Source organism: Psychrobacillus lasiicapitis (assembly GCF_006861795.1).
Taxonomy (GTDB): domain Bacteria; phylum Bacillota; class Bacilli; order Bacillales_A; family Planococcaceae; genus Psychrobacillus; species Psychrobacillus lasiicapitis.
In genome coordinates this window covers 1-56,820 of sequence record NZ_VDGH01000014.1, presented here as the reverse complement: position 1 = coordinate 56,820, position 56,820 = coordinate 1, and the positions used below count along the sequence as shown (strand labels likewise).

At 36.8% G+C, this 56,820-nt stretch carries 59 protein-coding genes, 25 tRNA genes, 2 rRNA genes and 2 other annotated features (1 of these 88 only partly in view); of the genes, 34 read left to right on the top strand and 52 right to left on the bottom strand.

The window, feature by feature from the left end:
* Together FG382_RS20275 and FG382_RS20270 are read right to left on the bottom strand one after the other, a co-directional pair.
* Positions 1-551: the 5' end (the start) of an ABC transporter permease gene (locus FG382_RS20275; RefSeq protein WP_142540670.1), read on the bottom strand. Its footprint begins 646 nt before the window's first position; the window shows 551 of its 1,197 coding nt (coding positions 1-551); its start codon is at positions 549-551; its stop codon lies off the left edge, out of view.
* The gene (locus FG382_RS20270; RefSeq protein WP_142540669.1) at positions 535-1,284 is read right to left on the bottom strand and encodes an ABC transporter ATP-binding protein; all 750 of its coding nucleotides are present in this window, start codon (positions 1,282-1,284) and stop codon (positions 535-537) included. The genes FG382_RS20275 and FG382_RS20270 overlap by 17 nt, the downstream gene beginning before the upstream one ends.
* A gap of 112 nt (positions 1,285-1,396) precedes the next feature.
* Between FG382_RS20270 and FG382_RS20265 the strand changes: the two genes are divergently transcribed.
* From FG382_RS20265 to FG382_RS20235, 6 genes are all read left to right on the top strand, one after another.
* On the top strand, positions 1,397-1,822 hold the full coding sequence (locus FG382_RS20265) for an HIT family protein (protein ID WP_142540668.1): 426 nt from the start codon (positions 1,397-1,399) through the stop codon (positions 1,820-1,822).
* Between the two features lie 120 nt (positions 1,823-1,942).
* Complete coding sequence (locus tag FG382_RS20260) at positions 1,943-2,467, top strand: tryptophan transporter (RefSeq protein WP_142540667.1); 525 nt, start codon at positions 1,943-1,945, stop codon at positions 2,465-2,467.
* Between the two features lie 105 nt (positions 2,468-2,572).
* A complete protein-coding gene (locus tag FG382_RS20255) occupies positions 2,573-2,947 on the top strand; it encodes a YtxH domain-containing protein (protein WP_142540666.1) in 375 nt (124 codons plus the stop codon).
* Between the two features lie 557 nt (positions 2,948-3,504).
* Positions 3,505-4,044, top strand: a complete 540-nt coding sequence (locus FG382_RS20245; RefSeq protein WP_142540664.1) for an HTH-type transcriptional regulator Hpr — start codon at positions 3,505-3,507, stop codon at positions 4,042-4,044.
* Positions 4,045-4,159: 115 nt separating this feature from the next.
* Positions 4,160-4,705, top strand: a complete 546-nt coding sequence (locus FG382_RS20240) for a DUF3267 domain-containing protein (RefSeq protein ID WP_142540663.1) — start codon at positions 4,160-4,162, stop codon at positions 4,703-4,705.
* A 69-nt stretch (positions 4,706-4,774) separates the two neighbouring features.
* Positions 4,775-4,960: a hypothetical protein gene (locus FG382_RS20235; RefSeq protein ID WP_093270511.1), complete on the top strand. Its 186-nt coding sequence runs from the start codon at positions 4,775-4,777 to the stop codon at positions 4,958-4,960.
* A 123-nt stretch (positions 4,961-5,083) separates the two neighbouring features.
* Here FG382_RS20235 and FG382_RS20230 read toward each other — a convergent pair whose 3' ends face one another.
* Positions 5,084-5,182, bottom strand: a complete 99-nt coding sequence (locus tag FG382_RS20230; RefSeq protein WP_142540662.1) for a YjcZ family sporulation protein — start codon at positions 5,180-5,182, stop codon at positions 5,084-5,086.
* 137 nt (positions 5,183-5,319) lie between these two features.
* Here FG382_RS20230 and FG382_RS20225 point away from each other — a divergent pair, with 137 nt between their 5' ends.
* A complete protein-coding gene (locus FG382_RS20225; protein ID WP_142540661.1) occupies positions 5,320-6,267 on the top strand; it encodes a peptidylprolyl isomerase in 948 nt (315 codons plus the stop codon).
* 48 nt (positions 6,268-6,315) lie between these two features.
* On the opposite strand, the gene yhaM is transcribed toward FG382_RS20225, so the two are convergent.
* From yhaM to FG382_RS20195, 6 genes are all read right to left on the bottom strand, one after another.
* Positions 6,316-7,254: a 3'-5' exoribonuclease YhaM gene (gene yhaM / locus FG382_RS20220; RefSeq protein ID WP_142540660.1), complete on the bottom strand. Its 939-nt coding sequence runs from the start codon at positions 7,252-7,254 to the stop codon at positions 6,316-6,318.
* Positions 7,251-9,965: an ATP-binding protein gene (locus tag FG382_RS20215; RefSeq protein WP_142540659.1), complete on the bottom strand. Its 2,715-nt coding sequence runs from the start codon at positions 9,963-9,965 to the stop codon at positions 7,251-7,253. The genes yhaM and FG382_RS20215 overlap by 4 nt, the downstream gene beginning before the upstream one ends.
* A complete protein-coding gene (locus FG382_RS20210; RefSeq protein WP_142540658.1) occupies positions 9,962-11,173 on the bottom strand; it encodes a metallophosphoesterase family protein in 1,212 nt (403 codons plus the stop codon). The genes FG382_RS20215 and FG382_RS20210 overlap by 4 nt, the downstream gene beginning before the upstream one ends.
* A gap of 97 nt (positions 11,174-11,270) precedes the next feature.
* Positions 11,271-11,468, bottom strand: a complete 198-nt coding sequence (locus FG382_RS20205) for a hypothetical protein (protein WP_142540657.1) — start codon at positions 11,466-11,468, stop codon at positions 11,271-11,273.
* A 21-nt stretch (positions 11,469-11,489) separates the two neighbouring features.
* Positions 11,490-11,801, bottom strand: coding sequence for a DUF2178 domain-containing protein (locus tag FG382_RS20200; RefSeq protein ID WP_142540656.1), 312 nt, complete (start codon positions 11,799-11,801; stop codon positions 11,490-11,492).
* A 2-nt stretch (positions 11,802-11,803) separates the two neighbouring features.
* Positions 11,804-12,001 (bottom strand): helix-turn-helix transcriptional regulator, encoded by a 198-nt coding sequence (locus FG382_RS20195; protein WP_142540655.1) that lies wholly within the window; start codon positions 11,999-12,001, stop codon positions 11,804-11,806.
* A gap of 124 nt (positions 12,002-12,125) precedes the next feature.
* Between FG382_RS20195 and FG382_RS20190 the strand changes: the two genes are divergently transcribed.
* Together FG382_RS20190 and FG382_RS20185 are read left to right on the top strand one after the other, a co-directional pair.
* Positions 12,126-12,311: a YhzD family protein gene (locus FG382_RS20190; protein ID WP_142540654.1), complete on the top strand. Its 186-nt coding sequence runs from the start codon at positions 12,126-12,128 to the stop codon at positions 12,309-12,311.
* A 109-nt stretch (positions 12,312-12,420) separates the two neighbouring features.
* Positions 12,421-12,762, top strand: a complete 342-nt coding sequence (locus tag FG382_RS20185; protein WP_142540653.1) for a hypothetical protein — start codon at positions 12,421-12,423, stop codon at positions 12,760-12,762.
* 31 nt (positions 12,763-12,793) lie between these two features.
* Here FG382_RS20185 and FG382_RS20180 read toward each other — a convergent pair whose 3' ends face one another.
* From FG382_RS20180 to FG382_RS20165, 4 genes are all read right to left on the bottom strand, one after another.
* On the bottom strand, positions 12,794-13,573 hold the full coding sequence (locus tag FG382_RS20180; protein WP_142540652.1) for an enoyl-CoA hydratase: 780 nt from the start codon (positions 13,571-13,573) through the stop codon (positions 12,794-12,796).
* 119 nt (positions 13,574-13,692) lie between these two features.
* Positions 13,693-14,037, bottom strand: a complete 345-nt coding sequence (locus tag FG382_RS20175) for a YlbF/YmcA family competence regulator (protein ID WP_142540651.1) — start codon at positions 14,035-14,037, stop codon at positions 13,693-13,695.
* Between the two features lie 14 nt (positions 14,038-14,051).
* Positions 14,052-15,194 carry a DUF445 domain-containing protein gene (locus FG382_RS20170; protein WP_142540732.1) on the bottom strand — a complete coding sequence of 381 codons (1,143 nt, stop codon included), beginning with the start codon at positions 15,192-15,194 and terminating at the stop codon, positions 14,052-14,054.
* Positions 15,195-15,261: 67 nt separating this feature from the next.
* A complete protein-coding gene (locus FG382_RS20165) occupies positions 15,262-15,651 on the bottom strand; it encodes a ferritin-like domain-containing protein (protein ID WP_142540650.1) in 390 nt (129 codons plus the stop codon).
* 72 nt (positions 15,652-15,723) lie between these two features.
* On the opposite strand from FG382_RS20165, the gene FG382_RS20160 reads away from it, so the two are divergent.
* Positions 15,724-15,927, top strand: coding sequence for a YheE family protein (locus tag FG382_RS20160; RefSeq protein ID WP_142540731.1), 204 nt, complete (start codon positions 15,724-15,726; stop codon positions 15,925-15,927).
* Between the two features lie 32 nt (positions 15,928-15,959).
* On the opposite strand, the gene FG382_RS20155 is transcribed toward FG382_RS20160, so the two are convergent.
* From FG382_RS20155 to chrA, 4 genes are all read right to left on the bottom strand, one after another.
* Entirely contained in the window at positions 15,960-17,216 is a 1,257-nt protein-coding gene (locus tag FG382_RS20155; RefSeq protein ID WP_142540649.1) for an MFS transporter, read from the bottom strand.
* A gap of 460 nt (positions 17,217-17,676) precedes the next feature.
* Positions 17,677-19,416, bottom strand: coding sequence for an ABC transporter ATP-binding protein (locus FG382_RS20150; RefSeq protein ID WP_142540648.1), 1,740 nt, complete (start codon positions 19,414-19,416; stop codon positions 17,677-17,679).
* Positions 19,413-21,155, bottom strand: coding sequence for an ABC transporter ATP-binding protein (locus FG382_RS20145; protein WP_142540647.1), 1,743 nt, complete (start codon positions 21,153-21,155; stop codon positions 19,413-19,415). Before FG382_RS20145 ends, FG382_RS20150 begins: the two co-directional genes overlap by 4 nt.
* Before the next feature lie 391 nt (positions 21,156-21,546).
* On the bottom strand, positions 21,547-22,704 hold the full coding sequence (chrA, locus tag FG382_RS20140; RefSeq protein ID WP_229677459.1) for a chromate efflux transporter: 1,158 nt from the start codon (positions 22,702-22,704) through the stop codon (positions 21,547-21,549).
* A gap of 240 nt (positions 22,705-22,944) precedes the next feature.
* Here chrA and FG382_RS20135 point away from each other — a divergent pair, with 240 nt between their 5' ends.
* Both FG382_RS20135 and FG382_RS20130 read left to right on the top strand, forming a co-directional pair.
* On the top strand, positions 22,945-24,264 hold the full coding sequence (locus FG382_RS20135; RefSeq protein WP_142540645.1) for a hemolysin family protein: 1,320 nt from the start codon (positions 22,945-22,947) through the stop codon (positions 24,262-24,264).
* Between the two features lie 82 nt (positions 24,265-24,346).
* On the top strand, positions 24,347-25,228 hold the full coding sequence (locus FG382_RS20130; protein WP_142540644.1) for a cation diffusion facilitator family transporter: 882 nt from the start codon (positions 24,347-24,349) through the stop codon (positions 25,226-25,228).
* An 82-nt stretch (positions 25,229-25,310) separates the two neighbouring features.
* Here FG382_RS20130 and FG382_RS20125 read toward each other — a convergent pair whose 3' ends face one another.
* The 4 genes from FG382_RS20125 to FG382_RS20110 form a co-directional block, all read right to left on the bottom strand.
* Entirely contained in the window at positions 25,311-25,958 is a 648-nt protein-coding gene (locus tag FG382_RS20125) for a response regulator transcription factor (RefSeq protein ID WP_142540643.1), read from the bottom strand.
* Between the two features lie 11 nt (positions 25,959-25,969).
* Positions 25,970-27,085, bottom strand: a complete 1,116-nt coding sequence (locus tag FG382_RS20120) for a GAF domain-containing sensor histidine kinase (RefSeq protein WP_142540642.1) — start codon at positions 27,083-27,085, stop codon at positions 25,970-25,972.
* 214 nt (positions 27,086-27,299) lie between these two features.
* Positions 27,300-29,021, bottom strand: coding sequence for a phospho-sugar mutase (locus FG382_RS20115; protein ID WP_142540641.1), 1,722 nt, complete (start codon positions 29,019-29,021; stop codon positions 27,300-27,302).
* An 18-nt stretch (positions 29,022-29,039) separates the two neighbouring features.
* Positions 29,040-30,581 carry a carbon-nitrogen hydrolase family protein gene (locus tag FG382_RS20110; RefSeq protein ID WP_142540640.1) on the bottom strand — a complete coding sequence of 514 codons (1,542 nt, stop codon included), beginning with the start codon at positions 30,579-30,581 and terminating at the stop codon, positions 29,040-29,042.
* Positions 30,582-30,711: 130 nt separating this feature from the next.
* Between FG382_RS20110 and FG382_RS20105 the strand changes: the two genes are divergently transcribed.
* The 3 genes from FG382_RS20105 to FG382_RS20095 are packed head-to-tail and all read left to right on the top strand — an operon-like array spanning position 30,712 to position 32,510.
* Positions 30,712-31,143, top strand: coding sequence for a disulfide formation protein C (locus FG382_RS20105; protein WP_142540639.1), 432 nt, complete (start codon positions 30,712-30,714; stop codon positions 31,141-31,143).
* Positions 31,140-31,610: a thioredoxin family protein gene (locus FG382_RS20100; protein WP_142540638.1), complete on the top strand. Its 471-nt coding sequence runs from the start codon at positions 31,140-31,142 to the stop codon at positions 31,608-31,610. Before FG382_RS20105 ends, FG382_RS20100 begins: the two co-directional genes overlap by 4 nt.
* A 51-nt stretch (positions 31,611-31,661) precedes the next feature.
* Complete coding sequence (locus tag FG382_RS20095) at positions 31,662-32,510, top strand: RluA family pseudouridine synthase (protein WP_142540637.1); 849 nt, start codon at positions 31,662-31,664, stop codon at positions 32,508-32,510.
* A 68-nt stretch (positions 32,511-32,578) separates the two neighbouring features.
* Here the strand turns inward: FG382_RS20095 and FG382_RS20090 are convergent, their stop codons facing one another.
* On the bottom strand, positions 32,579-33,286 hold the full coding sequence (locus FG382_RS20090) for a hypothetical protein (protein ID WP_142540636.1): 708 nt from the start codon (positions 33,284-33,286) through the stop codon (positions 32,579-32,581).
* A 226-nt stretch (positions 33,287-33,512) separates the two neighbouring features.
* Here FG382_RS20090 and FG382_RS20085 point away from each other — a divergent pair, with 226 nt between their 5' ends.
* Entirely contained in the window at positions 33,513-34,094 is a 582-nt protein-coding gene (locus FG382_RS20085) for a hypothetical protein (RefSeq protein ID WP_142540635.1), read from the top strand.
* A gap of 32 nt (positions 34,095-34,126) precedes the next feature.
* On the opposite strand, the gene FG382_RS20080 is transcribed toward FG382_RS20085, so the two are convergent.
* The 4 genes from FG382_RS20080 to queG all read right to left on the bottom strand — a co-directional run bounded on the left by FG382_RS20080 (position 34,127) and on the right by queG (position 37,101).
* On the bottom strand, positions 34,127-34,951 hold the full coding sequence (locus FG382_RS20080) for an aldo/keto reductase (protein WP_142540634.1): 825 nt from the start codon (positions 34,949-34,951) through the stop codon (positions 34,127-34,129).
* Between the two features lie 39 nt (positions 34,952-34,990).
* A complete protein-coding gene (locus FG382_RS20075; protein ID WP_142540633.1) occupies positions 34,991-35,173 on the bottom strand; it encodes a hypothetical protein in 183 nt (60 codons plus the stop codon).
* A 302-nt stretch (positions 35,174-35,475) separates the two neighbouring features.
* Positions 35,476-35,949 carry a tRNA (uridine(34)/cytosine(34)/5-carboxymethylaminomethyluridine(34)-2'-O)-methyltransferase TrmL gene (trmL, locus tag FG382_RS20070; RefSeq protein ID WP_142540632.1) on the bottom strand — a complete coding sequence of 158 codons (474 nt, stop codon included), beginning with the start codon at positions 35,947-35,949 and terminating at the stop codon, positions 35,476-35,478.
* A gap of 12 nt (positions 35,950-35,961) precedes the next feature.
* Positions 35,962-37,101: a tRNA epoxyqueuosine(34) reductase QueG gene (queG, locus tag FG382_RS20065; protein ID WP_142540631.1), complete on the bottom strand. Its 1,140-nt coding sequence runs from the start codon at positions 37,099-37,101 to the stop codon at positions 35,962-35,964.
* Positions 37,102-37,156: 55 nt separating this feature from the next.
* Between queG and FG382_RS20060 the strand changes: the two genes are divergently transcribed.
* From FG382_RS20060 to FG382_RS20050, 3 genes are all read left to right on the top strand, one after another.
* Entirely contained in the window at positions 37,157-37,846 is a 690-nt protein-coding gene (locus FG382_RS20060) for a B3/B4 domain-containing protein (protein ID WP_142540630.1), read from the top strand.
* A gap of 3 nt (positions 37,847-37,849) precedes the next feature.
* Entirely contained in the window at positions 37,850-38,365 is a 516-nt protein-coding gene (locus tag FG382_RS20055; RefSeq protein WP_142540629.1) for a hypothetical protein, read from the top strand.
* Positions 38,366-38,628: 263 nt separating this feature from the next.
* A complete protein-coding gene (locus FG382_RS20050; RefSeq protein ID WP_142540628.1) occupies positions 38,629-39,690 on the top strand; it encodes an ATP-grasp domain-containing protein in 1,062 nt (353 codons plus the stop codon).
* A gap of 114 nt (positions 39,691-39,804) precedes the next feature.
* Here FG382_RS20050 and FG382_RS20045 read toward each other — a convergent pair whose 3' ends face one another.
* From FG382_RS20045 to proS, 3 genes are all read right to left on the bottom strand, one after another.
* A complete protein-coding gene (locus FG382_RS20045; protein WP_142540627.1) occupies positions 39,805-40,680 on the bottom strand; it encodes a hypothetical protein in 876 nt (291 codons plus the stop codon).
* The gene (locus tag FG382_RS20040; RefSeq protein ID WP_244950551.1) at positions 40,667-41,221 is read right to left on the bottom strand and encodes an RNA polymerase sigma factor; all 555 of its coding nucleotides are present in this window, start codon (positions 41,219-41,221) and stop codon (positions 40,667-40,669) included. The genes FG382_RS20045 and FG382_RS20040 overlap by 14 nt, the downstream gene beginning before the upstream one ends.
* Positions 41,222-41,306: 85 nt before the next feature.
* A complete protein-coding gene (gene proS / locus FG382_RS20035) occupies positions 41,307-42,746 on the bottom strand; it encodes a proline--tRNA ligase (RefSeq protein ID WP_142540625.1) in 1,440 nt (479 codons plus the stop codon).
* 41 nt (positions 42,747-42,787) lie between these two features.
* Positions 42,788-43,005, bottom strand: a binding site (T-box leader).
* Positions 43,006-43,184: 179 nt separating this feature from the next.
* On the opposite strand from proS, the gene FG382_RS20030 reads away from it, so the two are divergent.
* Positions 43,185-43,556 (top strand): VOC family protein, encoded by a 372-nt coding sequence (locus FG382_RS20030; RefSeq protein WP_142540624.1) that lies wholly within the window; start codon positions 43,185-43,187, stop codon positions 43,554-43,556.
* A gap of 292 nt (positions 43,557-43,848) precedes the next feature.
* On the opposite strand, the gene FG382_RS22820 is transcribed toward FG382_RS20030, so the two are convergent.
* The 6 genes from FG382_RS22820 to FG382_RS20010 all read right to left on the bottom strand — a co-directional run bounded on the left by FG382_RS22820 (position 43,849) and on the right by FG382_RS20010 (position 49,096).
* Positions 43,849-43,998 carry a hypothetical protein gene (locus FG382_RS22820; RefSeq protein ID WP_170206592.1) on the bottom strand — a complete coding sequence of 50 codons (150 nt, stop codon included), beginning with the start codon at positions 43,996-43,998 and terminating at the stop codon, positions 43,849-43,851.
* A gap of 177 nt (positions 43,999-44,175) precedes the next feature.
* Entirely contained in the window at positions 44,176-44,367 is a 192-nt protein-coding gene (locus tag FG382_RS23075) for a hypothetical protein (protein ID WP_211356433.1), read from the bottom strand.
* 174 nt (positions 44,368-44,541) lie between these two features.
* Positions 44,542-45,849, bottom strand: a complete 1,308-nt coding sequence (locus FG382_RS20025; protein WP_142540623.1) for an aminotransferase family protein — start codon at positions 45,847-45,849, stop codon at positions 44,542-44,544.
* Between the two features lie 24 nt (positions 45,850-45,873).
* On the bottom strand, positions 45,874-47,295 hold the full coding sequence (locus FG382_RS20020) for an NAD-dependent succinate-semialdehyde dehydrogenase (protein ID WP_142540622.1): 1,422 nt from the start codon (positions 47,293-47,295) through the stop codon (positions 45,874-45,876).
* A 24-nt stretch (positions 47,296-47,319) separates the two neighbouring features.
* A complete protein-coding gene (locus FG382_RS20015; RefSeq protein ID WP_142540621.1) occupies positions 47,320-47,985 on the bottom strand; it encodes a GntR family transcriptional regulator in 666 nt (221 codons plus the stop codon).
* 94 nt (positions 47,986-48,079) lie between these two features.
* Entirely contained in the window at positions 48,080-49,096 is a 1,017-nt protein-coding gene (locus FG382_RS20010; RefSeq protein ID WP_142540620.1) for a 2-hydroxyacid dehydrogenase, read from the bottom strand.
* A 214-nt stretch (positions 49,097-49,310) separates the two neighbouring features.
* Here FG382_RS20010 and FG382_RS20005 point away from each other — a divergent pair, with 214 nt between their 5' ends.
* From FG382_RS20005 to FG382_RS19990, 4 genes are all read left to right on the top strand, one after another.
* Positions 49,311-50,078 carry a fumarylacetoacetate hydrolase family protein gene (locus tag FG382_RS20005; RefSeq protein WP_142540619.1) on the top strand — a complete coding sequence of 256 codons (768 nt, stop codon included), beginning with the start codon at positions 49,311-49,313 and terminating at the stop codon, positions 50,076-50,078.
* 103 nt (positions 50,079-50,181) lie between these two features.
* Positions 50,182-51,246 carry a TRAP transporter substrate-binding protein gene (locus FG382_RS20000; RefSeq protein WP_142540618.1) on the top strand — a complete coding sequence of 355 codons (1,065 nt, stop codon included), beginning with the start codon at positions 50,182-50,184 and terminating at the stop codon, positions 51,244-51,246.
* Between the two features lie 102 nt (positions 51,247-51,348).
* Complete coding sequence (locus tag FG382_RS19995; RefSeq protein WP_142540617.1) at positions 51,349-51,849, top strand: TRAP transporter small permease; 501 nt, start codon at positions 51,349-51,351, stop codon at positions 51,847-51,849.
* 19 nt (positions 51,850-51,868) lie between these two features.
* Positions 51,869-53,161, top strand: a complete 1,293-nt coding sequence (locus FG382_RS19990) for a TRAP transporter large permease (protein WP_142540616.1) — start codon at positions 51,869-51,871, stop codon at positions 53,159-53,161.
* A 368-nt stretch (positions 53,162-53,529) separates the two neighbouring features.
* On the opposite strand, the gene FG382_RS19985 is transcribed toward FG382_RS19990, so the two are convergent.
* From FG382_RS19985 to rrf (FG382_RS19905), 17 genes are all read right to left on the bottom strand, one after another.
* Positions 53,530-53,612: transfer RNA gene (locus FG382_RS19985), tRNA-Leu, on the bottom strand.
* A gap of 33 nt (positions 53,613-53,645) precedes the next feature.
* A tRNA-Cys gene (locus FG382_RS19980) sits at positions 53,646-53,719 on the bottom strand.
* 11 nt (positions 53,720-53,730) lie between these two features.
* A tRNA-Gly gene (locus FG382_RS19975) sits at positions 53,731-53,805 on the bottom strand.
* 7 nt (positions 53,806-53,812) lie between these two features.
* Positions 53,813-53,884 (bottom strand) — tRNA-Gln (locus FG382_RS19970).
* A gap of 1 nt (position 53,885) precedes the next feature.
* Positions 53,886-53,961: transfer RNA gene (locus FG382_RS19965), tRNA-His, on the bottom strand.
* A 38-nt stretch (positions 53,962-53,999) separates the two neighbouring features.
* Positions 54,000-54,075: transfer RNA gene (locus FG382_RS19960), tRNA-His, on the bottom strand.
* Between the two features lie 24 nt (positions 54,076-54,099).
* Positions 54,100-54,173: transfer RNA gene (locus FG382_RS19955), tRNA-Trp, on the bottom strand.
* 6 nt (positions 54,174-54,179) lie between these two features.
* Positions 54,180-54,263, bottom strand: a tRNA-Tyr gene (locus FG382_RS19950).
* A gap of 5 nt (positions 54,264-54,268) precedes the next feature.
* Positions 54,269-54,344, bottom strand: a tRNA-Thr gene (locus FG382_RS19945).
* A 7-nt stretch (positions 54,345-54,351) separates the two neighbouring features.
* Positions 54,352-54,427: transfer RNA gene (locus tag FG382_RS19940), tRNA-Phe, on the bottom strand.
* 140 nt (positions 54,428-54,567) lie between these two features.
* Positions 54,568-54,643, bottom strand: a tRNA-Asp gene (locus FG382_RS19935).
* Between the two features lie 3 nt (positions 54,644-54,646).
* Positions 54,647-54,723, bottom strand: a tRNA-Met gene (locus tag FG382_RS19930).
* 29 nt (positions 54,724-54,752) lie between these two features.
* Positions 54,753-54,828 (bottom strand) — tRNA-Val (locus FG382_RS19925).
* Between the two features lie 29 nt (positions 54,829-54,857).
* A tRNA-Glu gene (locus FG382_RS19920) sits at positions 54,858-54,932 on the bottom strand.
* A gap of 22 nt (positions 54,933-54,954) precedes the next feature.
* A tRNA-Ser gene (locus FG382_RS19915) sits at positions 54,955-55,046 on the bottom strand.
* A gap of 5 nt (positions 55,047-55,051) precedes the next feature.
* Positions 55,052-55,126, bottom strand: a tRNA-Asn gene (locus tag FG382_RS19910).
* Positions 55,127-55,136: 10 nt separating this feature from the next.
* Positions 55,137-55,252, bottom strand: a 5S ribosomal RNA gene (gene rrf / locus FG382_RS19905).
* Between the two features lie 238 nt (positions 55,253-55,490).
* Positions 55,491-55,560: a sequence feature (23S ribosomal RNA rRNA prediction is too short), on the top strand.
* A gap of 138 nt (positions 55,561-55,698) precedes the next feature.
* Between rrf (FG382_RS19905) and rrf (FG382_RS19900) the strand changes: the two genes are divergently transcribed.
* From rrf (FG382_RS19900) to FG382_RS19855, 10 genes are all read left to right on the top strand, one after another.
* Positions 55,699-55,814: ribosomal RNA gene (gene rrf / locus FG382_RS19900) — 5S ribosomal RNA — on the top strand.
* Between the two features lie 28 nt (positions 55,815-55,842).
* Positions 55,843-55,918, top strand: a tRNA-Val gene (locus tag FG382_RS19895).
* A 14-nt stretch (positions 55,919-55,932) separates the two neighbouring features.
* Positions 55,933-56,008 (top strand) — tRNA-Thr (locus FG382_RS19890).
* Between the two features lie 6 nt (positions 56,009-56,014).
* A tRNA-Lys gene (locus tag FG382_RS19885) sits at positions 56,015-56,087 on the top strand.
* 23 nt (positions 56,088-56,110) lie between these two features.
* Positions 56,111-56,195: transfer RNA gene (locus FG382_RS19880), tRNA-Leu, on the top strand.
* A gap of 17 nt (positions 56,196-56,212) precedes the next feature.
* A tRNA-Gly gene (locus FG382_RS19875) sits at positions 56,213-56,287 on the top strand.
* Between the two features lie 15 nt (positions 56,288-56,302).
* Positions 56,303-56,391 (top strand) — tRNA-Leu (locus FG382_RS19870).
* 18 nt (positions 56,392-56,409) lie between these two features.
* Positions 56,410-56,486, top strand: a tRNA-Arg gene (locus FG382_RS19865).
* A 7-nt stretch (positions 56,487-56,493) separates the two neighbouring features.
* Positions 56,494-56,570: transfer RNA gene (locus tag FG382_RS19860), tRNA-Pro, on the top strand.
* Between the two features lie 12 nt (positions 56,571-56,582).
* A tRNA-Ala gene (locus FG382_RS19855) sits at positions 56,583-56,658 on the top strand.
* Positions 56,659-56,820: the final 162 nt, after the last annotated feature.

The following is a 56,820-nucleotide window of genomic DNA, read 5'->3' as shown; positions in this document are numbered from 1 at the left end:
AAGAAATAGAGAGCTGCAAATAACAAAAGAAAACGTATAAAACGGTCCATCCACACCGATTTCCCATTCGAAGCAAAACGATAATTAAATTCCGTGTGAATACTCCAATACTTCATCACAAGGATAAAAACGAAAAAAGATAAAATCTCTTCTTTTGTAGCACCGGCAACTTTCGTCAGTAAGGGTATAGTAACAACAAAAATTGCAAGCGATAGAAAAATAGATGAAAAGTAAGTCCATCTCAGTGCAAGCTTTAAATATTCCTTCAGTTTTGTTTCTAAAGGTAAAAAATATACACTATCTGCGTGCTTCATGAGCGTAGCCGGTGTGCTCATCGCCAACAAAATACTTAAAATGAAAGCTACAACTAAAAAAGCAGGAAAATCTTTCGGAGCTGTATTAAGCCACTCACTGTATGTATATCCCCCTGCACCTAGGACGAAAACAATTACAATCGCTATATGGCCAGTGAAAATATACTTTAAGTATTTTTGTAATTCATTTATATAATAGACAAAACGTTTACCCCATATTTCACGCAAATTGTTCATCTTGTTGTTCCTTCGTCATTTCGATATATAAATCGTCTAATGTTGCATATGGCTTGTTAAAAGCAACTCGTAAATCATCCATTGTTCCTTGTGCACGTATTTTCCCATTATGCAAAAGTAGAATGCGATCGCAATATTTCTCTGCTGTCGATAAAATATGTGTCGACATAAGAATGGAGGCACCTTCGTCTTTTCGTGCCTTCATTTGATCAAGTAGCGATTGAATACCTAACGGATCTAGACCTACAAAAGGTTCATCAATAATATATAAATCGGGATTCACTAAAAAAGCACACATGATCATTACTTTTTGACGCATTCCCTTTGAAAAGTGTGCTGGAAACCAATTCAACCGTTTTTCCATTCGAAACTCTTTTAATAGAGATTCTTTTCTTGCTTCGAACACAGTTTGTTCTAGGTTATAAGCCATCGCAGTTAGCTCTAAATGTTCTTTTAACGTTAACTCATCGTACAATACTGGCGTTTCCGGTATATACGAAAAAGAAGTACGATACGTTGCGGGATCCTCTTTTAACGATTTTCCATTTAGCAGAATTTCTCCCTTTGCAGCGTTCATTGTTCCTATAATGTGTTTAATCGTAGTACTCTTCCCTGCCCCATTTAATCCTATTAACCCAACTAGCTCTCCTTTTCCAATAGAAAAAGTTAGATCATGTAGCACCGGCTTCCTTGTATAGCCACCTGTTACGTTAGTTAGTTCTAATACTGTCATTTCTTGCACCTCATCTCTTCTAAATAGTTTATCAAAACCTGTACGAAAAATCTTCTTTAAGTTGTCCTATTATATGCTAAACTATTGGTAACAATGAATAGGAGGTTTTTCCATGAGTGAATGTATTTTTTGCAAAATAATCGACGGTTCTATTCCAAGTGCGAAAATTTATGAGGATGAGCATGTATATGCCTTTATGGATATTCAGCCACTAACAAAAGGACATACGCTCGTTATTCCAAAAAGTCATAAAGAATTTGTTTATGATTTATCTGAAGACGAAGCAAGTAATCTATTTAAAGTAGTTCCAAAGATTGCTTCTGTTTTAAAAGAAACATTCGGACCTGTCGGCATGAACTTGCTCAATAATAATGGGGCACCTGCTGGACAAAGTGTTTTCCATTTTCACTTACACTTTATTCCACGTTATGACCAGACGGATGGTTTCCGAGCTACATGGCATACAAAAGAAAAAACCTTCACATCAGAAGTAATTCAAGATTTAGCAAAAGAACTAGCAGAAAAACTAGCAAACTAATTATTGCAATTACAGGAAAAAAGACTTACAATCAGGAGTAAGATTCTTGCTAACGATCACGAGGATACGTTAGAGGAATTTTAACAATATGAGCTTAGAAAAGCTGAGGAGAGATGAGAATTGAATACGAAAAATTTAGTATTAATGTCCCTATTAATAGGGGTCGGTGCAGTGCTTTATATTATTATCCCTGGATTTAATGGTGGGATGAAACCAGACTTCATGTTAACGATGATGTTTATAGGCATCCTATTATTCCCTGAAGTAAAAAGTGTATTTCTACTTGGTGTTTCAACAGGAGTGATTTCTGGATTATTTTCTACATTCCCAGGTGGATTTGTTCCGAATATTATTGATAAATCGGTAACAGCATTTGTCTTCTTTGGATTAGTACTATTACTTACTAATTTTGCTAACAAATTACCTGTAGCTGTTGTGCTTACATGTGTAGGAACACTTGTATCAGGTACGGTATTTTTATCATCTGCGATTTTCGTTTTTGGAGCAGGTGCAGCATTTGGAGAATTATTTGTTTTAGTTGTTCTTCCAGCAATTGCGATTAATGCAATAGCATTTTTTATCATCTATCCAATTATCGGCAAGCTGGTTAAACGATCTAAGTTTGAAACAGCACTTACAGCTTAAAATTACTCGCTTTCCTTTTATGAAGGAAAGCTTTTTTTGTTTTGATTAATATGTTTTAATTAGGTTATGAAAAGGAATAATACAATACATAAGGGGTGAATATAAATGAAAATAGTGCCGTTATTTTTAGGGATTGCAACAGGTGTATTAGCTGGGGCTACTACTGTATTGTTATCCACTCCAAAGTCGGGTAGTGAAGTACGTGTTTCCTTAAAATCGACTTCAACTGATTTTCGGGATAAATTATCTGATATAAAACTTCAATTGCAAGATGTAAAAAATTCTATTCGTACTCTAACAAAAGAATCGAAAGAAGTTATCCCAGAGGCAATCGAAGAAATTAAGGCAGATGTGGAGCAATGGAAAAGTGAAACTGCCCCACTCCAAACAAAACTTCAAGATGAAATTTCCGCTATTCAATCAGCGATCGAAGAAATGGAAAAAGCATTACCAAAGAAAAAAGAGGCTGCTGTAAACTAAGCTTATTTTCCAATAAAAATAGAACCCTTCTAACAAGAAGGGTTCTATTTTTTATGGCCAAGAAAGTTGAAGAATGGAACAGTTAGATGACCCATTATTCCTATATTGTATGTGTCTTTCTTTATCCCGCATTAACGGGCAGTAAGACTCCCACTTCAAGATTGAAGAAAATCGAAAAGATAAGTGGAAGATCAACTGCTGGCATGCGCCCGATGAAATGATCCCAGACTAGTACGCAACATCATGTTGCTCCTGCGCAAAGCTCGTCGCAAAATAAAAGAGCGTTTGCAACGTCTGTGTGACCCACATCGTGTGGGCCTCAACTAACAATCAGTGGGGGATGACGGGGACTATAAGCGCGACGTCCATGTCGCAGCGTCCCCACTAGCACGTCCTGTGCTTCGAAAAACCCCCACTGATTGAAGTTTCACTTATATAAGTGGCTTAATACTTTTCCCTGCTTTATATTACGAACTATCATTTTTTTTCGATAATATGTATTCAGTTACATACTTTCTTGCTATAATGTTTGAAAGATTATAATAGAGAAGGAAGGTATACATATGAATGAACAGTTTTATACGATGAAAGAAGCCATGATCTATAGTCAGCGTATTGCACAACTTTCTAAAGCATTATGGAAAGCTGTAGAAAAAGATTGGCAAGCATGGATAAAACCTTATGACTTGAATATTAATGAACACCATATTTTATGGATTTCTTATCATTTAGAGGGCGCTACCGTATCGGAAGTAGCAAAATTTGGTGTGATGCATGTTTCCACTGCTTTTAATTTTTCTAAAAAGTTAGAAGAGCGCGACTTACTGGCTTTTTCCAAAAGAGACTCCGACAAAAGAAATACATACGTAGAGATTACACCAAAAGGAAAAGCATTACTCGACGAAATGTATGAAAATTATCATGAGACACCACATTCTGTCATAGAAGGATCCCGCTCCATGAAACAATTGTATGGAAAGTTTCCAGAATTTTTAGATGTAATGACGGTGATTCGCAATATTTATGGGGAGGACTTCATGGAAATATTTGAACGTTCTATAAAAAATATCGACGAATCCTTCACCCAAAAGGAATAGTTTTTGCTAGTGTAAGCGCTCTATAATTTTTAATAATTTATGTATTGCATTTTAAAAGTAAAAGTCGTATTGTATGTATCTGAAGTTATTCTCTTCTTTAGGAGTTGCATACAATTTGCACTGTTGGAAAACTATTAATGTAAAAAAGCAATATGGCTTAGAAAGGTTATTTCTATTATCTTCTCTATTAGTTATAATCGTTTTTTCTTTCGCATACGTTTTGTTAGGAATTATTAATGATACACATAAATCAGATGATTATTTTCTATTATTTATGCTAGGATTTTTAAGCATTTACCCGCTTCATAAGTTATTACACTTCATCCCACTTTATAAGTTCCGTAATAACTTGAAGATCGTAAACAAGAAACAATTTGGATTTTTACCTACTGTTTCAATTAGAGTAGTAGAACCAATTAATAAAAAAAGATTTATCTATTCTTTATTAGCGCCTTTTATCTTTATCAATCTTGTCTTAATAATAGGAGCTTTACTTATACCTGTTTTTTCTCATTACTTTACTATGCTATTAGCGTACCATTGTGGTATTTGTTTAATCGATTTAATATATGTAAAGCATTTAAGCAAATCTCCAAAGAGTGCATATATTGAAGAAACGGAAGCAGGATTTGAAATTTTGATCGCTCCGACACATACTTAGCAAAATGTAACACTTGTAAAATTCGTTCCTTCTTTGATATGCTTACTAGTATATGAAGGGAGTCTAGACATGATCATATTTACGTTAGTTCTATTCTCAGCATTTTATTTGCTACAAATAAACCGAATGACATACGCTTTAGTTATGTCAAAAGAAATTCCAGAAGAAAAACACCCGAAGATTTTTCGTACCATTAATATACTTATCACGATTCTTCTTGTTTCCTTCTATGTAGAACTATTTTACACAGTTTAAGAGAAAAAAATGGACCCAAATCATCTAAATGATTTAGGGTCATTTCTTTTTTCTGCTTTGCATAGTACTAAAAATGAATAAGGAACTAAGACCGATTTTTCACGATCTTAGTTCACGTCTTCATTAGTAAAGAAACGCTGCCCCTACAATGATCAATAGAATAAATAGAACAACTATCAAAGCAAAGCCAGAACCATAACCACCGTTATATTGTCCGCCCATTTAAAACACCTCCTTTTCCATGTATCCTATGCGATATTTTGAAGAATCGGTAGGCAAATGAACGGGAACCATTTTTGTTTTTATTTCGTTTATGTTATAGTTACATCTGCAGCAACAAGAAGTTAGGAGAGAATTTTATGAAAAAAACAGTATTAACATTCACACTTGCAGCATCCGTTTTAGCATTAGGTGCTTGTAGTAATGATTCCGCAGCTGACAACGAAGTAATTGCTACTTCTAAAGTTGGAGATATCACTCAGAATGACTTATATGAAGAGATGAAAGCATCTATAGGGGATCAAGCATTTCAACTTCTGATGATTGAAAAAGTACTTTCCTCGAAGTACAAAGTGACAGAAGATGAAGTAAATGCACAACTAGAAGCAGATAAAAAGCAATATGGCGATAGCTTCGAATCCATGATCGCACAACAAGGATATACAGAATCTTCGTACAAAAAATACCTAGAACTTAACTTAATGCAAGAAAAAGCATTAGTTGAAGACGTGGATGTAACTGAAGAGGAAGTTAAAGCGGAATACGAAAATATCAAAAATGAAATCAAAGCTCGTCATATAGTAGTAGAAGACGAAGAAACTGCCAAAAAAGCGAAAGCTGAAATTGAATCTGGAAAAGATTTTGCAGAAGTGGCAAAAGAGTATTCTATTGAGCAAGCAGCACAAACAACAGGTGGAGATCTAGGTTGGTTTAACAAATCAACTAATATGGATGAGAAGTTTTTAGAAGGTGCTTTTGCATTAGAGAAAAATGTGCTAAGTGATCCGATACAATCTAGCTTTGGCTATCACATCATTGAAGTAACGGACAAGCGTGAGATTAAAGAATCATACGAAGATAAAAAAGCTGAGCTTGAAAAACAATTAAAGCTTGAAAAAGCAGATACTTCAACGCTATTAACAAAAGTAGCGAAAATGATGAAAGATGCAGATATCAAAATCAAAGACGAAGATTTAAAAACAGCATTGGATGAGTTTTTAAATGCTGCTGATACACCAGCACCAACTGAAACTGATGCAGATAAAACAACTGAAGATGCAGATTCTTCAACAGAAGAAAACAAATAATTTTTCATACAAAAAGCGTAAGGGCATGAGCCTTTACGCTTTTTGTTGTTATTCAAATGTAGGTTTATAAAACGAACGGTTTTCTAACGGGAATAGACGTTCAGTAAATTCTCCAGGATTTGTTTTGTCTAATGCACGATTCAGCATGTTCATTTTTGCATCAATATTATCTATATAATGCAAGATTTCCGCTTCACGAACCATTGGTCGCTTTGGACTTCCCCATTCTTCTTTACCATGATGAGAAAGCACCATATGCTGAAGAAGCATTACTTCTTCCCCTTCAATTTGAAGCTCATCTGCCGCTTTTGAAATTTCATTGACCATTATCGTAATATGACCAAGTAAATTTCCTTCCGTTGTATAGGTTGTTGCAACCGGTCCAGATAGCTCGATTACTTTTCCGATATCATGTAGAATAATGCCTGCATATAAAAGGTCTTTGTTAAGTGTCGGATACAATTCGCATAATGCTTTCGCAAGCTTTAACATGGAAACAACATGGTCGATTAAACCTGATGCATAATCATGGTGATTTTTCGTCGCCGCTGGGTATGTCATAAAAGCAGCTTGATGTTTTTTTAGTAAGTGACGAGTAACACGTTGAATCAAAGGATTTTTCATTTCGAAGAAGAATTGCATTACTTCTTCCATTAGTTCTTCTTTCGACTTTTCAGCTGAGGGCACAAGGTCATTTATCGTGACTTGTTCGTCTGATTTTGCTGGACGGATGCTTTTTACTCGAAGCTGGAACTTTCCTCGGTAATCTTGAATTTCTCCTCCAACACGTACAATTTGACTAGCGGCATATAGTTTTTCGTGCTCTTCATTTGTATCCCATAGTTTCGCTTCGATATCGCCGCTTTTATCTTGTAAAACAAGTGACATAAACGGTTTTCCGACAGTTGTTATCCCTTTTGTTGATTGTTTTATTAGTAAGAAATGATCTACTGGATCCCCTACTCGTAGTTGTGTAATACCTTTCATTTCACATTCCCTCCACTTCCGGCTAATATGTCTGCTACTTCAACGATATGTGCATCTTTCCATCCATATCGCATATTTTCATGACATGTAAAATACAGTAGTTGATGTTTTTTCTGTAGCTCTGTCATTAATTGTACCATGTGTTGCAGCCTGAAACGATCGAAATGTACAAATGGATCGTCCATTATAATTGGAAATGGTGTCGTCCCTTTTAATGCTACTGCAAGTGCAATTCGTAGCGAAATATATGCCTGTTCTTTTGTTGCTTGGCTAAGCTCGGCAATTTTAAAACGCTGTCCGTTTAATCTCACTGCCTCAAAGTTCCCTTCTGGCGATAGGATCAATTCTTCATAAACATTAGCTGTGAGCGTGCGGAAATAGCTCTGTGCGTACTCCAAAACTTCTGGGAGACGTTTTTCCTTTAACTGCACAAAAGTTTGTTGTATCGCTTCTACAATGGCCTTATAAGCAGCCCACTTTTTCACTAATTTATATAACTCTGCTTTTTTTTGTTCTAACTGCTGTAGCTTTTCACTTTGTTCATCATTTTCGATTAACATTTTGGTTTTGTATTGAAGAGTTGCTTTTTCTTCTAGCATTTGATTTCGTACTTGTTGAGAGGCTTGTAGTTTTTCTTTGCATTCTATTTCAAAGCTTTCGTTAAAATCCTGCATATTTATTTCTCTATTGCCTAGTTGCATTCTAATTTGCTCGAGTTCTATTGTTAGTGCTAGCTTTTCTTCGTAAATAGTGGATGCCATGTAATAATCTTCTTCTGTTACTGCATTTGCTTCCTTGAATAGCTCCTCGATTTTTTCTTCATATGTGGCGAGAACTAATCTAGCTTCCTGTAATTTTGTTTCCAATTGGTCGATCTTTCCAGCTTTAAACTCCTGTTCTTCTGCTTTTCTCTTTTCAGTTAAATAATATTCACGCAGCTGGTGAAAAAGCATCTCTTCTATTAACTGGATGGCTGCCACTTCCTTGGCCCGTCCGAATAGTGTTTGAACTCTTTTACTCACTTCATATAATTTAGTTTCCATTTGATCTAATAGTATTTGTTGCTCTTGAATCATTCGAAGTCTATTAAAAACTTTAGGCAATAAGCTAGGGGAAAGCTCACTAATATGGTACTCTGCTAAAAATGTACGTACCTGATGACCAATTTCACTTTTTTCTCTTTCTAGTTCACGTAGAGTATATTCAAGTCGTTCTATTTGCTCTTTTAAAGCCTGTTGTTCTTTCAGCAATAAATGCTCATACTTTTGCACATCATTTGTTTGCTGCAATGCTTTAAGCAGGAACTTAAAGCCAATATAAACAATCGCACTGATAAGTACAGTTGTAAGTGCAATTATCCAATTTGCTTGGAGAAAGCTAAAAGTAAAACCGATTAATAGAATAACTGCAATGAGCAAAAAAGCTATCCCGTTTGGATTGGTCTTCTGGGAAGAGGGTCTGTTCGTCCGTTTCGATTCGTTTAAATGATGTTGATGTTTTTCGAAGTCTTCTTTTTTCATTTGCAATAAACGATTTTCTTGAACGATTTGTCTATCTAGTTGTTCCTGATTTTTTAAGAAGGAAACAAGTTTATCCTCCTTCCCTATGGAGACATCCGCTTGAACCATTTGAGTTAAGCTTTTTTCCCAATCTACTCCAATTAGAGCTAATTGTTGCATTTGACTTTGTAAAGTTTTACTTTGTTCCTCTTCTATTTGTATTCGCTTCGCTCTTAGCTCATGCCACTCGCTTTCATTATTTAAAAAGGCCTGTAGTGCTTCCAATTCTTCTTGTGAGAGGGCAGTTTTGCTGTTTGTTATTGAACTAAGTTCTTCTTTTATTTGTTCAGTGGCAATTTTTACGCTTGTCTCTTTATCTTTTATTAGTTCATATCTACGAATACCATCCGATGGAAAGGTTTGATGTTTCACTTTTTCCAATGCTTGTTCTAATGCTATTTCTTTTTCTTTTATGGGTTTTAATTGCTTCCACTGTAAATACTGTTGTAATTGATTGGAGATATTTTTCTCCTCTTCTAGCCTTTCTACTATGAGCAGTTCAAGTTCCTGCAGACGTTTGATAGAAGGCTCATACATTTGTACTTCTTCCATCTGTTGTTTCCATGCTAACTCCAATGCTCGTAATTCTTCCATTTTTTGATTGATCAATGGTTTCTTCCCAGTTGGCTTAAACAGTTCTCCCATTTCTTTTACAAATTGAGTTTCCACGCTTGTTAACATGTCCATCCCAGTCGTACCTGATGTGAGAAGCGTTCTTGTCAGCTCTTCTTCTGTCATTCTTTCGAAGCCTTGCAATTGAAGCAATGAAAAAGAGAAAATTGCTTCGAAATCTGTACGACTGTATGAATGAAGTAAAGATGAAAGTTCCTTCTCCCCACCTCTTGTACCATCCTCAAAATATAAGATTACGTCCCCACTTGCTTTGCCTTTTACACGTTCTACTATCACACGATCCCCAAACTGGTCTATAAGATGAATTTTACCACCGTACATGGCCCCACTTTTAGGTTCATATCGTAAAAGCTGCGCATTTTTTTGTGGGAACCCAAAAAGAATATGCAAAATGAATTGCTGGATTGTAGACTTTCCGGCTTCATTTTCTCCGTAAAATATATTGATCCCATTCATTAGACTGATTTCTACATGTTCATGTTTTCCAAAACCATAAATATGGAGCTTTTCTATTTTCACTGTTTATCCACCTTTGTCCCCACTTTTGAAAGCAGCTGTTCTGCCTCTTGCAGTGTTTCATTCAAAAACAGATCGTCTATTGGAGGTAAATATCTGCTACCTTTCGGATGTCGATAAAGATCCTTTAAAACATGCTTCCAAGCGGAAGAATCCCATTCATTCATCCTTTCTAAAAGCATATTTAATTCTTTTCGATCTTTTTTAGGTTGAGCTATATGCAAATCCTTCACGATTATAAATGGACTTTCCATCTCCAAGCTTTCTTGTAGAAGTAGTAGCCACTCTTCCTTAGAAGAACCTTGAATGAGCTCTTTCGTCTCTTCACTAATATCTATTAAAATAAGTTCAATCAATGCATTTCCGTTTGCTTTCCTATAGTGGTCTAGAGTTAGTTCTATATGTTTTATTAATTCATTTGCATGGACAATTCCTTCACAAGAAACTTCTACTACATCATAAAGAAATGCAGATGATGGGATAAATTGAAGCACTGCATGATGCTTTGTTAAGGTGACCTCATAAAATCCCTTTACACCTTTTTCGTTTTTGTGGCGGCTTTGTGTATTACCTGGATATACAATAGGAGGATCACTATGCAAAGTTTGACGTTTATGAATATGGCCCAGTGCCCAATAATCATAGCCTTTTTCTAATAGTTCATGTTTTTGAAAAGGAGCATATACATCGTGTTCCACATTTCCTTCCACACTACCATGCAGCATCCCAATATGAATATGGTTTCCTTTAGCAGTTGGGTAATGACGATGCATTCCTTCTAAAACATGTCGCTCTTTATAGCTAAATCCTGATATATAAATTTCTTGTCCTTTAATAGTTAGTGTTTTTGTTTCCACTTCTCCTTCGAATACTTGCACATTGTCTGGAAGCTGAAAACGAACCCAACTCCCACTTAAATGATCATGGTTTCCATAGCAAATTAAAACAGGAATTCCTACTGATTGTAGCGAGTCCATTCCTTTTTGAAATAGTGCTTGCGCACGTAAGCTCCGATTTTCCCCATCATAAATATCACCAACTATTAGGACGAAATCTGGCTTATTTTCCAATGCGTAGTCAATAATATTTGTGAAAGCGTTAAATGTACTTTCACGTATGTCCTTCCACTTGCTTTGCGGAATAGAGGAAATCCCTTTAAAAGGGCTGTCCAAATGCAAATCCGCTATATGAAGAAATCGAATTTCTGTCATTATTTCCGCCTCACTTTAAAAACGAATATTTGTTCTTATTTTAACATAAAGAAAAGATTGCATACAATCAAATGTAGACAATCTTTTCTATTCATTACTAATTATAAATACGCTCTTTTTTCATTTGCTTAAGGGTTGCCATTAAGCCAGTGAATCCCGCTAAAAAAGCCGGGAAAATACTGAAGATAAGAAACTTCCAATTCTCCGTTATTAATGAGACAAATAGAAAAATCAACGGAATCCCAATCAATGCAAACAAAGAAACACCTAGCGCTAGTTTTGTATTGTTTTTCATATTCATTATCCTCCATTCGTTCTAGTTAGTTTTATTGGCAATGAATGACCCGATCGCATAGGAAAGCATATGAATCACCCAAATAGCAGTCATTAAGAAAAAAGCTAAACCTGGTCCTTCCATAAAAATAATAATCATCCACACGATTAATATCGTTACCGTAGTAACGGTCCAAGACAAGGAGCGGGCCTTTTCATGGATTCTAACATAACGTTCATCAAACCATCTTTTTTGCTTTCCAATCCGCCTCATGATTAAAGAAACTATTGCTATTATGATAATCGCTAAAGGCAAACCGATTAAAAATGAAAATAAATCAAACCCCTCATACATCCCTATTCCTCCTCGTATATAAATATTTCCTCAATCGTACATTGGAACAATTTTGAAAGCTTAAAAGCTAATGTGATGGATGGATTATAACGTCCTTTTTCTAATGAACTAATCGTTTGTCTAGAAACATCTAACCTGATTGATAGTTCATCCTGCGTCATACCTAGAGCCATTCGCTTTTCTCTAACTAAATTTTCCATCAGAATTCCTACTTTCTTTGTAAAGCTAACTTTACAAGTCATTTCGTTGTCAAGCTTACTTTACATTTATATTTAGAATTATTAATGTATAATAGAATGAAGACGAATAAAGGGGTGTGTTATCATGAAAACATATAAATTTACAGCATTTGAACCAACAGGAAAACTGATTGTTGAAGAAACTTGGACTTTTGAGAACGATGAGGAAGCGAAGAAAAAAGGGGAAGCTGCAATCGAAGAAAAAGGACTGCTTGAAAAGACACATCGTTTGGTGAATAGCGCAGGGAAGCTTGTATTGTTTCATGTATGAACTAGTTAAAGAGCGAAAGGACTGAAACCGACTAGGTTTTAGTCTTTTTTTGTGTTTTTTTCTTGTAGAAGTGAAGTTAGTCGGAATTCTAGGATGTTTAGTTGGAAAAATGGAGCGGTTAGTTGAAATTCTGAGACGTTTAGTTGTAAAAGGATATCCTTTCCAATGGAATACCCTGAGAAAGCGGATTTTTTGGCTGGATTTTCCTCGAGAATTGAGTTTAGTTGGAATTTTAGAGCAGTTAGTTGGAAAAATGGAGAGTTTAGTTGGAATTCTGAGGCATTTAGTTGTAAAAGGAAAACTTATCCAATATGATAGCATGAGAAAGCGGATTTTTTGGCTGGATTTTTCTCGAGAATTGAGTTTAGTTGGAATTTTAGAGCGGTTAGTTGGAATTCTGAGGCATTTAGTTTTAAAAGGTATTTTTTCCACAAAAATAGCAGAAGATTAATTATAGTGATCTTCTGCAGATATTTCGTTAACTATTGTCCTGTGAATGCGGGTTTTCGTTTCGCAACAAATGCACTTATACCCTCTATATGATCAGCGGTTTTACGCATTGCGGTTTGAGTAATTGCTTCTTGTTCTAGGATGGACTGCAGTTCCTCTATTTTACTTGCATGTAAAATTTGTTTTGAGGCAATCATCGCTGCGATTGGAGATTGGAGAAGTTTTTGTGCATAGGATGTTGCGGTTGCCCATCCAAGGCCATCAGATGCAACTTCATCTACTAAACCAAGTTCTTTTGCCTCTATCCCTTTTAACAACTGACCACTCCATATAAGTTGCTTTGCTTTTGGAACTCCCACTCTTTCTTTTAAGAAGAAATGTCCTCCGCCATCTGGAACTAATCCAATACCTATAAAGTTCATTGCCAATTTACTATTTTCTTCGGCAATGACTATATCACAGCCAAGTACCATACTAAAACCAAGTCCAGCTGCTGCTCCGTGTACCGATGCGATTGTTATTTGCGGTAAAGTATATAATGCTAATGCAATGCGTGAAACATATTCCATCGCTTCTTCTATATTAAAAGGATTCTCCGTATCTAGCATCGCTTTAATATCCCCACCAGCCGAAAATGCACGTCCCTCTCCTTTAAGCAAGAGAACTTGTATAGCAGTGTCTTCCTTTAGAGATTCCAGACAAACTGCTAGCTCTTGCATCATAATTTCGTTCATCGAGTTCATTGCTTCTGGTCGATTTAATGTTAATGTAGCAACTCTTCCTTCTTTTTCTAATCGTAATGTATTATACATTCCATACTCCCCTTTGTCAGTGAATAGTCATTCATTAATAATACATTCGTCATCGCTTACAATATTCCTTCTTTATAATATAAAAAGGATCTCATCCAATTGTGGAGAGATCCTTTCTATTAAATACCTTCGTATAATTCTTGTACCGGCTTAATCAATACACGATTTACTTCTTCAATCAACTGACTTAATCCCATTTCGGCTTGAAGCATGTTAGCAATTTTTTCATTGTTTTGCGCAAGCTGTGCAGTTTTTTGTGCGTATTCTAATTCTTCGCCAGCAATTTCTTCGCCTTTCATTTGCTTTTCCTGTAGAGTTAATTGGATTTTGCGAAAGCTTTGGAATAATGCTAATGATTCAGAATCTCCTTTTACAGCCTCCACAGCTGCCTTTACGTTTGCGAACTCGTTAGTTTTTCGTAGTGATGCTTCTAGTTTGTTAATGTCGTCATAAATATTGATCATTGTAGTTAGCCCCTTTATCCCGTTATAAATACAATAATTCCTTGAATAATCCCAATGAGACCTCCAAGAAATCCACCTAAAACGGTAATCATTTTAAATTCTCTTTTGGAAATACCAAGTACGATTTCTTCCAAACGTTCTACTGGGAAAGAATCGACTTGCTCTTTTACCATATCCTCTAATTTCATTTTGCGCAATACTTCTTCTAATTTTGCTTCTGCTTCTATAAAAGCATAATTAGTAAGCTTAGGAACTAGCTTTGTTTGGGTCCATTCTGTTGCTTCAGGGAAATAATGGACTAAGCTATGACTTAAACGTTCTTCAATGGCCAACTGTTCAGTTAAATACTTCTTCACATTCGCAATGACCGGTTCAAAATCAAATCCATCAATCATCTCCACAATCGGGCGATCTTTTAGCTTTTCCCATTCATTTCGTACAATGTTTTCTAACATATTTTTCGTGCCCGGTGCTTTTAGAAACTTCAAGATTTCGGGTTGTACTTTTCCTGCAAGTGAGGACGATTCTCCAACGAACATTTGGATCATACTTCCGAGTGTCCCTTTAGTGGAAAGGAAATCATCAATTAAGTTTTTTACAGTCATTTTTCCTTGTTCGGACTCGAAAAACTCTTCTCCCTTTTCAAGAATATAAGTAACAATTTCACCGACTTTTGTATCAGCTTTTTGTTGCCATTCGGCAGGTGCTAGCTCACGGATTGTTTCCCGTTCAAATCTTGACTTTAATTGTTGAAATTGGATATCTACTTGGTTTTCAATTTTTCCATTTGCCATGGACGCAATATTTTCAAGACCTCCAAGCTTTAACCAATCTGCAATTGTTTTATCAGAAAGGAGTATCTTTTCATTCAATTGGCGAACGATCAATTTGGTTGTCTTTTCTTGCATTTCTTCATTGAAATATTTTCGTTTAAAAATGTCAGGAGTTAATAGGTGATTAATCACCGTATTGCCTAATTGTTTTGCCAGTTCATCTCTTCTTTTTGGTATCAAACCTGGTGTGAATGGAACTCGCCATGATCCAATATATTTTGCTTCATGCGGCCTAAATAACATTTTAATGGCCAAATGATTCGTTACTGCTCCTATTGCTGCTCCAACGATTGCCATAAATGCGATTGTCCATATAAAATTCATCTTTTTCACCTTTTTTCCTCTAGCTTCTAACTTATTATAGCAGAGGAAGGACAAACACTAAAAGTAATTACAATGCGTTGTACATCGTAGATAAACGAATAGCATGCTCCGTTTCGTCATGCATCGCCACAAACAGGGGAGCGTATGCTTGCTGAATCGGTATTTGGAGCAGCATTTCCTTATACATTTCTGCCCCTTCCAACTCATCTTTTATTGCGTTTTTTGCACACTCTTTCAAATCAAAACACTCTTTAGGCTCCGGGAAACTTTGAACAAATGTCCCTGTAAGCATATAATATAATTGTTGGAACATTTCGTAATGGCTTTTTTCATCTAAATATATATGCTCGATAAAACTTTGCCAATACGGATCGTCAGTTAATTTATACATAGAACGATAAAAGTGATAATCTTCATATTCGTTTAGTATTGCTTGTTTTAATTTTTCAGTAAACAATTTGACGCTCCTTCTTTAGTCATTTCTACTAGTGTATGCGAGAAAATTATGCCACATGAAAGGTTGATAGAATTGCTGCAGCATTTTAGCTTCAAACCATTATATGAAAATAAGCAATTACCAGGTTGGTCGATTTCATTCTTCTATCGAAATACAAGATATACTGCGGAATATGAACCAGATGGAACGATAAAATGGCTAGGCGAGCCCCCTACAGACGAACAAGCAGTAAAGAAAATGATTCATGAACTCATGCTTTTTCATGTGTATGACTAAAAAAGCGCAAGGGATCCTCCTCCCTTGCGCTTTTATGCTGACCCCAGCTTCTTGCGTCCAAATAAAATATAAAAATAAGTAGAAGCGATAATATATAAAACACCGGTAATTGAAAACGTATATGCATAGCCCCAATAAAATCCATAGGCCATTACAAGCCCTGTTGCAATTCCTCCTGTACTCGCCCAGCCAATGTGGAATACCATCTGATTTACTGAATTTGCCAGTCCTTTATATTTATCATGCACAAGGTCCATTGCAATTGCACTTTGGATCGGGTTTCCAGCATTCATCAACGCTTGGCGAAGTAAAAATCCAAGAGATGCAATGATAAGAGAATTTGTATAGCCTGTGATAAATAAAAAAGGAATAGAAAGTAGTTGGAATATCACTAAGGCACGCACATGCCCTACTCTCTTCACAAGTGCAGGTCCTAGTAACATAGCAACTGCAGTCATTGCCGAACCTAGTGACAAGATTAACCCAACATAAGCATTGGAAGCATCAAATCGATTGGAAAAATATAAATTCAAATAAGGAATGACTAATCCAGAACCCGTACCTATTAGCAAATTGGCAAATCCAAACAGCACAATTACAGTAATATTTCGTTTGAAATTACTAGGAATTTCTTTTGTTTTTGCATCTGTCCCTCTTACTGTTTCTTCCACTTTTTCACTTGGCTTTAATTGAAATAAAGGAATTAACCCCAATCCAAATATGAACGACCCTATTATTAATACCCATTTGATCGATATAAGCACGGACATATTAGCATATAGATGCAATGCATCCGCCAATACCCCTCCCCCTAAACTTCCAATAACACTTGCTATTGTAACCAATGAAAAATGAATACTAAATAAATGCATTCGCTCGCTAGCACGCGAATTTTCTGCTAGAAAGGGAACACCTGAAACCTGTACTAACGCCATAAACAAACCAGTTAGAAATGCCGCGTATATAATGGACTGTTCGCTTATTGTAACGCTTCGATAAAAAAGAGTTAATACAGAAACGATAGTCCCGAGAATAATCATTCCTTTTCTCCCGTATCGGTCGCTTAAAAATCCTGCTGGAATAAGTATTATTGCCGTTGCAAGGGAAGTCATAGAGATGACGGTTCCATTAACAGTTTCCGGAAATCCTAATTCTTTAATATATAAATTGTACATAACTGCAAATATTCCCATTCCAGTTTGAATGAGCATATTGGCAAGCATGAACAATCGAATATTTCTATTGAAGGAAGCTATTTTGATTTTCCAATCCCGTAGCCAATTTAACATAGACAACCTCTTTTTTAATTTTATTTCGTCTCTCTAAATATACGATGAGCGTCATAAAACTTCAATAGGGATTCCTCCGCATCGGATAAAAAATTCTCTTATAAAAGAATAGTCGGAGAGAGATTGAACGACTTTGTATGATTGTCCAGTTTGTGAGGGAGATCGTCCAACCTTTTGAAAAGATCGTCCAACTTCTGAAAGGGATTGTCCAACTCCTGGAGGTGATTGTCCAACTTTGAGGAGAGATTGTCCAACTTTTTGAAAAGATTGTCCAGCTTCTGAGAGGGATTGTCCAACCTTGCAATGATTGTCCAGTTTACAAGGGAGATCGTCCAACCTCGCGAGGAAATTGTCCAAACTACGATCAAGCTACTGGAATGGCTCATCGTTTACCCTGCTCAATTCTAAGAAGCACTATCTTTACATGCTCACCATAAAAAAGGGAATATCCCCACACGCATTATGCGTATGAGGATACTCCTGCTTGCAATTTATACATTTGCTCATAGCGACCTTGCAGTTCTAGCAATTCTTCATGTGTTCCACTCTCTACAATTTCCCCGCGGTCTAATACTAAAATACGGTCTGCATTTTTAATAGTAGAAAGTCGGTGCGCAATGATGAAAGTGGTTCTTCCTTTTTTCAATACATCCATTGCATGTTGGATGATTTCTTCAGTTTCCGTGTCAATATTAGACGTTGCTTCATCGAGAATGAGAATAGCTGGATCGAATGCAAGTGCTCTAGCAAAAGACACGAGTTGCCTTTGGCCAGAAGATAATGTGCTCCCTTTCTCAATAACCGGTTCATCCAAACCTTTTTCCAAGTTTTTTAACACTCGTTCTCCACCAACTGCAGCTAATGAAGCCTCTACTTTCTCCCGGGAGATTTTCGGATCGTTTAAGCTCACATTCGATGCAATCGTTCCAGAAAACAAGTAGGGATCCTGCAAAACAATTCCCATATGCTCGCGAATTGTTTGTCTTGGTAGGCTGGTAATATCGATTCCATCAATTAGAATTTTCCCTTTGGAAGAATCATAGAAACGGAACAATAAATTCATAATGGAGCTTTTACCAGATCCTGTATGCCCTACAAGTGCCACCGTTTCTCCTTTATTTGCTATAAAGTTCAAGTTTTTTAACACATACTCTTGCTCCTTGTATGCGAATGAAACATTTTGAAACTCTACATTTCCTTCGTATCGCTCCATTTTCTTATCCGCTACTTTTTCGCCTGACTCATCAAGTAATGTAAAAACACGAGAACCAGCTACAAGTGATCTTTCCAATTGCGAGAACTGATTTACGATTCCTGTAATTGGGTTGAATAATCTAGTCGTATAATCTACGAATGCATACAACATACCAGCTGATACGATAATACTTGGATCCATTGATTGGAAGCCAAAATAAGTAATGAACATAATAAACATAATGGAACGCAGGACACTTACTAAGTTAAACGATGTTGCGGAATCTAGTATTAATAATTTTTTCTGATAGCGATAATGCTCTTCATTCATCTCTTCAAATTCTCGGTCCATTTGCTTTTCTCGTTTAAACGCTTGAATAATGGACATCCCCTGAATCGATTCATTGAGCATTGCGTTCAAATCCGCAATTTTCGTCCGAACGATATGATTATATTTAGAGGCATATTTACGATAACTAATCATCCAAATATAAATGATCGGTAGAACAAATAAAGCCATCAAAGCCATTCGTACATTTAGTATGAAGAGCGCGATGTAGACCCCTAGAATAGAAATAATACTCGTTGCGAATTGTGATAATACTTGCACATATAAATTACGAATTGCCTCTGTATCATTTGTAACACGAGCTACCACTTTACCAGCAGGCAAATTGTCAAAGTACTGAATCGGTAGCGTCTGGATATGTTGAAATACATCGTTTCGCAGTTTTTGTACCACCCGATTCGCTCCTATTTGTAGCTGTATAAACATGAAATATCGAAAAACTGCCGTAACAACACTTAATCCAAAAAACAATCCTAGTAACAGTAGAATCGGTTGAAATTCAATGGCACCTTCTACAATATGTTTGTCGATGATTGTCTTGGCGATGAAAGGCCCCGATAAATCGGCAAACACCGCAATTGTTAAAAAGATTAAACCAAGCAAAATTGGTTTTTTATAAAATAATGCGTAATGGTAGAGTCGTTTTCCTGTACTCATGACGACACCCCCTCAAGCTGTTGACGATCGTATTGCTCTTTGTACCAACCATTTTGTAAAAGAAGCTCTTCGTGAGTACCCTCTTCTACTATCAGTCCTTCATCTAGCACGATAATATGGTCTGCATGCTGAATACCGGATAATCGATGCGTCGTAATAATTGTTGTCTTCCCACTACGTTCTGTTTGAATATTTTCAATGATTTTCGCTTCTGTTTTCGCGTCTACCGCTGAAAGCGAATCATCTAACAATAGTATTTCAGGATTTTTAATAAGCGCGCGAGCAATCGACACACGCTGCTTTTGACCACCCGATAAAGAAACACCTTTTTCTCCTACTAATGTTTCTAGGCCCATCGGTAAATTCATCAAATCTTGTTGGAAATGCGCTAAGCGAATTGCATCTTCTAGCTCATCTTCCGTTGCATCTTCTTTTCCAAATAGAATGTTTTGACGAATCGTTCGAGAAAATAACACATGATCCTGTGGAACATAGCCAATCCATTCTAACACTTGAGCTTTAGTTTGTTCGGAAATTGTCGTCTCTCCAATCGTTAAAGCACCTGTACCAATCGGATATTCCTTCAATAATTGTTTCATAAAAGTCGTTTTCCCTGAACCAGTTTTCCCGACGATTCCAAGCGTTTGCCCTTTTTTCAGTTTCACTTGGATATTTTGCAGGTTTTTCACTTGGGACAGCGGATATTGGAATCCAAACTGTTCAAAACCAACGGAGCTTGCATTTTTTAAAGTGATTGGATTGGTCGGATCTTTTACATCTTGTTCATAATCCAATGTTTCCTGTACACGATCTAAAGAAGCATTCCCTCGTTGCATGACATTTATCAGCTCACCAATTGCGAACATTGGCCAGATTGCCATACCTAAGTACACGTTAAACGTGATCAAATTCCCAACTGTCATCTCGCCTCTAGAGACTAAGTACGCACCGTATCCTAAAGCAACTACATAGCTTATGCCCGTACCTACTTTCGTAATCGGTCCAAAAAGTGCATCAATTCGTTCCACTACCATATTTTTTTGGTATACGTCTTCACTCATATCAGCAAACGTTTTTTCATCCGCACGCTCTTGCACATATGCACGAATAACTCGAACACCAGCAATCGATTCTAAAACGCGGTCGTTTAACTCACCAAATGCATCTTGGGCAGTCATATATTTTTCATGAATGATTTTCCCTAAATATTGCATGATAATTGCCAAAATCGGTATAGGTAAAAGTGCGAAGAATGTAAGCTTCCAAGAAATGATGAAGCCCATTGCTAATATTAAAGCTGCCATATACATTGTCGAATCAATTAGTGTCATGATTCCAAAGCCTGCAGTTTGTGATACTGCATTTAAATCATTTGTTGCACGAGCCATTAAGTCACCCGTACGATTTTTTTCATAAAAAGTTGGTGTCATACTTAAAAATTTGCGATTTAACTTAGTACGCAAAATTCGCTCAATTGAAATCGAACCACCGAATAACTGATATTGCCATATAAAATTTAGTGCATACGCTACAATAATTATTGCGATAAAGATGAAAAAGTATTGCCATAATTGACTGGACGTCATTTCACCCAAAGTAATAGTATCAATTGCATTCCCTACTACCCAAGGAGGTAAAATTTCTATAACACTCGCAACAATAAGCAGTCCTACCGCAACTGTATACCGCTTCCAGTTATCTTGGAAAAACCATTTTAATTTAAATAAAACAGAAAACATTCATTAACCCCTCTTTCCTCTTCAAATCCACTTATACGTTCGGCTATCCGCCTTCTAGAGATTCCTTTAATAAAATTTGTTTTGTTCGCTGAATAGTCATATCCAACACTCCCCCATCTAATTTTTCACCAAAAAATGGAAATCATTAAACGCAAAAAAGCACATTGCCCACAATACGGCAATGTGCTTTAAAAATAGACATAATTCTTTTCTTACATGTCTATTAATAAATCATTTTTCGTCTAATGGTCGGTATGAATAAATTATTAAGTTTTTTGCGCTATCTTTTAAACGAATCATTTTTCATACCTCCATTTCCTTTTATTTAGTGTCCCTTAACATTAGCATATAAAAATTTCCGTTGTCAATACATTTTGAAAAAAGAAATTTATTAGATTAATTGTACACCTGCACCTAATAACGTACTTATTAATACTACTTTAAAAGGTGCCCATTTATACACGACTAATAACATAAAAGTAATTAATACAATAATAAAATCAAACGTGCTTGTTACCGCACTCGTAAAAACGGGATCATATAACGCAGCTAGAAGAATTCCCACCACAGCTGCATTAACTCCTTTTAAGGCGGCCTGAATCCCCTTTTGCGACCTGATAAAAGACCAAAATGGCAAAGTACCTATTACCAATAAAAACGACGGTAAAAACATCGCAATGACTGCTATAATAGCTCCAGGAATTCCAGCAGTCAATTGACCCAAATAGCCTGCTAGTGTAAACAGAGGTCCTGGCACTGCTTGTGCTGCTCCATATCCAGCAAGAAATATATCTGGAGCTACTTCCGCTTCTCGTTCAAGCATCGGTAAAACGACATGCCCTCCCCCAAACACAATAGATCCAACTCGATAATACGTATCAAAAATAGAATAATATACAGATTGAAAAAAAGGTTTAACAACAGGCAATAAAATCAATAGTCCAAAAAACAAAATCCAACTTATAATACCAGTCCTTTTGCCAAAAGTAAGTACCATATTAGGAGCTGGTTCCACCGGTTCTGATTTGTAATATATATAACCAAATAGCCCGGCAACAGCAATGATGCTAATTTGCCCAATAGCAGTTGGAATAAGCAAAGTTAAAATAGCACATACTACGGCAATAGAAATACGAATTTTGTCAGGAGCAAGTGACTTTTGCATACCGAGAAGCGCTTGTGCAACAACTGCGACTGCAACAATTTTTAGGCCTTGAATCCAACCGCTATCAAATGAACCAGTAGTTGTAACGTACGCTGCAAAAAGCATTAATATAATGACAGATGGCAAAGTAAAGCCTAGCCAAGAAAGGATACCTCCAAGTATACCTCCTCTTAACAAACCAATCGATATTCCAACTTGGGAAGAAGCAGGACCAGGCAAAAACTGGCATAGTGCTACGATATCGGCATACATTTTATCATCCAGCCATTTTCTCTTTTCCACATACTCTTCTCGAAAGTAACCAATATGTGCGGCTGGTCCTCCAAAGGACGTGAAACCTAGTTTAGTAGAAGCCTTTATAATTTCAAAATATGTATCTTTCAATTGATATCCTCCCATCTATACAACACTACTATTATCGCATTATTGGGACTATACAATTGATAAGTTTATGTTAAGTTTCTATAGAAATTTGTTCCATGTGAGAAGAAAGATTTGTATTTTCTTTTTATATATTTTATTATTAAACGTATAAACTATTTTTTAGAAAACAGGAGGTGTATACTTTGTTCTACCCCTCATTCGGGTTAGGGACAAAGTAATTATTTGGAGATAGCCATACGATTGACAGCATTTGCTGTCTTAATCGCATTCACTGCATTTTTCGTTGCTAGTGAATTTGCAATTGTAAAAGTAAGAACGACAAGAATTGATCAGCTTATTGCTGAAGGAAACACAAGGGCGATAAATGCAAAAAAAGTCGTTTCTAATTTGGATGAGTATTTATCTGCATGTCAGCTAGGAATAACCATTACCGCTCTAGGGTTAGGGTGGCTTGGAGAGCCGACTATCGAAGCTATACTACATCCTGCATTCGAGTATTTTGAGCTTCCGGAGAGTGTTACCTCCGTACTTTCATTTATCATTGCATTTTCTCTAGTAACATTTATACATGTAGTTGTTGGGGAACTAACACCTAAAACAATGGCAATTCAAAAGTCGGAAGAAATTACATTAGCAGTTGCAAAACCGCTAATTATTTTTGACCGTCTTATGTATCCAGTTATTCACGGTATGAATGGGTCTGCACGATTTTTAGCTACCCGAGTATTTGGTTTAAAAGCCGTCTCAGAATCGGAAGTAGCCCATTCAGAGGAAGAACTTCGCATGATTCTCTCTGACAGTTATAAAGGTGGAGAGATCAACCAAGCTGAATATAAATATGTAAACAAGATTTTCGAATTTGATGATCGTATTGCAAAAGAAATTATGGTTCCACGAACGGAAATTATTTCGATCGAAAAAGATTTAACGTTACATGAAGTATTTGAGCTAATTGGTGTGGAACAATATACAAGATATCCTGTAACAGATGGAGACAAAGACCATATTATAGGACTTGTTAATATGAAAAACTTATTAACAGCTTATATTAAAGATCCCGCAAATGCATCTACTCCAGTGATTGACTATATGCAGCCAATTATTCGAGTGATTGAAAATATGCCGATTGCTGATTTATTGCTTAAAATCCAAAGAGAACGTATTCATATGGCCATTCTAATGGATGAATATGGTGGTACGTCTGGTCTTGTTACCATTGAAGATATTATCGAAGAAATCGTCGGTGACATACGTGATGAATTCGATACAGATGAGCTTCCAGAAGTCCAAAAGATTGACGAAAATCATTTCATCATCGATGCAAAAATGTTAATCGAAAATGTCAATGACCTTCTTGGTATTAATATTGATGAAGAAGATATCGATACTATTGGTGGCTGGTTTATGACAAGGAGCTTTGAAGCCGTTAAAGGTGAAAAGATTATCGAACAAGGATATGATTTCATGGTTAAAGACATTGATGGGCATCATATTCAATACTTGGAAATCATTAAAGCCACTCCATTAAATGATCTAGAAGAAGTAACAGAAGAACAATAAAAAACTATACAGTTATATGAAAACGACTCTCAAATTGAGAGTCGTTTTCATATGCAATAAAATGTTGAAAAGAGGAAACACTTTGGAGCTATATACAAATTTACGTGAAGGGGAAAGAGGAGCTTGGGTAAGTATTGGTATTTACTTACTGTTAAGTACTTTTAAACTTAGTGCAGGCTTTCTCGGTTCTTCTGAAGCATTAAAAGCAGACGGATTAAACAACTTCACAGATATTATTGCATCTATTGCCATCCTAATAGGACTTCGAATTTCACAAAAACCACCAGATGATCATCATCAGTACGGACATTTACGTGCGGAAACTATTGCATCTTTAATAGCTGCTTTTATTATGGCATCGATTGGAATTCAAGTAATTATTCAAGCAATTCAACATATAACAAATCCAGTGCAACAAACTCCCTCCATCTTAACTGCAATTGTTGGGCTCATTAGTGCAATCGCCATGTATATAGTGTATAAATACAACTTAAAATTAGGTACTCGTATAAATAGTGCTGCTTTAAAAGCCGCTGCATATGATAATCGCTCAGATGCATTAGTTAGTATTGGTGCAACAATTGGTATATTAGGGTCCATTTTTGGTTTCCCTATTTTAGATGGGATTACGGCATTAATTGTTGGTGTCATCATTATTTATACAGCTTATACAATTTTTCATGAGGCTGCCTATACATTATCAGATGGATTCAACGTGGAAGAGGCGGAGTCCTTGTCTACTGTCGTAAAACGCGTACAAGGGGTAGAAACGTTAAAGGATTTTAAAGCTAGAATGCATGGAAATTTAATGTTTGTCGATATAACCGTTACCGTAAATCCCAACCTTAACGTAATTGAAAGTCATCGAATTACAGAAGAAATTGAACAGCGTATTATGAAATTGAAGCCTTTTTCCGTAGTACTTGTGCATATTGAGCCACATTTAGTAGAAGTTATTGATTGATCGTTTTTTATAATTCGGTCGAACGTAGATTTTCAGTTTCAAAAAGGAAGTTCGCGAAGATTTTGCGAACTTCCTTTTTACTTTATTGCCCACTTGGCTCTGTGAGTCCGTGTTTGACTGCATATAACGCGGCCTGGGTTCGATCTTGGACTTGTAGCTTAACGAATATATTCGATATATGTGTTTTCACGGTTTTTTCTGTTACAAATAAGGATGATGCTATTTCACGATTGCTTTTTCCTTTTGTTAGCTCAGACAAGACATCCTGCTCTCTTGGAGTTAAAGGATGTTCTTCATGCGGGGAAAGTGGTGTGACTTCCACTTCTTTTTGAAGCTGTGAAGTGGCCTCTGGGTGTAATGTATTTTCTCCACGCATTAATTTGCGGATAGCTTCTGCCAAATCATCGGGCTCTATATCTTTTAATTGGTACCCAGCAGCTCCTGCTTTTAATGCTGGGATGACGTGGTCTCTATCAGAAAAACTTGTTAGCATTAGAATTTGAATTTGTGGATATTTTGCTTTAATACGTTTTGTCGCTTGAATACCATCCATTTCTGGCATCACAAGATCCATTAATACCACATCAGGCTTCAAAGTTGCTGTCAGCTCAACTGCTTCTTTTCCATTTGAGGCCTCTCCCACTATGTCCATATCTTTTTGCGTTTTTAAAAAGAACATTAAGCCTCGTCTAACTACATGATGGTCGTCGGCGATTAATACTCGTATCATTTCTATCCCCCCTAATACGGTAAACGGACTAATATCTCCGTTCCTTTATCCCATTCTGTTACCCAATCTACTGTTCCACTGACGGAATACGCCCTATCTTTCATACTCTGTAATCCTAACGATCTAAGGCTGTTTAATTCATTCATATGAAATCCACGTCCTTCATCTTTTACGACTAACAATACATCTGTAGTAGTAATGGTTAAATACAACTCCGCTTGTAAAACGCCTGAGTGTTTTCGTACATTATTCATTGCTTCTTGTGCGATTCGGAACAAAGTCTCTTCAATTTTAGCTGGTAAATTGATGACTCCTTTAACATTCACATTAAGCGTTAATCCTAGTATATCTCCATACCCTTTTAATCCTTCTATTATTCCATTTTCTAAGCCTTTCGGGCGGAGCTGCCATATAAGTGCTCGCATTTCCGTTAAAGCTTCTTGCGTTAAATATTGAATCTCTTTAAATGTGTTCTTAACATCTTGCTGCTCCGTCATCTCTATCCCGCCTCTAGCAGTTAAGGTAACTGAAAATAGTAATTGATTGACCGAATCATGTAAATCGCGAGCGAGTCGATTTCTTTCCTGTACAAGTGCAACTTGCTGCTCTTGTTTTGTTAATAAAATTCGCTTAATCGCAGATCCAATTTGAAAAGCAACAGACTCTAACAACGCAAGTTCTCCTTCTGAAAAACGAATCGTGTTTGGGGTTGCAACATTTAAAAGACCGAATCTCTCTTGTCCAGACTGTAAAGGAACAGTTGCATGATGTGTAATATTACTATAATCTTTACTGCTACTCCTTCTGGAATGGACAATTCTTTTACATTCGATAATATTAGAAGCCTTGTCTAACTCGCTATTTAGAAATCTTGTAACACACCAGCACCCACCTTTTTGCAGGTGTTTACAGTCATTTTGTTGCAATGCATTTGGCAGATTTTCATGGGCAATTAGCTCTTGCTTCCCTTTTTCGTTGATAAAAAATATCCAGCCGGTCTCGAATATCGTCCCTTCTAATAGCTTACGAAGCGCACCTTGAAGCATTTTCTCCATTTCTGTTTCTTCGTTTAGAAATTCTGCAATTTCTTTCAATAATTCAATATTTGAGAGTTCATTTAACTGCATGTAAACTCCTCCACCTTATGTTCTCTTACTTTCCATCATATCACTTAATCGAACCTCACAGTATCTACATAGCTTCATACTTTTGACTGAAAAAATTTACTCTCCCTATCAAAAGCAAGAAAAACCAGTCCCTTTACCTACAGGACTGGTTTTAAAGTTGAATATATATCTTCAAGTTGCACACTTTTTAGCACACGATAATCCATTCTCTTGTTTATTCCTCTAAATACTTATTCATTTCAGTTGAGAATACTTCTTTTAGCAGTGCTAGCTTTTCCATGCTTTCTGCTTCTGTCCCGCTTGTCACACCGAAATAATATTTTATCTTCGGCTCTGTTCCACTTGGTCGAACACAAACCCATGAGCCATCTGCAAGGAAGTATTTTAGTACGTTCGATTTTGGCAATACAATCTGCTCCGCTTTACGACCATCAACAAATGTTCGTAGGGATGTCGAATAGTCTTCTTGTGAAGAAATAGCAATGCCAACAACTTCTGTTAATTGATTGACACGAACTTGTTCTAGTAAGTTTTTTATCGCATTCGCTCCGCTCACACCTTTTTTCGTAACAGAAACAAGTCCTTCTAAATAATAACCATGTCGCTCGTATAATGCATATAAAACGTCTACTAGTGTCATGTCTTTCTCTTTATAGAAAGCTGCAGCTTCTATGATGGATAACACACTTTGTACCGCATCTTTATCCCTCGCAAAGCTTTTCACTAAATAACCATAGCTTTCTTCATAGCCAAACAAAAACTCGTATTCTTTCGTTTCTTCATATTGTTTAATCTTTTCTCCGATAAATTTAAATCCTGTTAATACATCTTCCGTGCTTGCACCATGATACTCTGCAATCACTCGTCCAAGATCAGATGTCACAATCGTTTTAAACACACGGCCATTTGCGGGCATCGTTCCTTTTTCTTTTCGCTGTGTTAATAAATACTCGATTAAAATGGCGCCAGTCTGATTTCCAGTTAACAGTTTGTACCCTTCTGTTGTTTTCACGGCTAGTCCAACACGGTCTCCATCAGGGTCTGCTGCCACTAAAATGTCTGCATCATATTTTTCTCCGTATCGGATTGCATATTCAAAAGCGCTTTGTTCTTCTGGATTTGGTGATTTCACTGTAGGAAACTCACCATTTGGTTCCATTTGCTCTTCTACATAATGGATGTGCTCATATCCCACTTCACTTAAAATTCGCTTCACTGTTTTACCGGAAGCCCCATGAAGTGGAGTGAAAACTACTGTTAAATCGGTAGTTGATGCGATTGTTGAATTTTCTTGCACGGTTTTTAATTCCTCTATATAAGCCTGATCGATATCTTCATCTAGATAGGTAATTAAGCGATCATCAAATGCATTTTGTTTGATTTGAAGCGCATCACCAGCATCAGAAACATAACGAATAACAGCATCCGCATCTTCTAAATTTAACTGTGCACCGTCTTCTCCATATACTTTGTAACCATTATATTCAGGAGGATTATGGCTTGCCGTAATAACAATTCCCATAAATGCATTTAGTTTTCGCACGGAATAAGACAGCTGCGGTGTTGTTCTAGGTTCATTGTACAAATAAGCTTGAATACCATTGGAAGCTAGTGTATTTGCCGCTTCGTTTGCGAATTCGGGGGAAAATCTACGACTGTCATAAGCAATAACGACTCCACGTTTCATCGCATCTGCTCCGGCCGTCTTAATATAAGCCGCAAGACCAGTAGTAGCTTTACGAATCGTATATGTATTCATACGATTCGTACCTGCTCCTATTTCTCCTCTCATTCCACCTGTTCCAAACTCTAGATCCCGATAAAAAGCATCTTCAACACGCTTTTCATCTTTTGCTAACTGATCCAAATCTTCTTTCCAAACAGATTCTAACTCAGCAAAACGATTCCATTGCTCGAATAATTGTTTATAAGACATTCGTGAAACACCCATTCCTCATTTTTTATAATCTATACCATAGACATCATGTCGACGATCTTTTAAATGCTTAACTGTTCCGTCTTGTCGTTGGCGTCTTAATATTTCTAAATCGACATCTCCTATTAGAACCATCTCGACATTCGGTTCTGTTTCGCCTACAATTCCGTCTCTCGCGAATTCAAAATCAGACGGTGCAAAAATAGCCGATTGTGCATATTGAATATCCATATTTTCTGTTTGTGGTAAGTTACCTACCGTACCTGAGATAACTGTATAAATTTGGTTTTCCACTGCGCGCGCTTGTGCACAGTAGCGAACTCGTAAGTATCCTTGGCGATCCTCTGTACAAAATGGCGTGAAAATAATATTGGCACCCATATCTGTTGCAATTCGGGCAAGCTCTGGAAACTCAATATCGTAGCAAATTTGAATGGCAATTTTCCCACAATCCGTATCAAATACTTGCACGGAATCTCCTGCACTAATTCCCCACCATTTGCGTTCGTTTGGTGTAATATGAATTTTATATTGCTTGTCAATCGCTCCATCACGATGAAATAAATAAGCAATATTATAAATTTCCTCGTTCTCCTCTTCTACAAAATGAGAGCCAGCAATGATGTTAATATTGTAACGAACAGCTAAATCCGCAAACAATTCCATGTACTGTGGGGTATATTCCGTTAATTTACGAACTGCCTGACTTGGAGAAGGCTCATCTAAGAAAGACATAAGCTGGGTCGTAAAAATTTCTGGAAATACGACAAAATCGGATTGTGCATCGGATGCAACGTCTACAAAATACTCACATTGATGTGCAAATTGCTCGAACGAATTAATTTTGCGCATCATATATTGGACCGCGCATATTCGAACAGGATAGCTCGTTTTAAAATGACGCTTTGATAATGGGATATAATCTACGTTATTCCATTCCATTAAAGTAGCGTATTTAACAGAAGCCTTATCATCCGGTAAATAATTTGGATTAATACGCATCAATGTAAAACCATTCATCAATTGAAAGGTTAATACGGGATCATATATTTTATGACGAGAAACCGCCGTTACATATTCTCTTGGTGACATTTCGTTTGCGTGTTTATGGTAATTTGGAATGCGGCCACCAATAATAATGGATTTTAAATTAAACTGTCTGGCAATATCTTTTCTGCCCTCATACAAGCGTTGACCGACTTTCATCCTTCTAAATTCAGGATGCACCATTACTTCTATTCCGTATAAGTTATAGCCATCTGGATTATGATTTGTAATATAACCTGAATCTGTTACGTCAGACCAAGAGTGACGGTCATCATACTCATCAAAGTTAATAATAAGGCTGGAGCATGAGCCAATTACTTTCCCATCCAGCTCTGCTACTAATTGACCTTCTGGGAATATCGTTAAATGACTGCGTAAATGTGCTACTTCCCAAGGGTCCATCCCTGGAAAGCACAATCGCTGTATTTCTAAAATAGATTCAATATCAGAAAAAGTCGTTTGTCTGATAACCATGCTTTTTTCAAATTGAGATAAGTCAAATTCTTCCGACATATTATCCACTCCTCAAGTAATCACTAATTTCTATTATATAACTCTTTTCTGCACAGATAAAATGTTTTACATGCTTTCAAAGAACCCTTATACTTTGATTTGAGTTCAAAGTATTTAAAAGGAGAGGCCTATGACAAAAAAAGTTGAAAATTTAATGCTTTTTATGTGGGTAGTGGCTTTTACTGCTACACTTGGTTCGTTATACTTTTCTGAAATAAAACAGTATGAGCCTTGTGAATTATGCTGGTATCAACGAATACTCATGTATCCACTCGTATTGATAGTAGGAATTGCTTACGTCCAAAAAAATGCTAAAATTGCACTTACTTCCCTTGCATTTTCAATCATTGGGGCTTGTATTTCTGCATACCATTATAGCATTCAAAAGTTAGACTTTATGCAAGATTCTGCACCGGCTTGTGGGAGAGTCCCTTGTACTGGCGAGTACATAAATTATTTAGGATTTATTACAATTCCATTTTTAGCACTTATTGCTTTCACTTTAATCGCGGTTAGTAGTGTACTTGTATTAAGAAGTTTGAAGGAGGAAAAATCATTATGAAGAAATTAGCCATATTCGGTGGAATCATTATATTAGTTTTCGTATTAATATTCGTATTGAATGATCAAAAAAACAAGCAAGCATTATCGGACAACCCTTACGATAAAAAAGAATTAAGACAGTCTACAATTGATCTTATAAAAGATCCCAACTACCAAAATATTATCCTTCCAGATGATCTAAAAAAGAAAATTGATAGCGGCGAGCCTGTTACTGCTTATTTCTTCAGTCCAGAATGTGTGCACTGTCAGGAAATGACACCAAGACTAACGCCACTTGCAGAGGAAAACAAAGTAGATATAGTAAAATATAATGTACTGGAATACGAACAAGGTTGGGATGACTATTTAATCGAAGCTACACCGACAACTATTTATTTTGAAGATGGAAAAGAAGTGGCGAGAATGACTGGTGCACAACCAAATGAAAATATTCAAGCATTTTTTGATCAAGTTGTACTAAAATAATTGGAAAGGTCGTGTCCTCTAGACATGACCTTTTTTAAAGGAGAATAAAGGATGCTACATACATTAACTTATACAGTTCCGGAAGACGGACTAACAATTGAGACGATCTTACAAAACAACTGGAAGCTCGGGAAAAAACTTATCCATGATTTACGTATGCAAAAAGCTGTGAGTAATACTAGTGGGGAACTATTACAATGGAAATTACCAAACAAAAAAGGAGATGTATTAGTTTTTAAATGGGAAGGGGAATCGTCCAATTACGTCCCTTCCGACCAAATCCCGTTATATGTTGCATATGAGGATGAATACTTATTAATAGCATCTAAACCTCGTGGTGTTACAACTCATCCGAACGAAGATGGTCAAAATCATACATTTATGAATACAGTATCCCACTACTTATCAAGTAAAGGTCAAAATTATGGGGAACATGTTCACCGAATTGATGAAGGCACAAAAGGTTTGATCGTAGTTGCGAAAAACCCGATTGTAAAAGGAATGCTCGATCGTATGCTGGAGAATAAAACAATTATCCGCACGTACGAGGCAATTTTGGAAGGACAGTTAAAAAACCAGCATGGCACGATTCGGGCTGCAATCGGAAACGATCGCCATCATCCAACGAGAAAGCGGATTTCCCCTTCCGGTCAACAAGCCATCACACATTACGAAGTAGCCGGCAGACATCCACAGTTTACAAAGGTACATGCCATATTAGAAACGGGTCGTACACATCAAATCCGTGTCCATTTTGCCCATCTAGGTCATCCGATTGTGGGTGATGATTTATACGGAGCAAAGAAAACACCTACTAAAACGTATGAATTGCATGCTTTTAAAGTGCAATTTGTTCATCCGATTACAGGCGAAATAATAATCGTAGAAGACAAGAGATAGCACTGCCTTTTTCCCTTCAAAAATCGAAAAATCAGTCTCGGAAAACTTATTCTCCGAGACTGATTTTTTTATAAATTTAATTCTTTCTTTGCGCTTTCCACTGCCTGCATTAGCTCCTCATCCTTCACAATTGTCACATCCGGATCCACCTGTTCCTTTTGAGGAAGTTCAAACTGAAACTTTTCTGCATAGGGTGCAGGTCTGTTCATCAAAAACTCGGTAATTTGTTCCGCAATTTTTTCTCGAGCTTCTTCAGCAGTCCTTTTACCAGTTACTATTTCATGCATCATATTCATAGACAAAGTATTGGCACCTTCGTTATCACAATGTACGGAGACCTCTCCTCTTGTTCTATCAATAACAAGGCTACCTTCTAGTTTTGCTATTTCCCCAGCTTTATATGCTGGTACATGATAATCTATAAATTGTTCGAGCATATCTACATGAGGTTCCGGAAAATCATGGGGAACCCCTTCCTTATAAACAATTGTTTTCTTCCATGGACCATTATAGTACCAAACAATTGTTGAATGAGTAGTGTCATTAGGAGGGCCATAAAATTCGATCATTTTTTGCGTTACTTTTTTGGAGAGTGTTGGCCAGTCCTGTATCAATTCTTCGACTACTTGAAGGTCCACTGTAGTATTAGTGCCCCTTTTTCCGTTCATATCAGTCGCATGAAGTAGCTTGTTAGATTCCATCGCAATTGCAGCTGTTTGTAATCGCTCTTGTGCGCTCAATTGATCGGCATATGGTTGTTTGTTTTGTTCATTCATATTCAATATTCCCATTCCTTTCTTTGAAATTATTTATATGCATACTCTTTATTTGTCTTCCCTGTCATATATCAACTAAACAAAATATGCCTAGAGTCTCTACTAGTTTCTGTTAAATATAAAAAGTATTAACATATCTTTTGGAAAATGATTACAAGACTTATTTCAATTAACATGGGTATTCATAAAGTAGTGTAGTATCTTGAATAAAAGGGAAGCGATATACTTGTTTGGATTTGCGGATTTACTATCAGTAGTTATTTCAGCTTTCATCATTTTGCCTATTGTAGTTTTTTTAAGAGAGAGTGGCTACTTAATTGTAAGTAAACTTTTAGGTGTGGAAAACCCAAGGCTCACTATTGGATCTGGCCCTCGGATTTTTAAAATAGGAATTTTCGATGTTCGAAAATATTATCATCTATATAGTTGGTTTTCTTATGATGATATAAAAAGAAACAATAAATTTGCTTATATTTTTATTTACGCTGGTCCCATTCTCGTTAACCTATTACTTGCATTAGTTATTAATGCGCTTTTAGCAAATGGATTCATACAAGAACAAAAGGATTTTTGGGAACGCTTTATTTTTTATGCGTTTTACTATGTTTTGTTTGATTTGGTGCCGATGAAAACTTTAAATGGGATGCCTAATAACGGGATGATTATTTACGAGATGTTACGATACGGTAAAAGAACCGATTATAATCAGCAGCCCTTCATCCCGACAACTACTGACGTAGAGAAAGAATATCAGGAACAAATGAAAGAAATAAAACAAGCGAAACAAAAGAAAAAGAGGCATGAATAGAATTCATGTACCTCTTAATTCACTTAGACAATCTAAAAAGTATCTGGATCCATCCCAGTTCTTTCATCTAAATTTAGTGCATCGATATGTTGCATATCCTCAGCTGACAGCTCAAAATCAAAAACCTGGAAGTTGTCTATTATTCTAGCAGGTGTCACTGATTTTGGAATGACGATTAAATCATTCTGTAAGTGCCAACGAATAATTACTTGTGCGGTTGTTTTATCGTATTTAGCACTAATGTTTTTTAAAGTAGATTCATCGAGCAATCTCCCCCTTGCTAGAGGTGACCAGGAAGTTATTGCAATTCCTTTTTCCGTACAATAATTTCTAAGATTCACTTGTGTCAATCTTGGATGACATTCAATCTGGTTTACCATTGGTTGAATATTGGCTTTTGCTGCAATTGCTTCTAAATGATGCTGATGATGATTCGAAACTCCTGTTGCACGAATCAGCTTCTCTTCATATAAACGCTCAATTGCACGGTATGTATCCACAAACGTTTCTTTTACTGGCCAATGGGTTAAATACAAATCTATATAATCTAAGCCAAGAAGCTCTAAGGACTTTTCAAACGCTTTTAATGTTTGATCGTATCCTTGATCGGTATTCCATACTTTTGTTGTGATGAAAACTTTTTCTCTTGGAAGCTTAGAGTTGCGAACTGCTTCTCCTACTTCTTTCTCATTTGCATAAAGAGAAGCCGTATCAATATGACGATAGCCATTATCTAAGGCAGTGGATATTGCTTGTAGCGCAATATCTGGTTCGGTCATTTTGTAAACTCCTAAACCAATACGTGGCATTTCTACTCCGTTTGCTAAACGTTTTGTTGAATCCATATGTAATTCCATATTGATCATCCTTTCTTTTAAAGAAAACGACTGAAAAGCTCAGTCGTTTTTCCTTTGTTTAATAGAAGAAGTATCATCTGATTGTGCCGGATCAGATACTCGATGATCTTTTTCTAGCTCATTGTCATCGCGAAGCTTCTCCATTTGTTTTCCTAGTTGCTTTACTTCTTCCATATTTGTTGCCATCGAACCGTTTTCTGGACCATTTTTCAAATTACTCATTTAAAAAATCACTCCTTTTCTATATCCTAGTAGAATTAGATGGCAGATGCAACTCTCAAAAGGTACATTTTTTGCCATAAATTCATTTTTGCCAATATTTCTTTTTACCTTAAAGTGATGTATACTTATGGTTGAATATACTGGAGGAGGCGCTTAATATGAGATTAATCCTAGTTCTTGGCGTTTGTGTAGCATTCCTTACTGCGATCTTCACTGCAGGATATGATGACAAACCAGGTGCATCTAAAAAATAAGAATGTATGTTAAAACGGACGATGCCTTTATGGGCTCGTCCGTTTTTTTTAATGTAAATTAGGATAATCTTGTTGTCTTAACGCTTCATATATTAATATAGCAGCCGTGTTAGATAAATTTAAGGAACGAATATTATCATTCATCGGGATTCTAAGCGCTCGGTCGGGATGCGCATCAATTAGTTCACGTGGCAACCCTTTCGTTTCGCGACCAAAAATAAAGAAATGATCCTTCTCCGCGTCACTAAAGTTATAAGTAGTATGCGGCTTTGCTCCAAACTTTGTGATCAAATAATATTCCGCTTCTGGGTGTGCCTCAAAAAATTCATCTAACCCATCGTAATACGTAATATCCACATGCTCCCAATAGTCTAAGCCAGCTCGTTTTAGCATTTTGTCATCTGTCGAAAATCCAAGAGGTCTGATTAAATGTAATTTTGCTCCTGTTCCTGCACATGTTCTAGCGATATTCCCTGTATTTGCAGGGATTTCTGGTTGATATAACACGATATTAATACTCACTATTTCCACTTCCTATTTCTCAATAGTATAAAACTCTAATCCTTTACGAATTTCTGCCAGTACTTCTTCTACTTTTTCGTTTTGCTCTGCTTTCTTCAATGCAGTTAGACCCTCTTCTGTATTTATCTTTCCAATAGCCCAAGCTGCTGTTCCTCTTATAACTGGACGAGCATCCTTTTCCATCAGTTCAATCAATGTTGGTACAGCGGACACTTCTTTAAAGTGAGCAAGCGCTAATATGGCATTTCGCTGAATTGGGTTTTTCCCTCTCCAAGCACCAGACATATGTCCATATGTCTCTTTAAACGTCCGATTCGTCATGTTCAGCAATGGGAGAAGCAGTGGCTTTACAAGCTCTGGATCTGGTGTAAATGCTTCTTGATGCAAATTCGCTTTTCCTTTATTTTTCGGGCAAATCGTTTGGCAAGTATCGCACCCATATATACGATTCCCTATTTTTGTGCGAAATTCATCTGGAACCATTGTTTTCGTTTGTGTGATAAAAGCAATGCATCTTTGTGCATTTAACTGTCCGCCTTGAATTAATGCCCCAGTCGGACAAATATCTAAACAAAGTGTACACTCGCCACATTGATCCTCCATCTGTTCGCTTGGAGCAAATGGAATGGATGTGATCATCTCACCTAAATATACGTAAGAGCCAAATTCAGGAGTAATAACCGCACAGTTTTTGGCACTCCAACCGATTCCAGCACGTTCTGCAACTGCACGATCGGACAACTCACCCGTGTCTACCATGGAACGCAGTTTTGCATCCGGTATATGGGTTAATATATATAACTCTAAGAGTGCGAGCTTTTCTCGTAAGACGGTGTGATAATCCGTTCCCCAAGAAGCTCTAGCGAAGATTCCCCGTCGCGCACCTTTTATACTTTTCGGAGCATCTTTCATTTTCGATGGATACGCTATGGCAATCGAAATTATACTCTCTGCATCAGAAAGTAAAAGCTCTGGATGCGCTCTTTTTTCAATATCCGATTCTTCAAAACCCGAAGCATATCCTAGCTCTTGTTGGCGAATTAATCTATTTTTTAATTCTTTGAATGGAGAAGCAGACGTAAACCCAATTTTATCAATTCCAATGGAAGCTGCGTATTCTATTAGTTGTTGTTGAAATTGATTGATATTCACAATTGTTCTCCCTTCTTATGATACACTTAAGAAAATAGTTGTAAGGATGGTTGCTATGATGTTTACATTAAATGATTCTTTATTGCAAATCGAACCTAATTTTAAAATAGGCATTATTCATTATACCAAAATTGTCGTTTCTCCTTCGCCTCAAATGCTTAAAGGTCGTCTCCAATTATTTCAAGAACAGCTTTTCTTTGAAATGGAAGAGAAAAAAGTTACCGAATTTGACGGTATAAAAGAATGGCGAGCTATGTGGAAAAAGTTTGGTGCTGATCCAAACAGATACCGTCACTCAACCGAAGCACTATATCGACGAATTGCAAAACAAAATTATATCACACCAATGCATTCAGCAGTAGATTTAAATAATTTCTTCTCGTTGCGCTATGAAATACCAATGGGCATATACGATTTAGAAAAGATTGAAGGAGATATCCAAATCTCTATTGGCAATGAAGACACGACTTATGAAGGATTGAATGGTAGAGAAAACAAATTACATAATATACTTACGCTTCAAGATACGGCCTGTGCATTTGGTAGTCCATTTGTCGATTCAATCCGTACAGCAGTAACTGAAACAACAACGGATGCCGTTCAAATCGTCTTCCTCCGTCCATCAATGAATATCGAGGAAGGTCAAAAACTAATCCAGTCGATGGAAACAATGTTCACTCAAATTCATGGTGGAGAAGCAAATTCTTCTGTTTTACATAAAAATAATAGAGAATGGGAGATTTGACATATGGCAAATATTTCGTTAGCTGAGGCTGTTAAACTAAAAAGTATTTTACTAAAGAGAATTCATGAGCTCGAAGAAGAAATTATGCGCGTAGCTTTTATAACTATTGAAAAAGGCACTTCTCCTGAAATTGGACCTCGTACGGTCTCTGTTGTAGACAATGAAATTACATTAACACGAAAAGATATTCGAACGCTCGACAAACTTATCTATGAAGCGAATATAAGCAATACAGTTACATTTAAAGACAAAGCTTATACAATTGTAGAAGCAATAGAGCTCGCTACACAAATGCGTGCCCAAGCAAGAATATATAAACAATTAGGTGTCTCTGAAAAAGAAAGAGTACAATACGGATACGGTGATGGAACCACCTATGTCCAGGTTGCCTTATTTAATCCTGAAGAGTATCGTGTAAATGCTCTACAATACGAAAAAGAAGCAAACAAGCTATCAGGGATCATCAATGCCAAAAACTACTCCATCACGATTAATTTTGATGATGAAAAATACGCATAACCCTTGGTAAGGTGAGACTCCTTATCAGGGCATAGTTAGGAAATCACTCTCAAATTGAATTAGACAAACCAATGACCTCTAACCTTTCACTTTGTGACTCATGACTAATGACCATCCATTGCAATAGCAAACGATCTTTAATTAGTGTGCTCTGCGATTTCCTACTATGTAAAACGCTCCTCCCCACTTTTGTGGAGGGGCGTTTTAATAATATAATTTTCTTTAATTATCCTAAAATATTACATAGAAAATGAGGAATTAACATGCCGATTAATATTTGGTTCAATAGATGGTTTTCAACTGTAGCCCACTACATGGAGATGATTCGACATAACCCGGATCAACAGGAGTTCGTTATTTACGGTACACACCCTAATCCAGATACTGTGTATTTTAATTACTGTGATGTATCAGGGACAGAACCAGATATCGAGGGAGAAGAATATTTACAGTTTTGTATAGATTTCTGCATACAAAATCAGATTCATGTATTTGTTCCACGAAAAGAAAATGTGCTTATCTCTCAACACTTAGACAAATTCGAGGAAATCGGTGTAAAAGTGTTAGTTTGTCCAGATGGTGATTTAATGGCCATAGTAGATGATAAAGCAGCGATGTATCGATCCTTAGAAAACCAAGCGAATGAAGGGAATTTTATAGTAGCTATCCCTTCCTACCGAATTGTCAACAATGCGAAAGAATTCCAAGCTGCTTATGAGGCATTAAGTAAGAATAATACGAAGCTATGTATTAAGCCTGTCATTGGAGAAGGTGCGAGCGGATTCCGTATTATCGATAATAAAGCAGATACTATTCCTTTTATATTCAGTACCGCTTCCTCACAAAAGATTTCTTATGATACAGCTATTAAAATTTTACAAACGCAGGAGCATTTCCCCGACTTGATGGTTTTAGAATATCTCGATGGTTATGAGTATAGCATTGACTGTCTAGCCGAAGCTGATGGAACTCTACTTACGGCAATACCGAGGAAAAAAGGAAATGGACGAATTCGTGAGATTGAATACAATAAAGAATTAATCGAAATCGCTGAGAAAATGGCTGCACAATATAAAATTCCTTATGTGTTCAATATCCAAGTAAGATATAAAGACGGTATCCCAAAACTATTAGAAATTAACCCTCGTATGAGTGGTGGATTACATATAAGCTGTCTTTCCGATATTAATTTCCCCTATTATGCAATTAAGTTATTACTAGGTGATCAATTAGAAACCCTTCATCCTAAGTTTGATGTGAAAGCAACGCATATTGAACAGCCAGTAATATTATCTTCCTCCAAAGATTCTGTAGTATTAGTGTAAATACATTATGTAGATAGAGACGTTCCTTTCATTTAATGAAGGAACGTCTCTACTATTATTTTATCGAAAATTATGTGTATAAACTATCATCAAGAGTTTGAATACTTTTTCATACTAATTCTCAAATATTCTCGTTTGTTCTCCATCAATAAGGAGCTTCCACATTCCATGATCTTTCCATGTTAGATTACCCTTGTAATAATAAATTATTCCTCCCCCTTCACCGTCTATCACGCTATTGTCCTGCTTAAAAACGGTAGTTTCCATTACTCTCCCTTTGTTATCGAGTAACTTCACCTCGATTATTTCCTTTTCTCCAAGTGTACTTTGTAAATATACTTCATAAGCTTCACCGATTGGAATTTCCTTTGGAGAATCAACGAGTGCATAGTTTTCCGTTTTAGGGAATGGTGGGAAGACATTAACTGTAAATGCTTCGAATAGTACATCTTCCACATAAAACGATAACTGCCATTCCCCTTCTGATGGGAACGGAATAAATCTAGCTAATGTATGAGCATCCTCACTATAAAGGCCGCTTGAGAGAACACCTTCTGTTAACACAATCTTTTCTCTTTTTATATTTACCGCTTCTACTCTGAACTTTTTGTCCACAAGCGCATGCTCATCTCCCCAGAAGTAAAGCATCATCTTGGACACTCTTCTCTTGTCCTCTGCAACAAATTGTTCATTAAAAACAAGAATCCCTATCCTACCTTCCACTCCCAGTACTTCTTGATCTCTATCTGGTAATGTAAAAACTGTTCCTTGTTGTGCACTTAATTTGTAATAATCTTCATGCGTTAATAAAAGCAAAAGAAGTATAGAGCATATGGCTACAATCGTAAATATTGGCTTTAATAAGACTGGTTTCTTAACTATATTTTGCTTAGCTCTCAACGTATACAATAATTTTTCTTTTTGTTCATTCTCCAGTGAATACTTTGGAAGGTTTCTCAAACGATTTTGCAGTTCCTTATAATCCTCCATATTCATATCCCTCCTTTTCTAAGAGTGTCTTTATTTTTTTCAAGGAGCGATGATATATCACATTTATATTATTCTCATTACTTTTCATCACATGGCTAACTTCCTTGGATGACATCTCCAAAATCCCTTTAAGAATGATGACTTCTTTATATTTTGATGGAAGCTGACTAATAGCATTGTATAAATGGCTGTTTTCTTGATTTAGAATGATATGCTGTTCTGTACTATTAGAAAAATTCTGCTCTTGTAATAAGGTATGCCTGATTTTGCTCCAAACTCGATTTCTTCTGTAACGATCTATTACCATATTTCTGGCGATGGATATAAGCCATGTTTTTGGATGGGAGCTCTCATTATATTTATTTATTTTGCTCCACGCTCGAAGAAATGTTTCTTGTACCAGATCTTCTATTTCCATTGATCCAGTGTAGTATATTAGAAAGCTGGTTATATCTTGTTCGTATAGCTCAAACCATTTTTCTATTAAGCTCTTCTCCAAGGGATCCCCCCTTTCTTTAATAATTAGACGAATGTATTTCATTTATCTTACATGAAATGTTGAAAAAATAAAAAATCAACCATTTAACAAGCAATGGTTGATTTTTTAACTTATATTTTCTATTTAATTAGTATGCACGACCGAACCATACAGTATGTTTCGAATCCTTGCCACAGTTGATGCATGTTGCTTTTTCAGTAGGTGGGTTGAATGGAATATTACGCGTCGTAAATTTCGTTTCATTCTTCACATTCTCCTCACAAGCGTCATCGCCACACCATCCAGCAAGAATCCAGCCTGGGATTTCTCCTTTATCAGTTGAATCAGTAAGATGTTGTTTTAACTCCTCTAATGAGTTCACATGTGTATGCGAGTTTTGATCGCGGAATGCACGAGCTTTTTCTAGTAAACGTGTTTGCATAGTTGCTAGTTCTTCTTCAATACGCTCCACTAGATTAGGAATATCTACAGTTACTTTGTCCGCTTCGTCACGCGCTTTTAATAATGCTTGGTTATTTTCTAAATCACGTGGTCCTAATTCCACACGAACTGGAACTCCTTTTAACTCCCACTCATTGAATTTGTAGCCAGGAGATTGGTCAGAATCGTCTAAACGTACACGAATACCTTTTGCTTTAAGGGAAGCAAAAACTTCATCTAGTTTTTCCATAATAGCAGGATTCTTTTTCCAAGGTCCTACTGGTATTAATACAACTTGAGTTGGTGCAATACGTGGTGGCAATACAAGCCCTTGTTCGTCACCATGAACCATAATAACCGAACCGATTAGACGTGTAGATGTTCCCCACGATGTTGTATGCACATGCTGATGCTTGTTTTCTTTATTTAAATACTTAATATCAAATGCTTCCGCAAACTTTGTTCCAAGGTAATGAGATGTACCAGCTTGCACTGCTTTTCCGTCTTTCATCATGGCTTCAATGGAATACGTATCTACAGCCCCAGCAAAGCGTTCAGAAGGTGTTTTTTGACCATCGTATACTGGAATTGCTAATAGCTCTTCTACTACCTCTTTATAGATGTTAAGCATCTGCATTGTTTCCTTGCGTGCTTCTTCTTCATCTGCATGCGCAGTATGCCCTTCTTGCCATAAAAATTCAGAAGTACGTATGAAAGGAAGAGTTTTCTTTTCCCAACGGAATACGTTTGCCCATTGGTTGATAAGTACAGGTAGATCACGGTAACTCTTAATCCAGTCAGAATATAAATGACCAATCATCGTTTCAGAAGTTGGGCGAAGTGCTAGACGCTCTTCTAATTTTTCACCTGCCGCCTCTGTTACCCATGGAAGCTCTGGTGAAAAGCCTTCGATATGATCTTTTTCTTTTTGGAAAAATGATTCCGGAATAAGCATTGGGAAATAGGCATTGCGATGTCCAGTCTCTTTAAAACGTCGATCCATTTCAGCTTGAATATGTTCCCAGATCTCAAAGCCATCTGGTTTAAATGCGATACACCCACGGACTGGCGTATAGTCCATTAAATCTGCCTTCTGAATTGTGTCGATATACCATTTCGAAAAATCATTTTGTTGTTGACTTGTCATAAAGTTCCCTCCTAATAATAAAAAGCACAGAGCAGTCCTCGGAAAAGGACGTCTCTGTGCTGGATAGACGTGGTACCACCTTAGTTTAGCTAAAATTCCTTTTAGCCCTCTAATACGTTTGTTAACGAAAACGACTCGGTTATGTTTGCATAACATCTCCGTGGTAGGTTTCAACAAGAAGCGGTGATATAGCTCTCAGCAAGCTGCTATATTTTCTGTTTCACAATTCTTATTTACTTGGCCACATCAAAGATTATATATACTTAATAATATACCAAATAGATGAATTTAATACAATCTCCATTCTGACTTCAAGGAATCACTAGCGTAGTTATTCCCATGGAGCCATCAGGGTTATGATGCTCTTCTCTGGTGCTTGTATAATTTCGTTTACTCTCTTATACTTATTAATAATTCTGACTAAAAGGCGGTTATGATATGAATTTAGGAGCATTTTCTGTAAGTTTAAAAGTAAAAGACATAAATACATCAAAAACATTTTACGAAAACCTCGGTTTCCAAGCTATGGGAGGAGATATTACACAAAATTGGCTTATCATGAAAAATGATAATTGTATAATTGGCCTCTTCCAAGGTATGTTTGAAAATAATATTCTAACTTTTAATCCTGGATGGAATAGTAATGCAGAAAATCTTGAGGCGTTTACAGATGTTCGAGAACTTCAAAAACAGCTTCAAGAAAAAGGAATAAAAATACTGCAAGAAGCGGATGAAACTACAGAAGGACCTGCATATTTTACAATTGAAGATCCAGATGGTAATCAAATTCTTTTAGACCAGCATAGATGATGAAAGCGGTATAGACTATAACACGAACTCATACTAATATAATAAAGTTAAGGCAGGTTAATTTGTTGAACCTGCCTTTTATTGTTCCCCATTCAACTACATGTTCAGGCCGATATCCTCTCCATCTTGGTTTAAACTCAATTCACTTTTAGCTCTCTAATACATTTATTAACGAAAACGACTCGATTATGGCTGACATAATCGAATCGTTTTAGGCTTACTTAAAAAGCGTCGATATAGCTCTCAACAAGCTGCAATATATTCCTGTTTTAATGTCCTCATCAAATTTTTATCAGGAATATACACAATTCTTTGTAGGAAGATTCTTTTCCTTATCCATTTCAAAGTTTATCGCCATTGCTTTTTTATACGCTTCTACTTTAGAGGAAGCATTTACTTCTATAATTTTACCATTCATAATGAAGTTATATTTTTTTATCATTTTTAGGACCCCCATTTTTCTAATATTTTTCTATACGTCGGCTCACTCTGAAATACCTTTCACCTAGCCAACTTCTATATTATTAACTTCCCTGTTTTCATTTTTATTAAACAATTAACTAATAAATTTCTCTCAATGACCATTAAACGAAGACCCTCTGTCGAAAGAAATTAACAATTAGAGCTCAATAAAATATCTATTTTCCTTTTCTATGACCTCAAACCCGACGGATTTGTATAGATTTAATACTGTTTCATTCTCTGTATCTACCATTTCCTCTTTCAAATTATTCATCTTCCAATATTCCCAATGTAAATCTGGCATCACCAAGTTAGCAGATTCAATAAGTATTTTTAGATCTCTATTCATCGTATATAGTTGAAGAAAGTAATTGTTTTAGTTCCAATGCTCGATTATATAGTTTTTCATATATCAGCATGATAGGTGATAAATAATTGTTAGTAAAAATTATCCAGATAATGAGAACATGCAACTCTGGAGCATAACACAAAACAGGTTGGCATAAATGCCAACCTGCCCATACTATTTTACTGCTTTAATAGATTCATTGATGATTGTAATCATATCATCCATTTGATTTTTCGTTATTATAAGTGGTGGAGCGAATGCAAGAGTATCTTGTCCGTCGTAAATAACAGAACGGCAAATTAATCCTTTTTCAAGTGCTTTTGCAACTATTTTAGGCCCGATTGGTTCAACAGATTTTGAAGCTTTTTCTAGACTAATCGCTCCTAGTAAGCCCATTCCACGAACATTGTCTACATTATCATTTTGTTCCTTAATCCACTCGAAACCTTCAAGCATCTGTTTTCCAACTATATTAACATTATCCATTAGATTTTCGTTCTTAATAATTTCTAAATTTTTGAGTGCAACAGCAGCTGCAGTCGGATGACCACTATACGTATACCCATGCCAGAAGTTTCCTTCCGTTTTTTCAATGATATCATTATGAAGTCTTTCGGAAAGAATCATCCCCCCCAATGGCGCGTATCCACTCGTTATACCTTTAGCCATTGTAATAATGTCAGGAATCACACCGAATCGTTCAATACCGAAATTGGTTCCTAGACGACCGAAACCACAAATCACTTCATCTGCAATAAATAAAATATTATTTTCGTCACAAATTTCTCTAACTGCTTGGAAATATCCCTGGGGAGGAAGATTTACTCCACCAGATCCTTGAACAGGCTCTGAAATATATGCAGCAATCGTATCAGCACCTTCTTTTGCAATCAGTTCTTTCAATGATTCTACTGAACTATCGACATAGTGAAAATCGGGAGCAATTGACGTAGTAAACGTATGAAATTGTTCAATACCCGTTGCACTTGTAGCTCCCATAGCAACGCCATGATAAGAAAGTTTTCTAGATATAATTTTCTTTTTTTCTGGTAGACCTTTAATTTTCCAATAATGACGAACAGTTTTAAAAGCAGTATCATTAGCTTCCGATCCACCAGAAGTAAAGAATGTCGCATTTAAATCTCCAGGTGTCCATTTTGCAATTTCAGCGGCAAGTCTTATAACGGGTTCATGGCTCCAGTTATTAAAAGTAGAAGTGAATGCTAGTTTTTCCATTTGTTTTTTTGCGACTTCTGCAAGTTCTTTGCGCCCATGTCCAATGTTTACATTCCATAGGGAAGAAAGACTGTCGATTAATTTTCTTCCTTCTACATCCTTCAAATAAATCCCATCACCTTCAGTAAAAATAAATGTTGGACCATCCTCTTGAAGTTGTTTCATATTAGATGTCGGATGAATAAAATGCTTTTTGTCTAACTCTACTAACTCTTCTTTTAAATTTTTCCCGTGTGTTATTGACATATTTCTTCTCCCCCTAATATATGTTTAGATTCCGATCGATACATATTGTATTTCTAGAAAATCATCCATCCCTTGATGACCGCCTTCGCGGCCAAGCCCACTTTCTTTCATGCCCCCAAAGGGAGCTTGCACAGCAGAAGGTGCTCCGTCATTCCAACCGATAATTCCATAATCTAATCTTTCAATAATTTTTGTACCTTGCGAAATATTTTCTGTAAAAACATATGCCGCTAAACCATATGGTGTATCATTTGCTAATTTAATTGCTTCCTCAATGCTCTCAAATTTTTGGATTGGGGCAACTGGACCAAATGTTTCTTCACGCATAATTAACATATTTTCATTTGCATCTTTAATGATTGTTGGCAAATAGTAATTCCCTTTTTCTTCTGGCTGGCCGCCACCCACAACTACTGTAGCACCATTTTTTTCAGCATCTTGGACATGTTCAGCGACTTTTTCCACGGCAGCCTGATTAATTAACGGACCGATATTTACACCACTTTCCATCCCATTACCTACTTTAAGTTCCTTTACTCGAGCAGCAAAGACATCGATGAACTGTTCATAGATTTTAGACTGTACATAAACCCGATTAACACAAACACAAGTCTGACCACCATTTCTAAATTTTGAAGCCATGACTCCTTGAACTGCAGTTTCGATATTTGCATCGTTAAGAACAATCATCGGTGCATGACCACCAAGCTCAAGACTTAGCTTTTTCACGGTGTCAGCACCTTGTCGCATTAGAACTTTTCCAACTTCCGTAGAACCCGTGAAGGTAATCTTTTTTACTCGTGGATCTGATAAAAAGACACCACCTATTTCACTAGAAGAACCAGTTACAATATTAATAACTCCCTTTGGAAACCCTGCTTCTTCCGCCAATTCTACAAGTTTAATTGCCGTTAATGGTGTGTCACTTGCTGGCTTTATAACGACTGTACATCCAGCAGCTAAAGCTGGACCCATTTTTCTCGTTAACATGGCAGCTGGGAAATTCCATGGTGTAATTGCAGCAACAACACCAATAGGTTTTTTCCAAACTTGAAGTCGTTTGTTTTTATCATGACTAGGAATTGTTTCACCATAAATCCGTTTTGCCTGTTCTGCGTACCATTCAATATAGTTCGCAGCATAATGAACTTCACCTTTTGCTTCAGTAAACGGCTTTCCCATTTCTTTTGTCATTAATTCTGCTAGTTCTTCTTCATGGTCAATAATTACATGAAAGTACTTTTTCAGTAGAGCTGCTCGCTCATAAGCAGTAGTGTCAGACCATGATTCAAATGCTCGATGTGCTGCTTCCACGGCTGCAAACGCCTCTTCTTTACCGCCTTTTGGGACTTCAGATACTATGTCACCAGTAGCCGGGTTGTAGACCGGAAACTTCTCCAAGTTTTCCCCAGTCCAATTTCCATCAATAAACAATAAGTTTTGCATTCTTATCACCTCTAATAAAGTTAATTAATCATTAATTGCATTTTGGTCATCTGCCAGAAGTTCACCTTCTACATATTCAATATGGATACGGATCTTTTTATCAATTAGTTCAGGGTCCTTCGTTAACATAGTTTCAAATAGTTCTTTTTGTTCTTCATAGAATGACTGGTGGTTAGAATAATATTTATCAAGATTAACAAGAAAAGTTCTTATTTGAACCTGAATGGATTCGTAAATTCTAATAACTCGAGAATTTCCAGATAAATTTACAACGTAACTATGAAACTTCATGTCTAAGTCAAATAAATTGTTCCAATTTTCATTTATTGTATTGATATTCATATCTTCTAGAATCATCTCTAATTTCTTGATTTGCTCACTTTCAAGTTTTGGAATTACTTTAACGAAAGCATAAGCTTCTACCATCGTTCGAAGTTCAATTATTTCTCGCCAATCTTTATTAGAAAACGGAGAAATATAAGTGCCTTTTCTTGGCTTACTAATTACCAATTCTTCAAATTCAAGAATTTTCAGTGCATCTCTTATTGTACTCCGACTAACATCGTACTTTTCCGATAAATCATTTTCAATTAACCTTTGGCCGAATTCTAGTTCTTTATTCCAGATACTTTTCCTTATTTCATTTGCTACAAGTTCACCTAAGGACTTTTGTTTGATGGAATCATTCATAATAAATGATATTCCCCCTTAATATTGCCTTAATGAAGAGATCAGCCAGTTAGTCGATTGTCGACAATTAGTAAGAGAATATAAATCTATTTTTTTACTTGTCAATTGTTTTTTTACTTACTAATGGCTTAATATTTTCCCAAACGTCCGTATTAATTAAAGAAGGTGGTTTTTCACCATTTAGACCAGCAACGAGATTTTTAGCCGCTAGTTCAGACATTTTCAACTCAGTTTCATAGGTTGAAGAACCAATGTGAGGAAGTGTCACAACATTTTTCATGTTTAATAATGGATTATCATGTTCAACCGGTTCTATTTTAAAAACATCGAGACCAGCTGCGGCAATTTCCCCATTTTTTAATGATTCAATGAGATCTTTTTCTATAATGGTTTTTCCTCGAGACCCATTGATAAAAATGGCTGACTTTTTCATCAGTTGAAACTCCCTTCGACCAATAAAACCATTTGTTTCCTCCGTTAATGGAGTGATTAGTATAACAAAATCAGATTGTTTAAGTAATTCATCCAAACTACAATAAGTAGCATTATACTTTGCTTCAGCTTTCGGCTTTTTATTACGAGAATTGTATAAAATCTTCATATCAAATCCAAGGTTTGCACGCTGAGCAATTGCTTGCCCTATTTTCCCCATTCCAATAATCCCCAATGTTTTATGATGCACATCTATGCCATAATGTTCTGATTCTAGTGGGTCATTCCACTGTTTTGATTTAACGTAATGGTCTAACTCTGGGATTCGTCTTGCCGTAGCTAATAATAAACCAAATATAGTATCGGCAACCGTATCTGTTAATACATCTGGTGTATTTGTTGCTAGAATATTCCTCTTCGCTAATTCTTCCAAATTTAAATTATTATAGCCAACAGAAACATTACTGACGATTTTCAAATTCGGGGCATTTACTAATAAATCCTTATCAACCTCTAATTCTAGCCCAATAATCCCTTCCGTTTTTTCTAAGTAATCTAGAAAGACTTTGTCAGTTTTAGTATTTATGTTTTTAAAAAACTTAACGTCATACTTACTTTTTAATTCTTCTAATACTGGTTTCTCCAATCGATTATAGGCAATAATCCTTTTTTTGGTCACATAATTCCCTCCATATTTTTATTATATTGTCGATAGTCGACAATATGACTACTAAAAAAACTTTAGAAAAGTTCTAGCTGAGAATAAATGTGATTACCCTGAACATAGAGTATTAAAACTATTAATCTGTTACCTGGTTAATATAACGCAATCTACTGTTACCTTTTTATGGGTTATGTAAAAAATCAAAGAAATATGAAAGGAGTTATTTACGATGATAATTAGATTTGAAAATCAAAATAGTAATATATTGTATGGATTATTAAAAGACGGAAAAGTAAAAGTGATTGACGGAGACATTTTTACCAATTTTACTGTGACAGAACAAGAATTAGACATAACAGATTTAAAATTATTACCCCCTACTGAGCCTTCCAAAGTAGTTTGTATTGGCCTTAATTATGTTGATCATGCAAAAGAGGTTAATCTTGAACTACCGAAAGAACCACTTATTTTTCTTAAACCAAACACCACGGTAATTGCTACAGAGGATGTAGTTATTTACCCTAAACAAACTAATCATGTTGAATATGAAGCAGAATTAGGAATAGTCATTGGAAAGAAAACTAAAAACATAACTGAAAAAGAATCTAAAGACGCAATTTTGGGTTATACAATCGCAAATGATGTAACAGCACGAGATTTACAATTTTCTGATGGACAGTGGACTAGGGGAAAATCGTTTGATACATTTTGTCCAATTGGCCCAGGTATTGTAAGAGACATCGATCCCAGTAATTTAGATATCACTCTCCATGTAAATGGTGAATTAAAGCAAAGTTCCAATACTGAAAATTTAATTTTCGGAATAGATTATATCGTGAGTTATGTTTCCAAAATAATGACCCTTCTTCCGGGAGATGTAATTATTACAGGAACCCCTTTTGGAGTAGGTCCCGTAAATCCTAAAGATGAAATGGTAGTTCGTATTAAAGGTATTGGCGAATTAAAAAATAAAATTTTGATGTCGACAATCGACTGAAAGGAGCGAAGATATAAAAAAACTATGACTTTAAAATTATTCATATGAAGTAATTGAATGGTGTGTTCTAAAAGAAAGTTCCTATCACATTGATAAAGGGGATATGAAGAAATTGAAAAAAAAGTTATTGTTTTTACTTTTAGCTGTTGTTGCATTAACACTAGTAGCGTGTTCTAAAACAAATTCAACGTCAAGTAGTAGTGGCGTTGCTTCAAGTAGTGATAAAAAAATCACCATTATGGCAGCGCATGTTGTCTCTACAGAAACTACTCAACATAAAGCATTTATGGAATTTAAAAGGCTTGTTGAAGAAAGATCTGATGGGAATATCGAAGTAGATATTTATCCTGATGGTCAACTAGGTGGAGAAAGAGAAATGATAGAAAGTACACAAGCAGGTAATATTCAGATGTCTTCTCCTTCAGTTGGAGTACTTGCAAACTTCTCTTCTGCACTACAAATATTTGATTTTCCATTTATTTTTAAAGATTCAAAGACAGCACATGAAGTTGTTGATGGTGAATTTGGACAAGAATTATTGAAAGGATTAGAACAAAGCGGACTTGTTGGATTGAATTATGGTGAACTTGGTTATAGACACTTATCCAACAATAAAGGAGAAATCGTTACACCTAAGGATATCAACGGGCTGAAGATTCGTACGATGGAAGTCCCTATGCATATCGCTTATTGGAAAGAAGTAGGAGCAAATCCAACACCTTTAGCTTTCACTGAAGTGTTTACAGGTTTATCTCAAGGTGTTGTCGATGGAGTTGAAAACGTTCTTGGACTAATCCATTCGGGTAAATTCCACGAGGTTAGTAAGTATATTACAACAACTGGGCATATTTATGATCCTGAAATCTATATTATGAACAAAGATTTCTTTAATAGCCTTTCTAAAGAAAATCAAGCAATAATCCAATCATCTATAAATGATACGGTTACGTATTTGAGAGAATTAAATAGTTCCATCGATGCAGAGCTAAGAGTTAAGCTCGAAGAAGAAGGTGCTATCTTTAGAGACCTAACTGATGAAGAATATAATGCATGGATTGAAGCTTCTGTGCCTTTTTATGAAAAGAATGCAGATAAAGTGGATAAAGAAAAGCTAATCCAACTACTTGAAGCTACTGGAAACGATAAATTCCTAGATGCAATAAAATAATAATTTCTAGATTAGCACCCAGAAAATTGGCGATTATACCATTATCTAATCACGAAATTCTGGGTGTAATTTAGTTTAAATGTGTTCAAGGAGGCGACTTTAATGAATCTTTATAAACATTTGGATGACCATGTTGAAACGTATTTATCCGCAATTTTATTAATTTTCTTCTCATTTTTATGTATCTTCCAAGTTGTTATGCGTTATATCTTTAATGAGTCATTGACATGGTCCGAGGAATTATCCAGGTATGCATTTGTTTGGTTTGTTTATACAAGTGCAGCCTTTGCGGTAAGATATCAGCGACATGTAAAATTTAACTTTTTAGTAAATATACTTCATAAAATTTCTCCAACTTATAGTCAAATCCTTAAGATAATTGCTTTATTTTGTTGGGTAGGTTTTCTAATATTTGTAGATTACTATAGTGTTCAAACAGTTATGAATCAGTTCAACATGGGACAAGTATCACCTGCCAACCGAATTCCAATGTATATTGTATATCTTGGATTACCAATGGGAGCTTTATTAATGACATTTAGAGTTACCCAACATATCGTAAATGGCTTTAAGGAATTGAAAAACATAAAAGAAAGCCATTAATTTTACAGGGGGTGTGAGCATGGCTACTCTAATATTATTTGGAAGTTTTATTATTTTAATGGTTCTTAGTGTTCCTATTGCGTTTGCACTTGGTATATCATCCGTTTTAACATTATTGATCACCGAAAAAATGCCACTTCAGTTCATTGCACAAGGAATGTTCACTACAGTAGATTCTTATGCTTTGATGGCAGTTCCACTATTTGTATTTGCTGGATTAATAATGGAACACGGAGGGCTCTCTAGAAGATTGATTGATGTCGCAAAGTCATTTGTTGGTCACCAGACTGGGGGACTTGCTGGGGTTGCAATTTTGGCTTGTACCGTTTTTGCCGCACTTAGTGGATCTGGTCCTGCAACAGTTGCAGCAATCGGGGGAATTATGATTCCAGCGATGGTAAAAGAAAAGTACGATCCAGGATTCAGTTCAGGAGTAGTTGCTTCCGCTGGAACTCTTGGGATAATTATTCCACCAAGTATACCTTTAATTATTTATGGTATTACAACAAATACTTCTATTGGCGATTTATTCATTGCAGGCATCATACCTGGTTTATTTATCGCAGTGTTACTTTGGTCGATTAGTTATATTATCTCTAAAAAAAGAGGGTTTATTGGATCCGGAAAAAAAGCTACTTGGAAAGAACGCTTTAAGTATATTAATGAAGCAAAATGGACGCTTTTAATGCCAATCGTTGTACTAGGTGGAATTTACGGAGGAATATTTACTCCTACTGAAGCGGCAGGTATTGCAGTAGCATATAGTGCTTTTTTAGGAATTTTTATTTATAAGGAAATAAAACGGGCAGATGCAATTGAATTATTTAAGCAGACAACTTTAATTTCTGGGATAATCCTTATTATTATAGCGACTGCTTCTACTTATGGAAGAATTCTTACAATAGAGAAAATCCCAATATTAATTGCGGAGTTTTTAACATCTCTTCCTGTCGGCTCCTGGGTTATTCTTTCTGCAATTGTTATACTACTTGTGTTTATCGGAATGTTTATGGAAACATTAGCTGGAATTATATTATTAGCCCCTATTTTATTGCCTGTTGTAACAGAATTAGGAATGCATCCTGTGCACTTTGGAATTATCATGATTTTAGCAGCAGAAATTGGCTTTTTAACACCACCGGTTGGGGATAACCTTAACGTTGCTAGTGCTATTAGTGGATTGTCTTTAGAACAAGTTGCTAAAGCGACACTTCCATTTACAATAGCCTTAATCATATTACTATTTGTTTTTATGTTTGCAGAGCCATTTATTATGTTTTTACCGAATTTAATAGGTGGAACAGGCGGTTAATAAAAGCATTAGTGTTTGATATTAATTAAAATATGTAAGTTCTAAACTAAAGTTTTATACTATAGGTAACTTCTTTTGGTATGTAGTCATCCTTAACTTTTTCGATAATACACACTTTTGTAAGGAAATATATCTATCAAATCTATTATAATATCTACCTGTTTCGCAAGAAAATAGTTGATGTGCTAAACATGTATTTAGTGTTACATATCCAACGCTATCCTCCAGTATCTTTTATGTTTTCTACCTAAAATCTAATAGCAAAAAGCTGGCCTCTATTATATAAACCAAAAACACCCTTAAATGTTATCAAATCAACATTTGAGGGTGTTTTATTATTTCTTGTATTAACTGGTTTTTAGCTAAGATACCGGTGGTCGGGGTCGAACCGACACATCCAGAGGATACGGGATTTTGAGTCCCGCGCGTCTGCCAATTCCGCCACACCGGCAAAATATAAGTATCAAAGTTTAATTTATAAAACTGGAGGCGGCAACCGGATTTGAACCGGTGATAAAGGTGTTGCAGACCTGTGCCTTACCACTTGGCTATGCCGCCGGAGGAAATAATGGAGCGGAAGACGAGGTTCGAACTCGCGACCCCCACCTTGGCAAGGTGGTGTTCTACCACTGAACTACTTCCGCAAATAAACTGGGGTACCTGGATTCGAACCAGGGCATGACGGAATCAAAATCCGTTGCCTTACCGCTTGGCTATACCCCAATGGGGCGACTGATGGGAATCGAACCCACGAATGTCGGAATCACAATCCGATGCGTTAACCACTTCGCCACAACCGCCATTATAAAATAAAAAAAGAGCTAACTTATTAGGAATATGGGGCGACTGATGGGAATCGAACCCACGAATGTCGGAATCACAATCCGATGCGTTAACCACTTCGCCACAACCGCCATTATTCAAGTTAACTTATTAATTGGCAGGGGCAGTAGGAATCGAACCCACATCAAAGGTTTTGGAGACCTCTATTCTACCGTTAAACTATGCCCCTAAAAACTGGTGGAGGGGGACGGATTCGAACCGCCGAACCCTAAGGAGCGGATTTACAGTCCGCCGCGTTTAGCCACTTCGCTACCCCTCCAAGAGTGGTGCCGGAGAAAGGACTTGAACCCTCAACCTACTGATTACAAGTCAGTTGCTCTACCAATTGAGCTACTCCGGCTTATTAATGGTGGCTCAGGACGGAATCGAACCGCCGACACAAGGATTTTCAGTCCTTTGCTCTACCGACTGAGCTACTGAGCCATTTCGATTTACGCTAAGCTTCGCATCTCTTCGTCAGCTGCACTCGTTCTATCAGTCACGTACTTAGGTACGCTCCTTCTTTCACTCGATTGCTTCCTCGACCTGCTTGCTTATCCTAAATCTCAAACAAATAAATTAAATGGCGGTCCCGACCGGGATCGAACCGGCGATCTCCTGCGTGACAGGCAGGCATGTTAACCGCTACACCACGGGACCATTTGGTTGCGGGGACAGGATTTGAACCTGTGACCTTCGGGTTATGAGCCCGACGAGCTACCGAACTGCTCCACCCCGCGATAATATTATACTTACTAATTTAATTTAATGGTGGAGGATGACGGGCTCGAACCGCCGACCCTCTGCTTGTAAGGCAGATGCTCTCCCAGCTGAGCTAATCCTCCGTTTAATGCTGGTATATCTTATAAATGAATGGTGACCCCTACGGGATTCGAACCCGTGTTACCGCCGTGAAAGGGCGGTGTCTTAACCGCTTGACCAAGGGGCCATTATGTATTAGAGAAGTTATCTGGCGGAGAGCAAGGGATTTGAACCCTTGAGACAGGGTTACCCGCCTACACGATTTCCAATCGTGCTCCTTCGGCCACTCGGACAGCTCTCCATTAATGGCTCCGAAGGTAGGACTCGAACCTACGACCGATCGGTTAACAGCCGATTGCTCTACCACTGAGCTACTTCGGAATATTTCTATGCCCAGCGACGTCCTACTCTCACAGGGGGAATCCCCCAACTACCATCGGCGCTGAAGAGCTTAACTTCCGTGTTCGGTATGGGAACGGGTGTGACCTCTTCGCCTTCATCACTAGACATATTAATTTGAAAGGCAAGTCTTATTATACCATAACTAGATAAAATTGCAATAGTTATTTTAATAATTTTTATTTATTCTTTCAAAACTGGATAAACGACATCTCTACAATAAATACATTTGGTTAAGTCCTCGATCGATTAGTATTCGTCAGCTGCACGTGTCGCCACGCTTCCACCCCGAACCTATCTACCTCATCGTCTTTGAGGGATCTTACTTACTTGCGTAATGGGAAANCCTCAAAGACGATGAGGTAGATAGGTTCGGGGTGGAAGCGTGGCGACACGTGCAGCTGACGAATACTAATCGATCGAGGACTTAACCAAATGTATGTATTGTAGAGATGTCGTTTATCCAGTTTTGAAAGAATAATTTTTTAAAAAAACACTTGAAATTTTCTGTGAAGGTGTTATAATAGAACTTGTCTTTCAAAAGTTTATACAAGTCTAGTGATGAAGGCGATGAGGTCACACCCGTTCCCATACCGAACACGGAAGTTAAGCTCTTCAGCGCCGATGGTAGTTGGGGGTTTCCCCCTGTGAGAGTAGGACGTCGCTGGGCTTGGAATAAACATACATATTAATACCCAGGAGGATTAGCTCAGCTGGGAGAGCATCTGCCTTACAAGCAGAGGGTCGGCGGTTCGAGCCCGTCATCCTCCACCATATTTATTCCAAACGCCGGAGTAGCTCAACTGGTAGAGCAACTGACTTGTAATCAGTAGGTTGAGGGTTCAAGTCCTTTCTCCGGCACCATAGTACGAGCCATTAGCTCAGTTGGTAGAGCATCTGACTTTTAATCAGAGGGTCGTAGGTTCGAATCCTACATGGCTCATCACTTTTATGTGAATTATACACGCGGGTGTGGCGGAACTGGCAGACGCACTAGACTTAGGATCTAGCGCCGCAAGGCGTGGGGGTTCGACTCCCTTCACCCGCACCATTTAATTTTATAACCGAGCGGAAGTAGTTCAGTGGTAGAACACCACCTTGCCAAGGTGGGGGTCGCGAGTTCGAACCTCGTCTTCCGCTCCAAAGATTCATTAAAGTGCCGGGGTGGCGGAACTGGCAGACGCACAGGACTTAAAATCCTGCGGTAGGTGACTACCGTACCGGTTCGATTCCGGTCCTCGGCACCACTTTTATGAAAAATATATGCGCCCGTAGCTCAATTGGATAGAGCGTCTGACTACGGATCAGAAGGTTGTGGGTTCGACTCCTGCCGGGCGCGCCATATATTACGGGAAGTAGCTCAGCTTGGTAGAGCACTTGGTTTGGGACCAAGGGGTCGCAGGTTCGAATCCTGTCTTCCCGACCATTTAATAATTTAGGGGCCTTAGCTCAGCTGGGAGAGCGCCTGCCTTGCACGCAGGAGGTCAGCGGTTCGATCCCGCTAGGCTCCACCATGAACATTGAAAACTGAACATGCAAAACGTTAAGAAATATAGCTTTTCAGATTAACTTGTTAGTCTGATAGCAAAACAATTATGACATCATTTAATGATGATGCCAGCAAAACAAAATGAGCTTTTTAAGTTCTCTATTATGGAGAGTTTGATCCTGGCTCA

Coding starts and splice junctions, on each gene's coding strand:
- FG382_RS20270 (WP_142540669.1), bottom strand. CDS start 1,284: ATGACAGTATTAGAACTAACTAACGTAACAGGTGGCTATACAAGGAAG.
- FG382_RS20265 (WP_142540668.1), top strand. CDS start 1,397: ATGAGTGAATGTATTTTTTGCAAAATAATCGACGGTTCTATTCCAAGT.
- FG382_RS20255 (WP_142540666.1), top strand. CDS start 2,573: ATGAAAATAGTGCCGTTATTTTTAGGGATTGCAACAGGTGTATTAGCT.
- FG382_RS20235 (WP_093270511.1), top strand. CDS start 4,775: ATGATCATATTTACGTTAGTTCTATTCTCAGCATTTTATTTGCTACAA.
- FG382_RS20230 (WP_142540662.1), bottom strand. CDS start 5,182: ATGGGCGGACAATATAACGGTGGTTATGGTTCTGGCTTTGCTTTGATA.
- FG382_RS20225 (WP_142540661.1), top strand. CDS start 5,320: ATGAAAAAAACAGTATTAACATTCACACTTGCAGCATCCGTTTTAGCA.
- yhaM (WP_142540660.1), bottom strand. CDS start 7,254: ATGAAAGGTATTACACAACTACGAGTAGGGGATCCAGTAGATCATTTC.
- FG382_RS20210 (WP_142540658.1), bottom strand. CDS start 11,173: ATGACAGAAATTCGATTTCTTCATATAGCGGATTTGCATTTGGACAGC.
- FG382_RS20205 (WP_142540657.1), bottom strand. CDS start 11,468: ATGAAAAACAATACAAAACTAGCGCTAGGTGTTTCTTTGTTTGCATTG.
- FG382_RS20200 (WP_142540656.1), bottom strand. CDS start 11,801: ATGTATGAGGGGTTTGATTTATTTTCATTTTTAATCGGTTTGCCTTTA.
- FG382_RS20195 (WP_142540655.1), bottom strand. CDS start 12,001: ATGGAAAATTTAGTTAGAGAAAAGCGAATGGCTCTAGGTATGACGCAG.
- FG382_RS20190 (WP_142540654.1), top strand. CDS start 12,126: ATGAAAACATATAAATTTACAGCATTTGAACCAACAGGAAAACTGATT.
- FG382_RS20185 (WP_142540653.1), top strand. CDS start 12,421: ATGGAGCGGTTAGTTGAAATTCTGAGACGTTTAGTTGTAAAAGGATAT.
- FG382_RS20180 (WP_142540652.1), bottom strand. CDS start 13,573: ATGTATAATACATTACGATTAGAAAAAGAAGGAAGAGTTGCTACATTA.
- FG382_RS20175 (WP_142540651.1), bottom strand. CDS start 14,037: ATGATCAATATTTATGACGACATTAACAAACTAGAAGCATCACTACGA.
- FG382_RS20170 (WP_142540732.1), bottom strand. CDS start 15,194: ATGAATTTTATATGGACAATCGCATTTATGGCAATCGTTGGAGCAGCA.
- FG382_RS20155 (WP_142540649.1), bottom strand. CDS start 17,216: ATGTTAAATTGGCTACGGGATTGGAAAATCAAAATAGCTTCCTTCAAT.
- FG382_RS20150 (WP_142540648.1), bottom strand. CDS start 19,416: ATGAGTACAGGAAAACGACTCTACCATTACGCATTATTTTATAAAAAA.
- FG382_RS20145 (WP_142540647.1), bottom strand. CDS start 21,155: ATGTTTTCTGTTTTATTTAAATTAAAATGGTTTTTCCAAGATAACTGG.
- FG382_RS20125 (WP_142540643.1), bottom strand. CDS start 25,958: ATGATACGAGTATTAATCGCCGACGACCATCATGTAGTTAGACGAGGC.
- FG382_RS20120 (WP_142540642.1), bottom strand. CDS start 27,085: ATGCAGTTAAATGAACTCTCAAATATTGAATTATTGAAAGAAATTGCA.
- FG382_RS20115 (WP_142540641.1), bottom strand. CDS start 29,021: ATGTCTTATAAACAATTATTCGAGCAATGGAATCGTTTTGCTGAGTTA.
- FG382_RS20110 (WP_142540640.1), bottom strand. CDS start 30,581: ATGTCGGAAGAATTTGACTTATCTCAATTTGAAAAAAGCATGGTTATC.
- FG382_RS20105 (WP_142540639.1), top strand. CDS start 30,712: ATGACAAAAAAAGTTGAAAATTTAATGCTTTTTATGTGGGTAGTGGCT.
- FG382_RS20100 (WP_142540638.1), top strand. CDS start 31,140: ATGAAGAAATTAGCCATATTCGGTGGAATCATTATATTAGTTTTCGTA.
- FG382_RS20095 (WP_142540637.1), top strand. CDS start 31,662: ATGCTACATACATTAACTTATACAGTTCCGGAAGACGGACTAACAATT.
- FG382_RS20090 (WP_142540636.1), bottom strand. CDS start 33,286: ATGAATGAACAAAACAAACAACCATATGCCGATCAATTGAGCGCACAA.
- FG382_RS20080 (WP_142540634.1), bottom strand. CDS start 34,951: ATGGAATTACATATGGATTCAACAAAACGTTTAGCAAACGGAGTAGAA.
- FG382_RS20075 (WP_142540633.1), bottom strand. CDS start 35,173: ATGAGTAATTTGAAAAATGGTCCAGAAAACGGTTCGATGGCAACAAAT.
- FG382_RS20060 (WP_142540630.1), top strand. CDS start 37,157: ATGATGTTTACATTAAATGATTCTTTATTGCAAATCGAACCTAATTTT.
- FG382_RS20055 (WP_142540629.1), top strand. CDS start 37,850: ATGGCAAATATTTCGTTAGCTGAGGCTGTTAAACTAAAAAGTATTTTA.
- FG382_RS20050 (WP_142540628.1), top strand. CDS start 38,629: ATGCCGATTAATATTTGGTTCAATAGATGGTTTTCAACTGTAGCCCAC.
- FG382_RS20045 (WP_142540627.1), bottom strand. CDS start 40,680: ATGGAGGATTATAAGGAACTGCAAAATCGTTTGAGAAACCTTCCAAAG.
- FG382_RS20040 (WP_244950551.1), bottom strand. CDS start 41,221: ATGAAATACATTCGTCTAATTATTAAAGAAAGGGGGGATCCCTTGGAG.
- proS (WP_142540625.1), bottom strand. CDS start 42,746: ATGACAAGTCAACAACAAAATGATTTTTCGAAATGGTATATCGACACA.
- FG382_RS20030 (WP_142540624.1), top strand. CDS start 43,185: ATGAATTTAGGAGCATTTTCTGTAAGTTTAAAAGTAAAAGACATAAAT.
- FG382_RS22820 (WP_170206592.1), bottom strand. CDS start 43,998: ATGATAAAAAAATATAACTTCATTATGAATGGTAAAATTATAGAAGTA.
- FG382_RS23075 (WP_211356433.1), bottom strand. CDS start 44,367: ATGAATAGAGATCTAAAAATACTTATTGAATCTGCTAACTTGGTGATG.
- FG382_RS20025 (WP_142540623.1), bottom strand. CDS start 45,849: ATGTCAATAACACACGGGAAAAATTTAAAAGAAGAGTTAGTAGAGTTA.
- FG382_RS20020 (WP_142540622.1), bottom strand. CDS start 47,295: ATGCAAAACTTATTGTTTATTGATGGAAATTGGACTGGGGAAAACTTG.
- FG382_RS20015 (WP_142540621.1), bottom strand. CDS start 47,985: ATGAATGATTCCATCAAACAAAAGTCCTTAGGTGAACTTGTAGCAAAT.
- FG382_RS20005 (WP_142540619.1), top strand. CDS start 49,311: ATGATAATTAGATTTGAAAATCAAAATAGTAATATATTGTATGGATTA.
- FG382_RS20000 (WP_142540618.1), top strand. CDS start 50,182: ATGAAGAAATTGAAAAAAAAGTTATTGTTTTTACTTTTAGCTGTTGTT.
- FG382_RS19995 (WP_142540617.1), top strand. CDS start 51,349: ATGAATCTTTATAAACATTTGGATGACCATGTTGAAACGTATTTATCC.
- FG382_RS19990 (WP_142540616.1), top strand. CDS start 51,869: ATGGCTACTCTAATATTATTTGGAAGTTTTATTATTTTAATGGTTCTT.